Genomic DNA, 43,741 nt, shown 5'->3' on the forward strand with positions numbered 1-43,741 from the left:
ACGACGCGTCGTACTTCCTGTCGAAGATCGAGCTCCAGCTCGGCGACGCGAAGACGATGGCGAGCTGGCGCAAGCGGCTGTTCATCGCCACGTCGTTCATCACCGCGGACGCGGCCGAGCAGTTCGCGCTGCCCCGCGACCGCACGGTCGTGATGGGCTCGCACATCGAGGTGTAGAACCGAGCGACAGCCCGCGGGGCGGCCATTGCGGTCGGCCCGCGGGCTCTTGACTGACTGACTCGTTCAGTCAATACTCACCGCATGCGCGGACGGGTACAGCCGCGGCCGTTGGGCGAGATCGCCGCGGCCGCGGCGCGGGTGTTCACCGGCAAGGGGTACAAGGCGGCCGGGATCTCCGACGTGGCCGCCGTGCTCGGCCTGAGCCACGGTGCCCTCTACACCTATGTGGACAGCAAGGAAGCCTTGCTGTACCTGGCCTTTCTGCACCTCGCCGAACCGGAGACGCTGGCCGGGCTGACCATTCCGGTCGGCAGTCCGGGGCCGGCGGGCATCGCCGGGATCGACGCGCGGTCGGTCGCGTCCGCCGGCTTTCCGGCGCTGGACGCCGCCCTCGGCCGGCGCGGCAAGCCGGTGGCCGAGGAGCTCGGCGGGATCATCGACGAGCTGTACGCCTACATCGAAGGCCACCAGGGACTGCTCGCGCTGGTCGAGAGCTGCGCGCGGGACATCCCGGAACTCGCCGAGCTGCACTTCGTGCGCGGCCGGCGCGTGGTCCTCGACCAGCTCGGCGACTACCTGCGCCGCCGCATCCGCTCCGGGCACCTGCGTCCGGTCCCGGACGTCCCGACCTCGGCGCGGTTCCTCGTCGAGTCCGTCGCCTGGTTCGCCTGGCACCGCCACGGTGACCAGGACTCGTTGATGCTCAAGGACGACGACTGCCGGCGCACGGTGCGCCACCTGTTGCTGGCCGCGTTCCTGCCGGCCGAGCCATCTCCTGGGGGAAATGACGATGACACAGACGGCTGAGGACGCCCGGGAAACCGGACCCCGCGTGGCGTGGCGGCCGGTCCTGCTGATCGCCGGCGTGGTCGCGGTGATCCACCTGGCCGTGGCCGCCCGCTACGGCTGGCACCGCGACGAGTTCTACTACGTGCTCACCGGCCGCCACCCGGCCTGGGGGTACGTCGACCAGCCGCCGGTGACGCCGGTGCTGGCGCGACTGGCCGCCGCGCTGCCCGGCGGGGTGTTGCCGCTGCGCGTCCTGGCCATCGCGGCCGCGGCCGGGTGTGTGCTGCTGGCCGCGAAACTCGCCGCTGAGCTCGGCGGACGTCGGCGGGCCCAGCTCGTCTCGGCCGCCGCGGTGGCGGCCTGCCCGGCTTTCGTGGCCGCGTCGGCGTTGTTCGGCACCACCGTCGTCGACCAGGTGTGCTGGCTGGCCGTGCTGGTCGCGACGGCGCGGGCGCTGCGGCTGGGCACGATCCCGGCGTGGCTGCTCGCCGGCCTGCTCGCCGGGGTGGGGCTGGAGAACAAGGACACCATCGCCGCGCTGCTCGTCGGCATCGGGCTCGGCCTGGTCGTCACCCGGCGCGCGGTGCTGCGCACGCCGGGGCCGTGGCTGGCCGCCGTAGTGGCGCTGCTGATCGCGTTGCCGAACATCCTGTGGAACGCCTCCTACGGCTGGCCGTGGCCGGCCGTGCGGATGGCCGGGGTGCTGTCCGGCCGGGAGGGCAACGCGCTCACCCAGGTCCCGTTGCTGCTGCTGGTGTTGACCGGTCCGCCGCTGCTCTGCCTGGGGGTGATCGGCGTACGCCGGTTGTGCACCGGCGCGGGCCGGCCGCACCGGTGGCTGCTGGTCGTGGCGATCACCGCGGTGGTGTTCATCGCCGTCACGTCGGGCAAGTCCTACTACGCGGCCCCGATGCTGCCCGGCCTGTTCGCCGCCGGCGCGGTGGCGGTGGAAACCGCGAACACGCGGGACGGCCGGCGGTCGTGGCCCCTCGCGATCGCCGCCACGGCCGTGTTCGCGATCGTGATCGGCCTGCCCGTGTTCCCGCCGAAGATCACGAACCGCATCGGCTTGAGCAGCACCGTGATGGAGACCTACGGCTGGCCCGAGTACATGCGCCAGATCGTCGCGGTCGCGGACCGGTACCCGGCCGACACGGTCATCTTCACCAGCAACTACGGCGAAGCCGGCGCGCTGAGCACCCTCGGCCCCGCCGAGGGCCTGCGCAACCCGGTCGCCAGCGGCCACAACGCCTACGGGTTCTGGGGGCCGCCTCCGGGCAGCGACGCCACCGTGGTGTGCGTCGGCGAGTTCACCCCCGCCTACCTGCACCGGTTCTGGGCGCAGGTGACGGAGATCGCGCCGCTCACCCTGCCCGACGGCCTGTCGAACGAAGAGGTCGAGAAGGGCGCGGCGAGCTACCTGTGCCGGCAGCCGCGCGGGACCTGGACGCAGCTGTGGCCGGAGCTGGCTCACCTGGGCTGAGCGGACTCGGCGTCGCGGCGCCAGCCGAGCCAGCCGCGGCACAGGAAGTACGACACCACGAGGATCACGACGAAGCCGAAGTCGACGTACCCGCTGACCATGCAGGAGACGCACATCGCCCGCATGGTCGCCACCGGCGCGACGTCCACCGAGATCGCCGCGCGGCTGTTCCTCAGCCCCCGCACCGTGGATGCCCACCTGCGCAACATCTTCCGCAAACTCGGCATCACGTCCCGCAGGCAGCTGCGGAACCAGCCGGGCCTCGACGTCTGACGCCCAGGCCCGGCCGGTCAGCCGAACGTGGCCAGCACGACGCTCAGCCCGCGGTCGTCGCCCAGCGGGCCTTGTTCCAGCATCCGGTTCATCACGTACGCCACGGTCATGCGGCGGTCGAAGTCGTTCATGACGAGCGACCCGCCCCAGCCGCCCCAGGAACAGCTGCGGCCCTGCACGGCGTAACCCATGCCGTACCGGATCCGGGCGCCCAGGACCTGGTCCTCGCCGGCGAACTGCTCCTCCAGGGCCCGCTCGCAGCCGGCCGCGGACAACAGCCCCCGGCCACCCGAGGTGAGCACCGACTGCACGGCGGCCACCGACCGCGCGTTGCCGAACCCGTTGGCGGACGGGATGTCCGCCCGCCGCCACGCCTCGGTGTTGGCCACTTCCGCGGGGACGTCCGGGTTGCCGGGCCCGCGGTCCGCGAACTCGGGCGCCCGCGTCGTGGCCGGGATGACCGGCGCGACCCGGTGGTCGTGCTCGGGCGCCAGCCCGATGTGGAAGTCGGCGCCCAGCGGCCCGGCCACCTCCTCGGCGAAGAACCGGCCGAGCCGGCGCCCGGTGACCCGGCGGATCACCTCGCCGGCCAGGTACCCCTGCGTGACGGCGTGATAGGCACCCACTGTGCCCGGCTCCGACGCGGGCGCCTGCGCCGCCAGCAGCGCGGTCATCGCGGGCCAGTCGTAAAGCCGCTCGACGGTCAGCGGCTCGTCCCAGGATGGCAGGCCCGCGGTGTGCCCGAGCACGTGCCGCACCAGCACCTCGTCCTTCCCGGCGGCGGCGAACTCGGGCCAGTACGCCGCCACGGGCGCGTCCAGGTCGAGCTCACCGTGGTCGGCGAGGATCAGCGCGCACAGCGCGGTCATCGTCTTGGTGGTCGACCAGACCGCGGTGATCGTGTCGCGCTCCCACGGCCGCGTCCGCGCCTCGTCGGCGTACCCACCCCAGAGGTCGACGACCGGCGCACCGTCCACGTACACCGCGACGGACGCCCCGACGTCGTCCTTGTCCAGCGACGCCGCCAAGGCGTCCCGCACCGCTTCGAACCGTTCGTCACACGTACCCTCGATGTGGGCCATGAGCGGTACCCAACCCCGTTTCCCCCCCGGCGCCAACGGATTAACGCAGGCCGTGATCAGCCGCGCCGCCGAATTACTTGAACGAACAACCAGATGCGAGTAGTAGTGGCAGCAGGACCTCCATGATCCGATCGTTTCTCCAGGGGAGTCATTGATGCGCATTGGTTTCAGCCTTCCGGTGTTCGGCAAGGCGGCGGCCACGCCGGGTGGGGTCGCGCGCTACGCGCGGGCCGCCGAAGAGGCCGGGGCGGCCGGTCTGTGGGTGGGGGACCGGCTGTTGTCGCCGGTCAAGCCCGTGGTGCCCTACCCGGGTTACGAGACCATGCCCGACGAGTTCCGGACCGCCCAGGACCCGTTCGCCGCGCTGGCCGTCGCCGCGGCGGTGACCGAGAACGTGATCCTCGGCTCCAGCACCATCAACGCCACGCAGTACCAGCCCGCCAACCTCGCGCGGCTGCTGACCAGCATCGACGTCGCCAGCAACGGCCGGCTGTTGCCCGGGCTGGGCATCGGCTGGTCGCCGGACGAGTACGACGCCGTCGGCATCCCGATGTCCGAGCGCGGCAAGCGGCTCGACGACCTGCTCGACCTGCTCGACACCTGGTGGAGCAAGGACATCGTGTCCCACGAGGGTGTCGGCTACAAGATCGCGGAGTCGTACGTCGACCTCAAGCCGGTGCGGAAGCCGCCGGTGCACCTGGCCGGGTTCGGCGAGAAGTCGCTGCGCCGGGTCGCCGAGCGGGCCGACGGCTGGCTGCCGGTCTGGTCGATCCCCGAGGCGTTCCCCGCGGACGTGCTCACCTCGACCCTGGCCAAGCTCCGCGCCGACGCCGAGCAGGCCGGCCGTGACCCGGGGGCGCTGAGCGCGGCGCTGCGGGTGAACGCGGCCCCGGACACGAAGCCGGAGGACATCGCCGAGTCCGTCGTCAAGATCGTCTCGATCCTCGAGCCGGACCACACCTTCATCGACATCAGCTACCTGACCGGCAGTGTGGACGAGCACATCGACCTCACCGGCCGGTTGCTGGAACTGACCGCCCAGGGCTGAAATCCCCGGTGGCGGCTCGCCCGCGGGTGAGCCGCCACCGGAGCGGTCCCGACGAGTTCCGGTTGTCTGCGTCACCGGCGTGGTGATAAGATAACTTGAAACGTTTCAAATCGGCGAAGATTTGACGTCGGCCGGCTGCGGCCGCGAGTGGAGCGTCCATGCCCGGTCACCCCGCACGAGTCGCGCTCGCTTTCCTGTGCGCCTTGCTCTCGACGCTCTTCCTGGACACCTCCGCGCTCGCGGGGGACCGCGGCGCGGGGATCGAGGCCTACGACCTGCGCGCCGACAACGTTGTCAACCCGCTGGCCACCACCGGCGCTCCGACGCTGAGCTGGAAACTGCGATCCGGCCGATCCGGCGCGCGGCAGACGGCCTACCGGATCCTCGTGGCCAGCTCGCCCGGCCTGCTCGCGGCGCACCGCACCGACGTCTGGGACAGCGGCAAGGTCGTGAGCGGCGGCTCGGTTTCGGTGCCCTACCGCGGTGCGGCCGCCGCGGCCGGGAAACGGAGCTACTGGACCGTCGAGGTCTGGGATTCCCGCGGCGACGTGACGAAACCGGCCGCGCCCGCCTGGTGGGAGACCGGACCGGCGGACTGGGGGAGCGCCGCCTGGATCAGCCCGGACGCGGGGAGCGCGTACGCGTGGCAGGACTTCACCCTCGACCTCGACTTCACGATCAAGGCGGGGGCCGCGAGCGTCCTCTTCCGCGCCGCCGGCCCCGACGACTTCCTGATGTGGCAGGTCAACGCGGCCACGACGCCGGGCAAAGTGCTGCTGCGGCCGCACGTGAAGAGCCACGGCGCCTTCACCCTCCTCGGCGAGACCGACCTCGCGCCCGTCATCACCCCGGCCACCGTGAGCGCGCCGCACCACCTGCGTCTCGAAGCCCGCGGCGACACCGTCGTCACGTCGATCGACGGCACGCAGGTCGACTCCCGCACGGTCGGCGCGGCGACCACCGGGACCCTCGGCTTCCGGACGTCGGTCAGCCAGGGCACGGCCGAGGACGCCCGTTACGACAACATCTCCGTGCACGCGCTCGACGGCACACCGCTGTTCTCCGACGACTTCTCGGCCGTCCCGGACCCGCGCTTTCCCGGCGTCACCATCGCCGGCGGCCGGCTCGAACCGCAGGGTGACCCGGTCCTGCTGGCCCAGACGCCGGACGCGCCGTTGCTGCGCCACGAGTTCGTCCTGGACAAGCCGGTCGCGACGGCGCGGGCGTACGTCTACGGCCTCGGCTTCTACGAACTCCACCTCAACGGCGAGAAGACCGGCGACCAGGTCCTCTCGCCCGCCAGTACCCCTTACGACCAGCGAAACCTCTACGACTCGTTCGACGTCACCGGGCAGGTCCACACCGGGCGCAACGCCGTGGGCCTGTGGCTAGGCAACGGGTACGGCTCGCGGTTCAGCCAGTACGGCTTCCGGTGGACGGGCCCGAAACAGGGCATCCTCGCGCTCGCCGTCACCTTCACCGACGGGACGACCCGGACCGTCACCACCGACGACACCTGGCGCTGGTCCGACGGCCCGGTGACGGCCAACGACCTCTACGCGGGGGAGAGCTACGACGCGCGTCTGCAGCAGAATGGCTGGGACCGGCCCGGTTTCGCCGACGCGTCCTGGCACCCGGTTCGCACGGTCGCGGCGCCCAGCGCCTCCCTGACCGCCGCCACGGCGCCGCCGATCCGCGTGGTCCAGACCCTGCGCGCGGTGTCGGTGAAACAGCCCCGCCCGGGTGTCCACGTCTACGACTTCGGGCAGAACTTCGCGGGCTGGGCGCAACTCCGCGTCGCCGGGCCGGCCGGGACGACCGTGCGGATGCGCACGGCGGAGGAGGTCGGCGCCGACGGGATGCTCGACACCAGCACCAACCGGAACGCCGCCTCGACCGACTCCTACACGCTCGGATCCGCCGCGGGGACCCAGGTCTACGAGCCGCGGTTCACCTACCACGGCTTCCGCTACCTCGAGCTGACCGGCTTCCCGGGCACGCCGGACCTCGGCAGCGTCGCCGGCCGCGTCGCGCACGCCGACGTCGTGGCCACCGGGCACGTCGAGACGTCCGACCCGCTGCTGAACACGATCTGGGCGAACAACCGGCGCGCCGTCCTGAACAACTCGATGAGCCTGCCGACCGACAACCCGGTCCGCGACGAGCGGACGCCGCCGGGCATGGACGTGCAGGCCTACCACGACGCGGCCGTCCTCGACTTCGGCATGGACGGCTTCTACGGCAAGTACCTGCAGGACCTGCCGCCCGGCACGGCGCTGCCCAGCGACGCGGGCAACGCGCAGCTGCCGGACATGGGCGGCGGATCGGTCGACCTCGCGTGGTCGCTCTACGAGCAGTACGGCGACCTCGGGCGCCTCGCCGCGGCCTACCCGAAGATGACGGCGTTCGTGGACACCAACGCGGCCGCCTACCCGGGCCGCATCTGGCCGGACGACCGCGGGTTCGGCGACTGGTGCCCGCCCGACCGCGGCCCGAACGCCAACGGGGGTCAGGGAAACCCGTCGGCGGGTGACTGCTTCAGCGAGCGGTCGATCGTCAACACGGCGCTGTCGTTCCGGCAGGCCGACGACGTCGCGAAAGCCGCGCGAGCACTGGGGAACACCGCCGACGCGGCCCACTTCGCCGGACTGGCGACGTCGATCGCCGATGCCTTCAACGCGCACTTCCTCAACGCCGCAGGTAACACCTACGGCGACGGCCGCCAGACCACCAGCATCCTGCCGCTCGCCTTCGGCATCGTGCCGCCGGACAAGCTCGCCGCCGTCGGCGCGCAGCTCGTCGACACGATCCTGACGAAGAACGGCGGCCATCTCGACACCGGCATCTTCGGCACCCGCTACCTGCCCGAAGCGCTCGCCAAGGTCGGCCGGATCGACGTCGCGCTGACCGTGCTGGACCAGAAGACCTACCCCGGGTTCGGCTACGAGATCGGCCGCGGCGCGACGACGCCGTGGGAGCAGTGGACCTACCAGTCCGGCATGGAAACCCACGACCACGCCATGTTCGCGGGCATCAACGCCGCGCTGTACACGCAGTTCGCCGGGATCACCCCGGCCGCGCCCGGCTACGCCGCGATCGCTTTCGCGCCCCAGGTTCCCGCCGGCCTCGGGCACGTGGTGGCGTCGATCGACACGGTCCGCGGCCCGGTCTCCTCGGCGTGGACGCGGTCCGGGTGCCGGCTCGACCTGACCGTCACCGTGCCCGCCAACTCGACCGGCACGGTGACGGTCCCCGGTACGGGCGTGACGGCGCCGCCAGGGGCGTCGCCGTTGCCGGGGGCGAACCGGTTCTCCGTGGGCTCCGGTACCTGGACGTTCACCGCCCGCCACTGCGACTGACCGGGAGTCCCTCGTGAAGCGAATCCTCTTGGCCGCCTTGGTGGTCGCCGGTCTCGTCACCCCGGTCAGTGCGGCCGGCGCGGCCGTGAGTTACCCGAGTCTTGCCGCCGCCTTCGACAACGTCGGCGTCAGCACCGCCGCCCAGCCGGCCGCCGCTGACCTCGACGGGAGCGGCCACAGCCTCGTCGCCGAAGACCTGGCCGCCGCGGGCTGGACGCCCGGCCGCACGGTCACCGTCGACGGCGCACCGCTGGCACTGCCCGCCTACAGCCCGGGCTCGCCCGACAACGTCGTCGCCGCCGGTCAGCGGATCGAGGGTGCCTTTTCCGGTGCGGCGCTGTCGTTCCTGGTGACGAGCACGGGCACGGCGTCCGCCGGGACCGGGACGATCGAGTACGCGGACGGGCACGTCCAGGACTTCCGGCTGGGCGCGCCCGACTGGTACTTCGGGCCGGGTGACCGGATGACCGTGTCGTTCCCGCGGTGGAACACCCCGAGCGGGCCGAATGCGAGCCGCCCGCGTAGAGGATCGCGAACGCCGTCGCGACCGGGGCGGCGGCCGTACCCAGCGCCGAGACGACCGCACTCGCGAACCGCAGCCGGTAGTTGCGGCTTCGCCACACGTTGATTCTCCCCAAGACGTTTCAACCCGGATAGTGTCAATTGTGCTCATGAGGGTTGCGGCTACTCTGGTGGCGTGTCAAGTGAGATAACGCCGCCGTCCGGGGCGCAGCTGGCCGACGCGCTCATGCGCACCACGCACGCGCTGCGGCGGTACGCCGGGCAGCCCTACCAGCAACGCGGCTGGTCCACGTCCCGGGTGCTGCTGATGCTCGCCGTCGACGAAGCGGGCACGCCGCGGATGGGCGAGCTGAAGGACCGGCTCGGCGTCACCGGCCGGTCGATCACGTCCCTGGTGGACGGCCTGGAGGACGAAGGCCTGCTGCGCCGGTGCGACGACCCCGGCGACCGCCGCTCCACCCGGCTCGAGATCACCGCCAAGGGCCGCGAACACCTCGGCGAGATCAAGGCCCTGCACGACGCGCACGCCGAACACACCTTCGCCGTCCTCGGCGCCGCCGAGCGCAGCGCCCTGCTCGACACGCTGGGCCGGCTCCGCGACCACGTCGCGGGGCGGCTGCCGGAACCCGGCGAAGACGCGTCTTGAGCACCGCGTCGCACAACCGTTGCACGTTCGTCTGAGCGGCCGCGAAGCCTGGCGAGTTGCTGGTCTGGACCCGCATTCTGCATCGATTGTGAATCGGTTGTACCGTCGGAGGCAGCAGCGGTTCACTCGAGCAGCCGCCGCACCCACATCCGCGATCCCGTCCGGGACCCGGCGTGGGACTGGACTGGTGCACGCCGCGGTTTGGCCTCACGGTGAAGAGGGAGGCCACCCGTCATGCCTGCTGGTCCGCTACCCCGTCAGCGCGGCGCGTTCGTGTCGGCGCGGTTCGACGTTTCGGTCTCGGCCGAGGCCGCGGTGCTGGCCGCGGCCGGTGAGCTCGACATCTCCGTCGCCGCTTCGCTCGCCGAGTCGCTCGGCCGCGAGCTGGCCCTGCGGCCGCGGGTCCTCGTGGTCGACGCCGCGGCCGTCACCTTCTGCGCGGCGCGGGCGCTGACCGTGCTGGTGAAGACCGCCGCCGACGCGCACGCCGCCGGCGTCCCGTTCGTGCTCGTCACCCAGCAGCGTTCGGTGCTGCGCCCGCTGACCGCGCTGGGGCTGGAGCGGGTGCTGCCGGTGTACCGCGACCTCGCCGAGGCGTTGTCGTGGCTGGCGCTGCTGCCGCGGCTGACCGAACCGGCGCCGGACTGCTAGCCCTCAGGGTTCCGTGCAGGGGACCCGGCCCCACACGGTCTTGCCATCCTCGTCGTCGCTGACGCCCCAGGCCCGGCAGATCCGGTCGACCAGCAGCAGCCCGCGGCCGCCGTCGTGTGCCGGGTCCCGCATGTGCGGCACACCGCCGCCGTGGTCGGCGACGGCCACCATGACCTCGCACGGGTCGTCGACCTGGTGGAGCCGGAGCTGGATGGGCCCGCCGGCGTGGTGGTAGGCGTTGTCGAGCAGTTCCCCGACGACCAGCACCGTGTCGACGCGGTGGGCTTCGTCGAGGGTCGAGAGCCGCGCTTCGGTCCACCGCCGGGCCGCGGAGAGGTCGGCGAGGTCGTGGCCGGTCAGGTCCAGGACCTGCCACCCAGGCCGATCGGTTTCGCGCCAGGTCACCGGCATGAACAACTCCTCCCGACGACGTCCGCCACACCGGGGAGCAGCAGTGGCCGGCGTCGTTGTCCGGTAGGTACCCCGAGCCGCCGGGCTTACCCGTGACTCGCGCGCCTTTCGCGGACGCCCCGACCGGCTGAACCGGGTTTGTGCCCTCCCGTCGCGGGAAACCGGGTAGTCCGCACTCGCAGAGGAGTCCCATGAAGGCAGTGACCTGGCACGGCAAACGTGACGTCCGCGTCGAAGAGGTGCCGGATCCGAAGCTCGAAGAACCCACCGACGCGATCGTGCGGATCACCTCCAGCGGCATCTGCGGCTCCGACCTGCACCTGTACGAGGTGCTCGGGGCGTTCATGACCGAGGGCGACATCCTGGGGCACGAGCCGATGGGCGTGGTCGAGGAGGTCGGGGCCGAGGTGACCGGCCTGAAGCCGGGTGACCGCGTGGTCGTCCCGTTCAACATCTCCTGCGGCCACTGCTGGATGTGCGACCGCGGGCTGCAGTCGCAGTGCGAGACCACCCAGGTCACCGGCCAGGGCAAGGGCGCCGCGCTGCTGGGCTACACCAAGCTCTACGGGCAGGTGCCCGGCGGGCAGGCCGAGTACCTGCGGGTCCCGCAGGCGCAGTACGGGCCGATCAAGGTCCCGGACGGCCCGCCGGACGAGCGGTTCGTCTACCTGTCCGACGTCGTCCCGACCGCCTGGCAGGCCGTCGAGTACGCGAACGTCCCCCGCGACGGCACGGTCGTGGTGTTCGGGCTCGGCCCGATCGGGCAGATGGCCTGCCGGATCGCCCGCCACCGCGGCGCCGGCCAGGTCATCGGCGTCGACCTGGTGCCGGAACGGCTCGCCCGCGCCCGCGAACACGGCGCCACCGCGATCGACACCCGCGACCACAAGGTCATCGGCGACGCGATCCGGCAGCTGACCGGCGGCCGCGGCGCCGACTCGGTGATCGACGCCGTCGGCATGGAGGCGCACGGCGCCCCGGTGGGCAAGCTCGCGCACAACCTGGTCGCGATGCTGCCGCAGCCGATCGGCGCGAAGATCACCGAGAAGGCCGGCGTCGACCGGCTGAGCGTCGTCTACGCCGCGATCGACAGCGTGCGCCGCGGCGGCACGATCTCGCTGTCCGGGGTGTACGGCGGCGTGGTCGACCCGCTGCCGCTGATGGACATGTTCGACAAGCAGCTGCAGCTCCGGATGGGCCAGGCCAACGTGCGCCACTGGATCGACGACATCATGCCGGTGCTGACCGGGGACGGCGACCCGCTCGGCGTCGAGGGGTTCGCCACGCACAAGCTGCCGCTCTCGGACGCGCCCCGGGCGTACGAGATGTTCCAGAAGAAGCTCGACGGCGCGCAGAAGATCCTGCTGCGGCCGGGGTCTTGAGCGGGACGCCGGTTGGGCCGTCCCCCGGCGGGTACCCGCCGGGGGACGAAGGAGGCTGCCCGTGTCGACCGACGCGATCGTGATGCTCAAGGACGATCACAAGACAGTCGAAAGGCTGTTCAAGCAGTTCGAGAAGGCGGGCGAGCGGGCCTTCCAGGAGAAGCGGAAGCTCGTCGACGCGATGATCGAGGAGCTGACCACCCACACGTACATCGAAGAGGAGATCTTCTACCCCGTCGCCCGGGAAGCCGTTCCGGAAACGCGCGACCACGTGCTGGAAAGCGTGGAAGAGCACCACGTGATGATGTGGCTGATGGCCGAGCTGCGGACGCTCGACCCGAAGGACGAAACCTTCGACGCGAAGGTCACCGTGCTCACCGAGACCGTGCGCCACCACGTCGAGGAAGAAGAGGAAGAGTGGTTCCCGGAGGTGCGCAAGGCGCTGGGGCGCAAGCGGTTGCAGGAGATCGGGCAGACGATGCTCGACATCCGGTCGAAGGCCCCCAAGGACCCGCTGAAGATCCGCAGCGCGCACGCTTGACGCGCGTCGCGTGAGCCGGCCCGGGCGCGCTTGCGCCCGGGCCGGTCCCGTCACCGCAACCAGCCGAGCACAGCTTCGTAGACGACGTTCTCGTGCAGCAGCGCGAAGTGGTTCAGCCCGCCGAGCCAGACGATGTCGGCGTCCTCGGTCAGGTCGTCGCTCCCGACCGGGGTCACGAGGAGATCGCCGAAGAGCCGGCCCCACGTGCTGTCCTGGGTGCGCGAGAGCGTCGCGGACACGAACAACCGGCGGATGTCCGTCCCCGAGCCGGGTTCCGGTCGCCAGGTGGCTCCGGCTTCCCCTTGCGCGTGGTGGACGTGGCCGTAGGCGAGGTCCTGGATGCCGTCGCTGCGCAGCGCGAGCACCCGGGCCAGGGGCGCCGCCGCGGCCGAGCGGCCGAGCAGGCTCACGAGCCGGGCGACGTGGCGTTCGAGCGGCGCGCCGCGGTGCGGGGTGCCCAGGCAGACCAGGCGCGTCACGCGGGGGAGCCACGGCGAAGCCTGTTCTTGTGCATGGTACAGCGCGCTTCGCGCGACCAAGCCGCCCATGGAGTGTCCGATGAGGACGATATCGGTGACGGGCACCGGCCACGCGGCGACGAGCCGGGACAGCAGCGCGACGAGCTCACGGCCGTTCTCCCAGACGTGGCGGCCCGAGTTGTACCGCAGGTACACCGGGGTGCCGCCGACGTCGGCGGCCAAGCGCGTCCCGAAGTCGGCGCCGGGGGCCGCGCCGCGGAACCAGCCGCGCTCGGTTTCCACCAGGCCGTGCAGGAAGACCACCACGCTGCCGGTCGCGGCCGGGAAGGCCGCGGCGAGCGCCCGGTGCTCGACCTCGACGGGTCTTCGTGCCGCTCGGACGGTCATGGTGTCCCGGCCGGGGGCGGGCAGGCTCGCGCCGAACACCCCGTGGGCGACACCGGTGACGTAGTGCCCCGCCGAGGACTCGAGCACCGAGCCGGCCCAGTACCGCCACGCGCGTCGCACGGGGACCCGGCCCAGCAGTTCGTGCAGCGCCGAAGCGGTCGTCTTCGTCATGGTGCTTCTCCCGTGCTTCGCCGCCGCAGGACCGGCCGACCTCAGGTGGGGACTACCCGCGTCGACGACCGGTACGCGGCCGGACCCGAAGCGCCGGGGTGACGTCCGACGCACTGCCGGAGCGGCGAGGCGCGAAGGTCGCGCTCGGGCGCGGTGCCGCCCCGGACCATTCTCACTGTCCTGATTGGACGCCGAAATCGCCCGTCAGGACCGCGGCCCGTACGTTTTCTGGGTTTCGACGTTTCCCGTCGCGTCGTGGACGAAATGCGTGACCCGCTTCCGGCGCGCCATGGTGCGCCCGAACGACACCGCGTCGCTGCGGCGCGCCGAGGTGTTCGAGGCGCGGACGCCGCCCTCGATCCGGTTCTTCCACAGTCCGTCTTCGTAGTACGTGTGCACGTCTCCGCGGGTCACGCCGACGCCTTTCACCGTGGGTGGGCCGTCCTACCCGAGGTGGGTGCCCTTCCCGGTGCGGCACAAACGCCGTGCCGCCGATCGGCTCACGTGCCGGGGTCGCCCGAGTCGAGCACGGTCACGACCCGATCGATCCCGGCGAGGCCGATCACCCGCCGGACCCGGCGCGGTGCGAGGACCACGAACGTCGTTCCCCGGTCGGCGCAGCGCCCCTGCACGGTCACCAGCGTCGAGATGCCGGCGGAGCTGAAGAAGGTCACGGAGTCGAGGTCGAGCGTGAGCCGGCGCGGGCCGCCGGCGAGCTCCGCGGTCAGCGCGTCCTCCAGGACGGGGCTGGTCGAGGCGTCGACCTCGCCGCGCGCCCGCACGCTCACGTCGCCGTCACCGGCGCTCTGCCGGGTCACCGTGAGCAGGTCGTTCGCGGGTCCGGTGCCGTCCGGGCGCGGGGTCTCCATGGCAGCTCCTCCACTCGCGTGACCGGTTCCATCCCACCAGGTCCGGCGGTGGATACCAAGGGGCCGGCCTAGCTCGGGCCGGCTTCGTCCTTCGGGCAGGCGAGGCCGGGCTCCGCGCAGCCGAGGCGGCCCCACACGACCTTGCCGTCGTCGTGGTAGCTCGCGCCCCAGGCGAGGCACAGCTGGTCGACGAGCAGCAGCCCGCGGCCGCCGTGGTCGTCGGGGACGCGCAGCCGCGGCGAGCCGCCGCTGGTGTCGGCGACGGCCACGGTGATCTCGCAGGGGTCGGCGAGGCGGTGGAGCCGGACCTGGGTGGGGCCGTCGGCGTGCTGGTAGGCGTTGTCGAGCAGTTCGCCGATCACCATGAGCACGTCGAGGCGGTGCGGTTCGCCCAGCGTGGCGAGCCGGGCTTCGGCCCAGTGCCGCGCGGACGCCGAGTCGGCCCGGTCGCGGCCGGTCACATCGAGAATCTGCCAGCCGGCCTGGTCGTCTCGAGCCCAGGTCACCGGCAAAACGACTCCTCCCGCGGGCCCGTTCCCAGAGGTGCGGAACCTGCCTGGGCTGTCGTGTTCTCCAGGCAGGCTACCCGCGCTCGGGATCGGCACCCGCCGCGGCCGTCGGAGCGCTGTGCTCAGCGCAGCGGCAGCTCGACGAAGTTGCGCAGCACGAGGGCGTTCTGCGCCTGGATCAGGCGGCCGCCTTCGTCGATCCGGCCCAGCTGCACCGCGGCGAAGCCGAGGGCGACGGCGAGATCCGCGATCCGGTCGCCCGCTTCCGGCGAGTCCGTCGCGAGGAAGACCACCCGCTTGCCCGGGCCCGGGGCGGGTTCGGCCGCGAGGGTCTCGGACGGCAACTGGTTGAAGGCCTTGACGACCGCGGCGCCGGGCAGTTGCTCGGCGACGTAGTGGGTCGACAGGCGGCCCTGCAGGATCTCGTCGGCGTTCGGCGTGTAGTACGCGTTCGTGGTGTCGACGACGGTCTTGCCGGTCCAGTCCGGCCGGGACTTGCCGAACCGCTCGACCGCCGTGAACGGGATCGCCAGGAAGAGGACGTCGCTCTCCAGTGCCTCTTCCAGTGTCACGGCGTGCACGCCGGAGCCGAACGACGGCAGCGATTCCGGCCCGCGGGTGTTGGCGATGCTCACCTCGACGCCGGCCCGGGCGAACAGCCGGGCCAGGGCCGAGCCGATGTTGCCGCTGCCGATGATCGCCGGACGTGCGCTCATGGTGTCCTCCCGATGTGGTTAACGTGTGAACCAAACGTAGGCCGCAACTGGTTCACATGTCAACCAAGCGGTAGGGTTCCGGTTATGGCGGACGCGCGGTGGCTGGACGAACGGGAAGACCGGGCCTGGCGTGGCCTGATGGCGATGCAGGACGGCCTCTCGGAGTTCATCGAGCGGCAGCTGCGTACCCGCTGCGGGCTGTCCCGGGCCGACTACCAGGTACTGGCCCACCTTTCGGAGGCGCCGGAAGGCCGGTTGCGGTCGTTCGAGCTCGGGGAGCTGCTGCGCTGGGAGAAGAGCCGCCTGTCCCAGCACCTGGGCCGGATGCAACACCGCGGCCTGGTGACGCGCGAGCGGTGCGCCACCGACCAGCGCGGGGCGGTCGTCGTCAGCACCCCGCGAGGCCAGGAACTGATCGAGGCCGCGGCCCCGCAGCACGTCGCCGACGTCCGGGACGCGTTCATCGACCAGCTCACGACGTCGGAGCTGGAGACGCTCGCCACCATCGGCGACAAGGTCCGCGACCGCCTCGCGGCCTTGGACCGCAGGTGACGGCTAGCCCAGCCGAGCTGCCGTGTCGTGGAACTCGCGGCGCACCGCGGCGATGGTGTCGCCCGAGCGCGTCGGGCGGACGCGGTTGGTGAGCAGCACGTAGTACCGCCCACGCGACGGTTCCACCCACAGGCTCGTGCCGGTGAACCCGTTGTGGCCGTAGGCATCGGGCTCCAGTGCGCCGCCGATCGGCGAACCCGGGACGTCGAGTCCCTGCCACCCCAAACCGCGGCGTAAGCCTTCCGTCCGGACGGTGATCATCTCAGCGTGCGTGGCCGGTTTCAGCAGCGGCGCGGCGGCGCCCAGTACCGGGCTCAAGGGCACCAAGGACGTCCGCGGCGACGTCGCGATCATGCGTGAGCTGCGCCGGGCGCTGCCGGACGTCGAGCTGCGCGTCGACCCGAACGCGGCGTGGTCCGTGCCCGACTCGATCCGCGCGGGGCTGGCTCTGGAGGAGTTCGCCCCGGCGGTCCGGCTCGGCGCGGTCGACGTGATCCACGGCGACGTCTACAAGTGGGGCGGGATCGCGGCGACGACGGCCCTGGCCGCCCACTGCGAGACGTTCGGCCTCGGGATGAACCTCCACAGCGGCGGCGAACTGGGCATCGCGACGGCCTGCACGCGGACGACATCGTCGCACCGCTGGAACTGACCGACGGCCGCCTGCGCGTCCCGGCCGGACCCGGCCTCGGCGCGACGGTGGACGAGGACAAGCTGGCCTTCTACGCCGAGCGCAACGAAGAGGAAGGCGACCTCACCGGCTAAGAACTGTATAACGCCCTACACGGCTCACCGGTGGGTGATGCCGGCCAGGATGAGATCGACCCCGGCGAGGAACTGCTCCCGGTCGTCGTGCTCGCGCACCTGCGCCGCGACGGCCCGGGTGAACGGGTACTCGTCGGGGTCGAGCTCTTGCCACGCCGTCGACACGGCGTCGAGGAACTGGGCGCGATCGACGCCGGGTTCGAGCGCCCGCCCGCTCGCGGAGTTCGCGGCGTTCTGGCCGGCGGCGCCGAGGATGTAGTGCACCAGCGCCGAGGTCGCCGTGAACCAGCTGCCTTCGGGCACGCCCAGCGCGCGGACCTGCCGGCCGAGGCTTTCGAAGATCCGCGGGGTCACCGAGCCCCAGGGGCTGCGGGCGAACTGCGCCGTGAGCTGCGTGGCGAGCCACGGGTGGTCGTCGATCGCCTCGAACAGGCCGAGCGCGACGGCGCGCACCTCGTCCTGCGGGGTGCCCTGGGACTTCCCCGGCGCCATGGCCCGCGCGACGACGGCGTCGGTCGCGGCGGCCAGCAGCTCGCCCTTGTTCGCCACGTGCCAGTAGATCGCGCCAGCGCCGGTGGCGAGGCGCTCGGTCAGCACCCGGAACGTCAGCCCGCCTTCGCCGGCCGCGTCGAGCACTTCGACGGCGGTCTCGACGATGCGCTCGCGGGAGAGCGCCTCTGTGCGCCGCGGGGCCCGGCGCGTGCGTGTAGCCATGCCTCCAGTTTGACACATCTGGAATAGTGTTCCAATATGGAATGACGTTCCAGTGAGGCCCGACGGCCTTGAACCCGGAGGAGTCACCATGAACACCCAGGTCACGATCATCGGCGCCGGTCTCGGCGGCCTCACCCTCGCCCGCGTCCTGCACGTTCACGGCATCCCGGCCACGGTCTACGAGGCCGAGGCGTCGCCGGCCGCGCGCACGCAGGGCGGCATGCTCGACATCCACGACTACAACGGCCGGCTCGCCCTCGAGGCCGCCGGCCTCACCGAGGAATTCCGCAACCTGATCCTGGAGGGCCGCGAAGCGACGCGGATCCTCGAGCGGGACGGAACCGTGCTGCTCGACGAACCCGACGACGGCACCGGCGGCCGCCCCGAAGTGCAACGCGGTGAGTTGCGCCAAGTCCTGCTCGACTCCCTCCCCGAAGGCACCGTCCGGTGGGGCCACAAGGTCAGCGGCGTCCGCGCCCTCGGTGACGGCCGCCACGAAGTGACCTTCGCCAACGACACGACCGTCGTCACGAGCCTGCTGGTCGGCGCGGACGGCGCGTGGTCCCGGGTCCGGTCGCTGCTCTCGGACGCCACGCCCGAGTACGTCGGCACGTCGTTCGTCGAGACGTACCTGTTCGACAGCGACACCCGGCACCCGGACAGCGCGAAGGCGGTCGGCGGCGGGGCGCTGTTCTCGCTCGAACCGGGCAAGGGGATCCAGGCGCACCGCGAGAGCGGCGGGAACCTCCACACCTACGTCGTGCTGTCGAAGCCGCAGGAGTGGTTCGCCGACATCGACTTCACCGACGCCGCGGCGGCCACCGCCCGGATCGCGGCGGAGTTCGACGGCTGGGCCCCGGAGCTCACCGCGCTGATCACCGACGGCGAGACCCCGCCGGTGCTGCGCCCGATCAACACCCTGCCGACCGGGCACCGGTGGGACCGGGTGCCGGGGGTGACCCTGCTCGGCGACGCCGCCCACCTCTGCGTCCCGAACGGCGAAGGCGCCAACCTGGCCATGTTCGACGCCGCCGAGCTCGGCAAGGCGATCGCCGCGCACCCCGGCGACGTCGAAGCCGCGCACCCCGGCGACGTCGAAGCCGCGCTCACCGGCTACGAGCAGGCGCTGTTCCCGCGCAGCGCCGAAGCCGCCATCGAAGCCGCCCGCGACTTCGACCTCTGCTTCGGCGAGAAGACCCCGCACAGTCTCGTCAAGCTGCTGACCGGGCAGGCTTAGCCCGCTGGCTTCACCCCCGGTTCCAGTGCTCGGCGAGCAGTTCGTAGGACCGCACGCGGTCGGCGTGCGCGTGGGTGATGGTGGTGATGACGAGCTCGTCGGCGCCGGTCGCCTCCTGGAGCTGCCGCAGCCGGGCCGCCACCGTGGCGGGGGAGCCGACGAACTGGGTGTCGACGCGGTCGGCGACCAGAGCCCGGTCCTCGTCGCTCCAGACGTGGGCGGCGGCTTCTTCCGGCGTGGGAAAGAGAATCGCGCCCTCCGCGCGGCGGATGGAGCGGACCCAGAGGGCGTAGCCACTGGCCAGTTCCCGCGCGGTGGCGTCGTCTTCGGCGACGACGACGTCGGCCGACACCGCGACGTACGGCTTCGGCAGGGTCGCCGAAGGCACGAACGCTTGCCGGTATGCGGTAACGGCGTCGAGCACGCTGGACGGGCTGACGTGGTAGTTCGCGGCGAACCGCAGGGCGTTGCGGCCGGCCACGGACGCGCTCTGCCCGCCGCTGCTGCCGAGGATCCAGATCTCGACCTGCGCGCCCTCGCCGGGCACGGCGTGCGCGTCGAGCCCTTCGGGGGAACGGTAGGTGCCGCCGAGGAAGGCGAGGATGTCGTCGACCTGTTCGCCGTAGTCGGGTGATTCGGCGCCGGGTTGTTGCAGCAGCCCGAAGGTCAGGCCGATTCGCGACGAGCGGGCGAGCGTGCTGAAGTCGGGCTTCTCGGGAATGAGCAGGCCGTTGCTCGCCTGCGTGGCCGGCGGTGGTGCGGCTGCGGCGGCGGCGTATTCGCGGACGAGTTGCTTGCCGCTGCGGCCGAGCCCGAGGTCCAGCCGCCCCGGGTGCAGCGCCGCGACGAGACCGAACTCCTCGACGACGGCCAGTGGCGTCCGGTGCGCGAGCTGCACGCCCGCGGACCCGAGCCGGATCCGCTTGGTGGCCCCGGCGACGAGGGCGATCAGCACCGGCGGTGACGCGCCCGCGACGCCGGGGTTGAGGTGGTGTTCGGCGAACCAGTAGCGGTGGTAGCCGAAGCGTTCGGCGTGCTGTGCGAGGTCGACGGTGTTGCGCACGGCCTCGGCGGCGCCGGACCCGGTGCTGATCGGGACGAGGTCCAGCACCGACAACGGGACTTCAGGCATGACGGTCCTTTCCGGCGGGCCACGGCGGGTCGGGGATCTCCCGCCGCAGCGCGGGCGCGATGTCCGACTGGAACAGTTCGAGGGTGGCGCGGTGCTGTTTTGCGGTGAGCCCGTCGCGGTCGGCGTGCAGGTGCATCACCTGGTGCCCGAGTTCCTTGTGGTAGCGCAGGACTTTCTCGGTGATCTGGGCCGGGCTGCCGATCAGCGCCGAGCTGCGCTCGACGAAGTCCTCGAGCGTCGAGAAGACGGGTTCGAGGCCGAGCCGGGTCTGCAGGGCCAGCCGGCTCTCGAAGATCGGCCGGTAGACCTCGAGCGCTTCCTGAGACGTCTCGGCGGCGTAGTACCCGGCGGTCCCGGCGCCGACGATGGCGGCCGCGGGATCGTGGCCGTGGTGGGCCCACCGCTCGCGGTAGTGGCGGACCAGCTCGGCGTAGGGCTCGACGGGGTTGGTGACGTTCGCGGAGAAGAGCGGGTCACCCCACTTCGCGGCGAGATCGACGGACTCGTGGCTGGTCGCGCTGCCGTGCCAGACGCGGATCGGCCGCTGCAGCGGCCGCGGCCAGACCTCGGCGTCGGTCAGCGACGGCCGGAACCGCCCGGACCAGGTGACCTTGTCCTGGCGCCAGAGTTTCCGGAACAGCTCGTAGCCCTCGGCGTTGCGGTCCCACTGGTCGTCCGGGGTGACGTGGAACAGCTCGCGCTGGGCGGCGCCGTTGCCCTTGCCGATGATCAGTTCGAGCCGGCCGCCCGAGAGGTTGTCGAGGGTCGAGTAGTCCTCGAACGCGCGGACCGGGTCGAGCAGGCTGAGCGTGGTGACGGCGGTGAACAGCCGGATCCGGGACGTCCGGGCGGCGATGTGGCTCAGCACGACCGGCGGCGAGGAGGAGATGAACGGCCGCTCGTGCCGCTCGCCGACGCCGTAGCCGTCGAAGCCGAGTTCTTCGGCCAGCTCGGCGTTCGCGACGACGTCCAGCAGCCGTTGGTCGGTCGGGGTGAGGACGCCGGTGACCGGGTCCGGTACATGGGTGATCAGGGTGATGAGCAGGAACTTCACGTGCCCGCAGTCCTTTCTCCGACTGGTTCAAGCTGTCCTTTGTGGACTGATCCGGCGACGCGCCCGTCGACGAGGACCCACGCGGTTTCGTGCGCGCCGAGCCGGTCCGCGGCGGCCCGGCGGCTTTCGCCGATGCCGACCGCGGGCAGGGGGCCGGTGACGTAACCGGCGATCGGGTCGGCCGGGCGGGCCATGCCGGCCGCGGTCAGCAGGCGGAGCTCCGGGACGTCGAGCGCGCCGGTCACCTCGGCCACCGACGGTGGACCCGTGGCGCCGGGCCGGTCCGGGCCGACCGGCCACAGCGGTCCGGTACCGGGATGCCGTTCGGCCACGGCGAGCGCGCTGCCGACCGACGCCGTCGCCGCCAAGCCGGGTGCGGCGGCCGGGAACGGGCCGGCGGCCTCGGCCACGGTCTGCTCGCCCGCGTGCTCGGTGAGGAAGCCGAGGTGCCGGAGCCAGTCGTCGTCGTAGTACTTGGACAGGTAGGAACGGCCGGAGTCGGGGACCACGACGACGATCAGGTCGGCCGGACCCAGCCCGGCGCCCAGGCGCAGCGCGGCGGCGGCGGCCGTGCCCGCGGAAGCCCCGAGCAGCAGCCCTTCCTCACGCGCCAGCCGTCGCGTGGTCAGCAGTGACTCGCGGTCGCCGACCGGTTCGACGTGGTCGACGACGTCGCGGTGGTACGAGCGGGGCCAGGTGTCCTCGACGGTGTCCGGGTGCCGGTAGTGCCCGATGCTTTCGACCACGTAGGGGCTGCCGTCGCCGCCCGAGTAGACGGAGGTCTCGGGATCGGCGCCGATCACCCGCACCCGGCCGCCGCTGACCCGCTTGAGGTGGGCGCCGGCGCCGCTGATGGTGCCGCCGGTGCCGATCCCGGCGACGAAGTGGGTGATCCGGCCCCGGGTCTGCCGCCAGATCTCCGGCCCGGTCGTCGTTTCGTGGGCGGCCGGGTTGGCCGGGTTGTCGTACTGGTCGGCGAGCCAGCCGCCGTTCTCCTCGGCGAGCCGGCGCGCGACCTGCGAGACGTGGGCCGGGTCTTCCCGCGGTACGGCACCTGGGGTGACCACGACGTCCGCCCCGTAGGCACGCAGGATCGCGGTCTTCTCCCGGCTGCTCTTGTCCGGCAGCACGACGGTGAGCCGGTAGCCGCGCTGGGCCGCCACGATCGCCAGCCCGATCCCGGTGTTGCCGGAGGTGCCTTCGACGATCAGCCCGCCGGGTGGCAGCGCGCCCGAGCGTTCCGCGTCGAGCACCATCGAGAGCGCGGCGCGGTCCTTGACGCTGCCGCCCGGGTTGAGGAACTCGGCCTTGACGTAGATCCGCGGACCGGCCGGCGGCGCGATCCGCGCGAGCCGGATCAGCGGGGTGCCGCCGATCGCGTCGAGCACGGAGTCGAACGCTTCGACGTCGTCGGATGCCATGCCCCACCACCTCGCTTCCGGTTACTGCACAGGTATCCCGTCGCGGGTGGTCCCCGCACGGATGTTCAGGATGTGGACCTCGCCGGTTGACAGGATCGCCGGGTTCATCCTAACCTGTAAAAGTGACCAGCAAGGTTAGTTGACCGGATCGGGTTACGGCGGCCACAGTCTGCGTCGCCGTGTTCCCAGCATGTGGTTTCTGTCGTACCCGCTGGTTAGGGTCGTGGATGTCTGGATCATGGGAACGAGGAGTGTGGGCACGTGCGCTGGAGCCGGAACCTTCGAGCGGCCGCGGTGGTGGCGGTGGCCGTCTTCGGCCTGACCGCGTGCGGGGGCGGGGACAGCGGTGACAAGCCCGCTGCGCCGGGCAAGGGCGGGGCGCCGATCGTCGTGGCGTCCTTCAACTTCACCGACAGCCAGATCCTGGCCGAGATCTACGCGCAGGCGCTGGAGGCCAAGGGCTACCCGGTGACCCGGAAGCTGAACCTGGGCTCGCGCGAGCTGATTTACCCGTCCCTGAAGTCCGGTGAGCTGCAGTTCATCCCGGAGTACCAGGGTTCCGCGATCACCACCGGCTTCGGTGCGGAGCCGGTCAAGGACGCCAAGGGCGAGCACGACCAGCTGGCGAAGCTGTTCGAGTCCAGCGGCGTCTCGCTGCTGGACTACGCCCCGGCCGAGGACAAGAACACCTACATCGTCAAGGCCGATCTCGCGAAGTCGAAGGGCATCGCGACCATCAGCGACCTGAAGAAGCTCGACAAGGTCATCCTGGCCGGCGGTCCGGAATGTGAGAAGCGGCTGACGTGCTTCAAGGGCTTGACCGACATCTACCACCTGACGAACGCGTCCTTCCAGACCGTGCAGGAAGTCGGGCCGCGGGTGCAGCAGCTCAACTCCGGTGCGGTCACGGTGATCCCGGTGGACTCGGTGAGCCCGTCCGCCGGTGACCCGCAGTACGTCGCGCTCAAGGACGACCTGAGCATGGTGCCGACGGAGAACGTGGTGCCGGCGGTGAACAAGAAGGTGCTCGACGCGCGGGGCGCGGACTTCGCGACCGTCGTCGACGCCGTGAGCGCGAAGCTCAGCACCGACGGCATGCGCGAGCTGAACAAGCGCGTGGACTCCGGCGGTGAGCCGGCGGCCGACGTCGCGAAGGACTGGCTGTCGCAGCAGGGTCTCGCCTGACGGCGGCACAACACGAGGAGTCGTTCCGTGAGCGCGGATCAGTTGCACTTCAACGCTTTCATCTGGCCCAACGGGTACCACGAGTCCGCCTGGCGCGTCGTCGAGGACGACGTGCGCGGCGTGCTCGGGCTGCCGTACTACGCGGACATCGCGCGCATCGCCGAACGCGGCCTGATGGACACGATCTTCCTGGCCGACAACATCGCCATCGCCGAGTACCGGGCCACGCACCTGCCGCAGACGCAGTTCGACCCGATCTCGGTGCTCTCGGCCCTGGCCGCGGTCACCAGCCACATCGGACTGATCGGAACCGGCTCCACGACCTACAACAAGCCGTGGGAGCTGGCCCGCCGGTTCGCGACGCTGGATCACCTCAGCGGCGGCCGCGCGGGCTGGAACATCGTCACCACCATCACCCCGCTGGCCGCGGCGAACTTCGGCGAGCGCGCCCACCCCGACCACGCCGACCGGTACACGCGGGCCCACGAGTTCGTCGACGTCGTGACCCGCGCGTGGGACAGCTGGGAGGACGACGCGGTCGTCGGTGACCGCGAACGTGGAGTGTGGGCGGATCGCGCCAAGCTGCACGCGCCCCGCTTCCACGGCGACTTCTACGACGTCGAGGGGATCCTGCCGTTCCCGCGCTCGCCGCAGGGGCGCCCGGTCCTGGTCCAAGCGGGACAGTCCCCGGCCGGCATCGCGCTGGCCGCGCGGTACGCCGAGCTGGTGTTCTCCGGGCCGCCGTCGCTGGAGGCCGCGGCCGCGTTCCGGACCGAGCTCCACGCCCAGGTGGCCGCCGCGGGCCGGGACCCGGCCCAGGTGCTCGTCCTCCCGGCACTGATGGTGACGCTGGGCGGTACCGAGGCCGAGGCCCGGGAGAAGGCCCGCCGGCTGGAAGAGCTGGCGAGCCCGGAGTTCCGCTGGCAGAACATCCTGTACACGGCCGGCCTGGACCCGGACGGCTTCGACCCGGATGCTCCGCTGCCGGCGGAGCTGTGGACCGGAACGGCGAACGTCTCGAGCCGCGCGAACGAGCTGTTCGCCCTCCAGCGCGCGCAACCGGAGCTGCCCTTGCGCGAGCTGGCCCTGCAGCTCAAGAGCGGCGCGGGCCAATCCCACTTCGTCGGCACGCCCGAGCAGCTGGCCACGCACGTGATGGCCTGGCAGGACGCCGGCGCGGTCGACGGGTTCACCATCATGGGCTCGACCCTGCCGTACGAGCTGACGGCGTTCGTCGACCACGTGGTGCCGATCCTGCAACGCAAGGGCCGCTACCGCACGGAGTACACCGGCCCGACCCTGCGCGACCACCTGGGCCTACACCGCCCGCCCGCAGGAGGTGCCACGCACCGCTAGCCGCACACGGACGGCGGGTCACCGGATCTGCGGCCGGCGTCGGCACCTCCCGACCCACGGCCGGCACCGGCGCGGATCTCCGCCTTGCCGGTCGCTGACGTCGGCAAGGCCGGGCGCGCGGTCGACGCGCGCCGTTACCCACACGCGGATGGCGGGCTATCGGATTCCGCCTTGCCGGCCGTCTGCGTCGGCAAGGCGGTCGCGGCCGGGGAGAACCGGCCCGCCACCGCCTCGATCCGCACCGCCTCAACCGGCACCGCCTCGATTCGCACCGGCTGTGACGGCCGAGCGTCGCCGCGCCGGTCGCGACCCGGCGCCGGGCGGCGGCCGTCACGGTCGGGTAAAGGCCGTTGTGCCTGGTCCGCGCGTGTGATCTCGTGATCCGGAACTGTCCTCAAGGGACGCTGAAGGTGGCGTGTCCGGGTGGTGGCGTTCGGTGAGGAGAGGGCGTGCCTTTCATCCTTTCCCGCCTGTTCGCGCGCTGGCTCCTGCGTGCCGGGTGGATGCTCCCGGTGGTGGTCGTCGTGTTCGTCTTCGCGACCAGCTGGCCGCTGATGGTGCTGGCCGAGCCGGCCGGCAGCGACCTGGTTCAGCCGGGCAACTACTGGTGGTACTTCGTCGTGACCGCGGCGACGGTCGGCTACGGCGACTTCTCGCCGGAGACGGCGGCCGGGCACTTCGTCGGGGTGTACGTGATCGTCGGTGGGATCGCCACGCTCACCACGGTCTTCACCCGGCTCGCGGCGCTGCTCGAGCAAGCGAAGGGACGGCGGATGCAAGGCTTGGAACCGGTGGAGCTGAGCGGCCACGTCGTGCTCGTCGGCTACCTCGCCGGCCGCACCGAGCGGCTCGTGGCGCAGCTGCTGGCCGACGGGATCACCGGACTGGTGCTGTGCGCGGGCGACGAGGTGCCGGTGCACCCGATGCCGGCGCAGCCCGTCGAGTTCGTCCGCGGCGACCTCACCGCACCGGCGGTGCTGTCGCGGGCGGGAGTCGAGCGGGCCGCCACGGTGCTCGTGGACGTGCGGGACGACAACGAGGCGCTGGCGGTGGCGGTCCTCGTCGAGCACGCCTCGACGTCGGCGCACGTGGTGGTCACGATGCGCGACATGGAACGGGCCGAGCTGATGGGCTACGTCGACCCGCGGATCACCTGCGTCCAGTGGCACACCCCGCGGATGGTCGTCGAGGAGGTGGTCTCGCCGGGCATCGCCGAGGTCTACACCGAACTGATGACCGCCGGCGGCGCCGGCACGTACTCGGTCACCGTCCCGGAACGCCTCGGCGCCCTGCAGGTCGAACGCTGCCGGGCCGCACTGGGCCGGACCTTCGGGGCCACGGTACTGGCCGTCCGCGGCGCGAACGGCCTGACCGTCAACCCCGCCTGGGACGGCGACCTGCCACCCGGAGCGGTGCTGTACTACGTCAGCTCCCGCGCACTCGGCCAGGACGAGATCGAACGAGCCCTGCGCGCCGCACACCACTGAGTCACTCGCGACGGGCCTGCCGCCGATCAGTCGATGTCGCCCGGGCACGTCGTGGCCGAGGCCGTCGCCGCTAGGTGAGGGTGGCCGGCAGGTACTCGTAGCCGCGCAGGATTCGGGTCTCTCGGCGGCGGCTTCCCGGACGCAGAGCCAAGCCGGGGAAGCGGTCGAAGATCGTCCGCAGGCCGATCTCGCCCTCCATCCGGGCCAGTGCGGCGCCCAGGCAGTGGTGCCGGCCCGCGCCGAAGGCGACGTGGTCGCGGGCTCGGGCCCGGGTCACGTCGAACGTCTCCGGCTCGGCGAAGACCTGCGGGTCGTGGTTCGCGCCGGCCAATACCGTCGTCACCAGCGCTCCTCGCGGCAGGGGGACGCCGGCGACCTCCGTGGCGCGGACCGCCAGCCGGCCGGTGAGCAGGACCGGCGGGTCGTGGCGCAGGACCTCCTCGACCGCGTTGCCCCACAGCTCCGGCCGCTCGCGCAGGGTCGTGAGCTGGCCCGGGTGGGCGGTCAGCAGGGCGATGCCGCTGCCCAGCAGGTTGACCGTCGTCTCGAAGCCGGCCGCGAGGACCAGGCCCGCCGTCGACTTCAGCTCGGCCTCGGTGAGTCCGACGCCGTCGTCGCGGGCCGCGACCAGGCGGCTGAACAGGTCGTCGCCGGGGTGGCGGCGCAGGTGGTCCAGGTGCTCGCCCAGCCAGGTGTCGAACTCCGCCAGCGCCGTCTCGACGTCGCGGAACGTGCGCCAGCCCAGGCCGAGGTCGAGGCTCGGCGCCGCCGCCGCGCCCAGGGACAGCACCTTGCCCACCTCGGTGGCCGGGACGCCGAGGATCTCGCTGATCACCGTCACCGGGAGCAGGCCGCAGTAGGACTCGACCAGGTCGACCGGGCCGGTGGGGTCGATGGCGTCGAGGACCTCGTCCGCGATCGCCTGGACCCGGCCGCGCAGCTGCTCGACGGCGCGCGCGGTGAACACGCCGGTGACGAGCTTGCGGTAGCGGGTGTGCTCGGGCGGGTTGACGGCCAGCAGCGACGGCGGCCGCACCGGGTGCAGGTGCTCGCCGGCCGACCACTCCAGCAGCCGCCCCAGCGCGGAGCCGTCGGAGCCGAGCACGCCGGTGCGGAAGTCGTCGCTGGAGAGCACCTCCCGGACGGCGGCGTGCTGCGTGGTGATCCAGCCGAAGCGCGTCCGGGCGACCGGTCCGGCGGCCCGGATCTCGTCGAACAGCCCGCTCAGGTCGCGGCCCGCGGCGGCGTCGTCGACCAGCCGGCCCTGCAGGTCGCCGCGCCGGGCGCCGCGCAGCAGCACGGCCCGCGGCAGTGCGTGCCCGAGCCCCCACCGGACCACGGGCTTCGCCCGCAGCAAGGTACCTTCGACGACCGCTTTGCCGAACCGGGCCACGTTCCCCCCACTGCGCCGCACGACTGTGTCTACTCCAGAGTAGCCCGCACCGGCCCCGGAGCCGGGCGGGCTCCGGGGCCGGCCGCCGGGTCAGCCCGCCGTCGTCGCGTTCAGCGTCAGGTCACGTCGACCTTGATGTCGCGGTACACCCCGGTCAGCTTCGAGGTGATCTTCGACGCGAGGTCCTGGACGACCACCGCCGCGGTCAGGGCCGCGATGATGGTGATGATGGCCTTCGGGTCGACGAAGAGCGCGCTGGTCTTCGGCGTCGACCAGACACCGCCGCTGTAGAGCCGGGTCGCCGTGCACTGCCGGGCGCTGCTGCACCGCGAGCTGGGTGTCCTCCCGTGACGCGGCTGGTCGCCTCCCAGCCGGCGTTGTGATCAGCTGTAGGCCTCGAAGCGGGCGATCTGCCCGGCGGGCCAGCCGGTGTTGCCGGTGCAGGTCAAGCGCAGGAAGCGGCGGCTGGTGCGGGGGATCGTGATGGTGACGTTGTTGCCCCGCGCGGGATCGAACACGTAGCCCGTCGCGGGGGAGAGGGTGTCGAACGTGGTTCCGTCGGATGAGCCCGACAGCGCCAGCGTCTGGGTGCGGGTGCTCCACGCGCTCGACGGTGGGACGGCCACCACGATCCGCGTCACCGCGGTCGACGCGCCGAGGTCGACCTGGAGCCACTGGGGGAACGCGTTGTTCGTGCTTTCCCAGTAGCTGTCGGCGTTTCCGTCGACGGCGTTGCTCGCGCCGTAGTTCTGCGTGTGGCTGCTTTCGCTCGTGGCCCGGCCGCGCGCCAGGTCGGTCGAGCCGCCCGTGCTCAGCGTCGGCGACGTCGGCCTGGTCGCCGTCAAGGCGAGCTGGCCCTTGAGCATGCGGCCGCCGTCGTTGGTGAGGCGCAGGTAGTAGTCCGACGAGCACGCTGTCCCGTCTTCGTCCAAAGCGAGCAGGCCGGAGCCGGCGGGGGTCATCGACGCGTTCTCCGCGGTCTTCGCGATCTGGTTGCCTTCACCGTATTCGTCGAACATCGAGATGTAGATGCCCTGCACGCCGGCGCGCACCATGTTGTAGAACTGGCGCCACATGAAGTCGCCGTGGGCCCGCTGCCGGCCGGAGACGTCGCCTGGCAGCACGCACGGCTGGTAGTCGATGCCGTGGGCGTTGCAGTCCGCCTGGTCGGGCACGGTGAGGTTCTGGTACATCCAGTCCGAGCCCGCCGCGTCGCCGACCGCGCCGACCATCCACGGCGAGATCATGGTGAAGGAGCGGTAGACGTCGCCGAAGCCGGGCCGCGAGCCGCCGTCGCTGGTGCGCCATTCCCTTGGCACGCCGCCGATGACGTAACAACCCAGGCCCTTGAACCAGTTCACCACGTCGAGGCAGGTGTTCGCGTCCCACGGGTGGTTGCCGTCGTTGTACCCGAAACCCCAGATGCAGACGACCGGCTTGCCGTTCTGGCGGGCGTAGGCGGACGACGCCGTGTGCGCCGACATCTTCGCCGTCCAGTCGGCCTTCATCTCCGGCTGCATGTTCGCCCAGCCGGTGGCGTCGTACATGATGTAGAACTTCCGCCCGTGCGCTTCGGCGGCGCTGCGGACCTTGGCGGCCATCGCGTCGCGCGTCGGGCCTTCGCTGCTGTTGGGGTTGAAGCGCTGCAACGCGGCGGTGTCGCAGCCGTTCTGCTGCATCCACAGGAAGTGCGTGTCCACGGTCTGCTGGTCGTAGGACGAGAAGAGCGTCGCGGGCTGGCCGTTGCCAAAGTTGGCATAAGCGGTCTGGTAGGTGCGGGTGTACTCGCGCATGTCCGGCCAGGCCTTGATCACGTTGTTGCCCGTCGACGGCGTCTGCCCCCAGTTCTGGCTCCAGTGCCACCAGCCGTTGATCGGCGCGCCGTCACCGGCGCAGGCGAACCAGCCCTGGTACCCGACGGTGATCTTGCCGACGACGTCTCCCGGCGCGCTGGCGGCGGACGCGCCGGGCGCGCTGGCGAGGGAAAGCGCTCCCCAGGCCGATGCCGCCGCGGCCGAGCCGATGAACGTCCTGCGGGAGATCGCCATTGCAGATCCTCTCGGCACCGTTGCACGAGTACGTGTTCCGGGAGGCGACTGTAGGCTTCCGGCCAAGAACTGGCAATACTCGGACCGATTTCAGAAATTTACGTACTGAAGTCTGCAAGAATTGTCGGAGAAGGCGGCCGGTCAGCAGGCGACGATGCCCTTCCGCAGCGCGTGCCCGCCGTCATTGGTGTCGTCGGACCAGTAGACGGGCTTGGTGCCGCCGGTGCACTCGCTCGCGCCGGCCAGGGCAAAGCCTTCGTTGTTGTAGTCGGGCATGCCGGTGGGCCGGTTGTAGACCGCGGTCGTCGCGAACACGCCGGCGGCGTTCACCTTCATCGTGCGGTGCTGGCCGTGGCAGGTGTCGTCGCAGACGACCCACAGGCGCGCGGCCTGCGGCTCCCACTGCACCTCCATGACGCCGCTCATCCCGCTGGCGAAGGACGCCACCCGGGTGAACGCGCCCGAGTCCTGCAGGACGTACCCGTGAACCATGCCGGTGCCCTCGACGCCGACGAAGAACACGCCGCCGCTGTGCGCGCCGTAGTGGCCGGGGTCGTAGGCCGCGCCGGTCGAGGCGTCGGCGAACCCGGCGCCGGTGAGGGAAGCGTCGGGAACCCAGGTGACGCCCTCGAAGCCGAGGTTGGCGCCCACGGGCGGCAGGTCCGCGGTCAGGTTCCACTCCTTCGTCGCGGTCAGCGTGGAGCCGGTGCCGCTCACGTCGTAGCGCAGCACGGACGTCCGGCTGCTGCCGGAACCGTTGCGCTCACTGGCGACGAACGCCGCGCCACCGGTGACCGTCACGCCCTCGCTGTCCGGATTGCCGGAGCCGCCCGGGAACCGCAGTGTCTTGCCCGACGACCAGCCGTTTGCGGTGTCCGGCTTCCAGCCGCCGGAGCCGTTGGGCAGCAGGCGCCACAGCTTCCCGGAGTTCTGCGCGGCCCACAGCACACCGCCGTCCTGGAACAGGCCGCTCAGGTCCTCGCCGAAGACGTTCGACGCGTCGGCTGTCGTCACCGAGCTGCCGCCGGGCCACGCCACCGGCGCGGTGCCGGAGCCGCAGCTGTTCGCGGCGCCGAGCGTCAGCGGGGCCGCGGTGAGCGGGCCCGTCCCGTCCGGGCAGCGCGACCACGACGGGTCGGAGTGCTCGCTCCAGCTGACGCTGTCGACCAGCGTGGTGCCGTTTGCCTGGTAAAGCCGCGCTTTGTCCGACGAACCGAGCCCGAAGGAGCTGTGGACGTCGAACGCGCGGAAGGCGCCGGGCGCCAAGGACGTCCCGGCGGCGATCTTGTACTTCGAGCTGTCCTGGTCGTCCTTGATGATCCAGCCCGAGACGTCGACAGCGGCCGTGCCCGAGTTGTACAGCTCAACGGAGTCGTTCACGCTGCCGGTGGTCACGACCTCGTTGAGGTGGACGTCCTGGGCCGCGGCGGCGTGCGCCGGGCCGCTCGCGCAGGCCGCGGCCAGCAGCGAACCGGCGACGAGGCAGCAGACGCGCCTGCGGGCACGGGATTCGGTCACGGTGTCCGTCCTCGGGGTCGGGGATCCAGAGCCGGTTCAGCGTTCCGGGGCGGGCCGAACGAACGCCCTCCGGAAGGTGGGTTTCCCCTGAACGATGGCCGAACGTCCGTGGGCGCGCCACTCGCGTACCGGTGATCGGGACGCGAGTGGCGTCCGATGGTCAGCCGTAGAAGTGGATGTAGCGGAAGTCGTTCTTGTTCACCGTGTGCCGCAGGTAGTGGCCGGTGCCGTCCCAGTTGTAGTCCTCGACGGTCACCTGGTTGCCGTTGACGCTGTCCACGATGGCGACGTGGCCGTACTGCCCGGCGTCGGTCTGCGCGGTCGCGCCCGCGGTGGGCGTGTTGTCGACGCGGAAGCCATGGTTGCGGGCGTTGTCGTCCCAGTACTTGGCGTCGCCGTAGTTGTTCGCGCTCTTGCCGTGCCGCGCGATGTTGTACGCGTTCCACGAGACGCACTCGCGGTTGTACATGTTCCAGTCGTCGACCACCGAGTCCTGGGGGATGTTGCGCCACTTCGCGGGGTAAGTGTCGCCGATCGTTGCGGGCGCGGCCGGCGCGGCGGTGGTCCCGAAGAGCGAGGCCATCGACTGGGTGGTGTGGTGGACCGTGGTGGTCGCCGGGGCCGCGACCGCGGCCGGGGCGCCGGCGAGCGCGACGCTCGCGGCGGCGGCGACCGCGAACAGGGTGTGCTTGACGGACATGGGAATTCCCTTCACCGGGGGAGTTGGGGAGACCGCATAGAAAGGAGCTGGCCAGAACGGTAAAGGCGGCAACGGGAAGCGGACAGGCTAAGTGAACAACTGACCTGTCACCGTCTTGGCGCGTCGCACAACCGCAGGTCAACGGCCCTGTGGTGGCGGCTGTAAACAGATTTGGCTACCACTCCCAGTTGACGCCGAGGATGCCCGGGTGCACGTCACGAGTGGCGAAAGTGACCGAGTGGCCCGAATCCACGGGCAACGGACGGCCTTGCGTGCGCGGCCCGCCCAGCTGCCGTTGTTCGAATTCCCGCGCGAGGCGGGGGATGCGGGAAGCGAATTGCACTTGGCAGACGTAGAGCTGCGCGGGCCGGGTGAACCGGTGGTGGTAGTGGTCGGTCTCGTGCCCCCGGCCGAAGCTCAGGGTGTAGGTCACCGCGGCGACGTCACCGGCGGCCAGGGTCCGGTCGATCAGGAGCTCGCCCGCGGTCAGGCCGGTGGCCCGGTCGGTCAGCACCCGGCCCAGCGTGCAGGACTGCAGGTCCTCGTAGGCAGGATCGTCCTGCTCGGGCCCGTCGGCCTGGAAGAACGTCATGATCCGGTCGACGCCGTCCATCGCGGCTTCGGCGACCATGCGCACCCGCAGGTGCCGCTCACGGCTGTGGTCGTCGACGAACAGCGTGTCGTGGAGGGACCAGAACCGCACGTGGCCGTCCGGCGGCGGCTTCAGCTCCGCGGAGAGGGGGTGCAGCGCGGGCCACAACCGGTGCCGGGCCAGCCGCTCGGGCGGCCCGCCCAGCCAGCGGCCGCGGGGCGCTTTCGGGCCCAGCAACGACTTGAGCGTGCCGGGACGCACGTTGAGGACGTCTTCCAGGTGCGTGACGGCGTCCAAAGAGGTCTCGCGCTCCGGGCGGGAGCGACCCGTGCGCCAGTACGAGAGCGACGCCCGGGACAGCGTCACGCCGCGCGCGGCCAGGTGGCGCTGCAGCCGCTCCAGCGACAGGCCGGACTCGGCGATCGCGGCGTCCAGCGCGAGTGAGAACGCCGTGTGCGAGGACTCGAACTCCACGGACACGGGCCGGTGCCTCAGTTCCAGTCCCACTGCAGGCCGAGCAGCCCCGGGCCGGCGTCCGGGACGGCCAAGTGCGCCGTCCCGGACCCGCCGATCCACAACGGTTTCCCCGGCTGCCGGGCGCTGTTGAGGGTCGGCTGCCGGTACGGGACGCAGTGCGGCGGCACCTCGCCGGTGAACTCGACCTGCAGCAGGTACTGCCGCACCGGCCGGGTGAACCGCCGGTGGAACGACGTCAGCACCGAACCGCCCGGGTAGCGCCAGGTGTACTCGACGACCGTGCGGTCGCCCGCCGAAAGCCGTTGCTCCAGCAGGAGTTCGCACACCGTCGCGGTGCTCGCCTCCTGCGGCCGGGTCCGGCCCTGCCGGCAGTACCGCAGCTCACCCAGGACCGGCCGCGACGACTCCTCGGCCCATTCGTAGACGACGCACCGGTCCGTCCGGTCGGTCGTCGCCTCGAGCACCAGCCGCGTCCGGACCTCGCGCAGGCGGCGGCGCTGGTCCACGAGCACGTGCTCGTGGACGTCCAGGTACCGCACCTGGCCTTCCGGCGGCGCGTCGATGGCGGCGAGCGCCGGCCCGCAGGACGGCCACAGCCGCCGGCGGTCGACCGCGCCCGGTTCGGTTTCGGCGCCGCGGCCTCGCGGTCGCGGCGGGCCGAGCAGCACCACCAGCGACTCCCCGGGGAGTCCGATCAGGTCTTCCAGCGCCCGCACCGCGCGCAGCGACTCCTCGCGTTCCGGCCGGCTGCGGCCCCGCCGCCAGTAGCTCAGCGCGGCGCGGCTGACCCGCACACCCCGGTCGGCCAGCCGCCGTTGCACCTGCTCCAGGCTCAGCCCGCGAACGGCCAGCGCGTGGTCGAGCACCTGCGCGAACGTGCCGTGCCGCAGCAGCCGGCGCAGCTCGCGGTCCACCGGCACGGCTCGCGTTCCCACCGCATTTCCGGCCATCGGACCTCCACAGCTCGCCACTCCGAGGGGTTCGCGGACCGTAGGCGGGTGATCGCGATCGGTGGTAGGGCCGAAGGGTGGAATCCGGGGCATAAGCGGCAATCCGCCCGGGGCGCGGCCGCACTGAACGCGTCCGGACCTCTGTGGACAACTGGCTACGGATCGCGCCTCCGACCTGCGGCGGAACCCGGCGCGAACCGGTTCACTGTGAACGGAACTGAACGTTCACGCAGGGATTTCCCGGGTGACGGCCCGTGATTAGCGTTCGGCCGGTCTCCGGCGTCGACTGCATCCGGTGTGCCGCAGAAAACGTCGCCACTCCACTCCCGGAGGAAACAGATGTCCCCATTCCCCAGCGCCAGGAGAGCGGCCGCCGCGGCGACCACCTTCCTCACCGCTGCGGCGCTGCTGGCCGTCGGACCGCCGGCAGCGCACGCCCAGAACACCCGAGTCCCCCTGCCGGACAGCATCGCGGCGCCGGCGGGCGCGCACCGGGACGCCGCCGTCGCGGGAGACCGCGGCGTCGGGATCGCGGTGGCGCTGCGCCCGCACGACGAGGCCGGCCTGAACCGGTTCGTCGCCGCCGTCGGCGACCCGCGCTCACCCGGCTACCGCCACTACCTCACCAGTGAGCAGTACAACGCGCGCTTCGCCCCGACCGCGTCCGACGTCGCGCAGGTGACGGACTTCCTGCGCGCCCAAGGCTTCCGGGTGACGTCGGTGGCGGGCAACCGCCAGGTCGTCGACGCCACCGGCACGGCCGACGCGGTGAAAGCCGCCTTCGGCACGTCGCTCGGCGACTACACCGGCGCGGACGGCGCGCACTTCTACGCCAACGACGCCGCGCCGTCGATCCCGGCCGCGCTCGGCGGGGTCGTGCGCAGCGTGCTCGGCCTGTCCGACCGCCCGGCAGCCGGCACGACGGCCGGACCTACCAGCTGACCGGCCCCCGGGCGCTCAGCTTCGGCGAGGCGGTCGACGTGATCGGCCAGGCCACCGGACGCGTGCTCCGCCACATCGACGTCGCCCCCGAAGTCCACATCGGACAGTTGGTCGCGAACGGCGTCCCGGCCGGTGTCGCCCAGCTGCTCACCGGCATCCTGGTGGCCATCCGCGACGGCGCGGCGCCCGTGCCGACCGGCGACGTCGAACGCGCCCTCGGCCGGCCGGCGAGGTCGTTCGAGGACTACGTCACCGAAACGGCCGCCGCGGGGGTGTGGACCTGACGGCCTACCCCTGGTCCATCCCGGAGAAGAACTCGACGATCTCCCGGGGCGCCGTCGGTGTGAAGCACCACTCGAGTCCTTGCGCGGAACCGTGGGCGGCTTCTTCGGCGCGCGGGAACATCGCCGTCTCGTACTGCGTCAGGGCGGTTTCGACGTCGTCCGGGTGCTCGATGATCGCGCGGGCGAGGTCGGCGCCGTCGATCAGGGCGAGGTTCGCGCCCTCGCCCGCGTACGGGGACATCACGTGCGCGGCGTCGCCGACGAGTGTCACGCCCGGGACGCGAGCCCAGCGGTGCCCGGCCGGGAGGCCGAAGATCCGGCGCGGCGTGATCGTGTCCTCGCAGTGGCGGATGAGGTCGGTCAGTTCCGGGGCCCAGTCGGCGAACTCCTTCAGCAGGGCGTCGCGGGCCGCGGCCGGATCGGTCCAGTCGACGCCGCCGGCGGACAGCCAGTCCTCGGGGACGCGGAAGGAGGCGCCGAGTTCGATGTCGTTTCCGCCGTGGCCCAGGAGACCCTTGTTGTCGGACAGCGCGAAGACCATGCCGGGCCCGATGAGCGCGGCCAGCTCCGGGTGCCGCGCCGGCGCGTCCGGGATGCGGATCTCGACGTGGGAGACCCCGCAGTACTCCGGGATCGCGGGAGACAGCAGCGGCCGCACCTTCGACCAGGTGCCGTCCGCGCCGACCAGGAGGCCGGTGGTGGTCGTGGTGCCGTCGGCGAAGGTCAGCTCGTGCCGGCCGTCGCCGAGGGCGCGGGCCGCGGTGACCTTGTGGTCCCAGACGATGCTGCCGGGGTCGAGCGAGCCGACGAGCAGATCGCGCAGCACGGTCCGGTCGATCTCCGGACGTCCGCCTTCGCCGCCGTCGGGCCCGGCGTCGATGAAGACGTGCGCTTTCTTGTCGAGGACCCGCATGTGTTCGCCCTGCGGGTGCGTGTGGCGGCGGAACTCGTCGTACAGCCCGGCTTCGCGCAGGGCGAACTGCCCGGTCTCTTCGTGGATGTCGAGCGAGCCGCCCTGGCGGCGCGCGCCGGCGGTGGCGTCGAGTTCGTGGACGGTGGCGGGAATCCCGTGGTTCTGGAGGATGCGGGCCAGCACGAGGCCGGACAGGCCGGCGCCGACGATCGTGACGGAAGAGCTGGTCATGGGAGGTCCTGTTCCGGTGCGGGAGGGGGGTTCGCGGCGAGGATGCCGTCGAGCAGGACGTCGAAGGCCCAGTCGCCGCGGGAGCCGCCGTCGCCGGAGACGAGCGCGGCGCTGAGCGGGGCGATGTGCGGGTACCGGGCCGCGTCCACGGTGGTGATCTTCGTGGCGAGCGCCGACAGCGCGGCGGCTTTCTCGGTCTTGGCGGCCGGGGCACTGAACTCGACGGCGACCGCGGTGGGGAACAGCAGGAGCAGGTCGACACCCCAGGCCGCGGCCCGGTCGTGTGCGCCGCCTTCCTGGAGCAGCGCGAGAACGGTGTCGACCAGCGCCAGGTAGTTCGGGCCGCTGGGTTGTGTGGACAGCGCCATCCGGGCGATCCCCGGATAGCGCATCAGCAGCTGCCCGTAGCCGGACAACAGCCCCTTCACCCGATCACGCCAGGTGCCGGGCCCGGCGACCGACGGCCGAAGCTCGCCGAGGAGCACGTCGAGGATCTGCGCGTGCAGGTCTTCGGTGTTCCGGACGTAGACGTAGAGCGAGGCGTGCCCCGAGTCGAGCGCGGCGGCGACGCGCCGCATCGTCACCTTCTCCAGGCCTTCGTCGCGCAGGATGCCGAGCGCGGTGTCGATGATCCCCTGCCTGGTCAGGGCGGGTTTCGCCGGCCGCTCACGGCGGCTGCGGGGTTCCGGGGTGTCGTCGGCGGGGGGCATGACGCCACCGTAGCACGACCATGGTCGTAGCGACCATGGTCGTCAGGTGCGGGCAGGCCGGATCGCGGACGGCCGGCAGGGGGTTTGGCGGTAGTGGTAGCGGACCTCGCCGGTGTGAGCGTCGACGAAGATCTCCTCGTAGCCGATCTTTCACCGACGTCGTGGTGCACATCAGGTACCGCCTGAGCTACGCAGGACTAACACCGTGCCGGGACGGTCGACGTGCACGTTCCGCGTGACCAACGTTTCCCGTGGGCCCCGAAGGATCGCCTCGGCGACGCGTGGGGCCAGTTCGTCGGCCAGTCGCCGCGCGCCGTCCGGATCATCGACGGGGAATCGCACTCTTCCAGCGTAGGACGGCCGATCGGGCGGTGGACGGCGCCGGGAGTTCCGCGTTCGTGCTCATTCCCTTGCACAGCCGTGAATTGCGCCGGTTTCCGGTGTTACGGTCCGCCGCGGCAGTCGAATCCACACCCCGGAGGCGCAAGTGGTGGCGAAGCGTTGGTTCCTGGCCCTGGTGGCGGCCGTGCTCGGTCTCGCCGCTCTGGCCGCGCCCGCGTCGGCGGCGGTGCAGGTGGCGCAAGCGGCCCAGGTGGCGCCCGCCGGGTGCACGACCTCCATCCAGTGGGTGCAGCAGGGCAACAACTACTTCTACGGCCTCGGCAACCTGCAGTGCACCTCCGGACGCTACCGGGCGAAAGCGGTCTGCATCAACAACCAGACCGGTGCCGGGTACGTGAACTACGGCACCCAGGTCGTCACCGCGCCGGCGACCGCGACCGTGCTGTGCAACACCGGGAACTCGGCGCAGGCCGTCTACGCCGTGACCGATCCGCTCGACGCCGGGGTGCCCGGGTGCGTCTCCTGGGTCGAGTGGGTCAACCAGGGTGGCAACAACCTGTTCTACGGCCGCGGCCAGGCGCAGTGCGACACCGGGCGCTACCGGGTCAAGGCGCTGTGCAAGAACGAGCAGACCGGCGATTACTACATCCTCTACGGCACCCAGGTGGTGACCGCGCCGGCCGCCGTTTCCGTCACCTGTAACACCGGGAACACCGCGCAGATCGTGCAGGCCGTCGCCGATCCGGCCGCCGCCGGCCTGGCCGGGTGCATGACCTGGAGCGCGTGGATCGTCCAGGGCAGCACGCTCTACTACGGCCGGGGCAGCGCCCAGTGCGACAGCGGCCGCTACCAGGCCCGGCTCGCCTGCCACAACCTCCAGACCGGCCAGGACTACGTCGTGTACGCCCCGGTCGTCACGGCGCCGACGACCTCGACCGGCACGTGCCTGTCCGGCAACTCCGCCACCGCCGTGACGACGGTGGCGGCCTGAGCGGCCGGTTTCAGCGCGCCGCGGGTCAGGTCCCCAGCTTCTTCAGCAGCTCGGACAGGTCCACGACCTGGTCGCCGGGCGGGGCCTCGATGGTCACCGGCTTACCCCAGTCGCGGTACTCGGTCGTGCCCTTGACCGTGGGGCCCGGCTGCTCGAAGCCGGGGGACAGATCGACCGTGAACCGCACGGGCCGCAGTGCCGCGTCGAGCCACAGTTCGGCGGGGAGCTTGCCGGTGACCGGCGCGGCGGGCTTCCCGTCCAGCGGCACCCTGATGAACTCCGGGAACAGGTCCGGCGCCTTCGTGGGGTCGAGCTCGAGCCGGTAGTGGTTGGCCAGGCCGGTCCGGTCGGCCGACACGATCCGGCCGGTCCGTTCGATCTCCGCCAGGGTCCGGCCGAGGTCGGGCAGCTGCACGATCGTCGGCACCACCACGCCCGCCGCCTGGGCCATCGGGTCGGGGCTGTCCGGGTCGGTGCCGACCCACGGTTTGCCGGGGATCGCCGCGCCCGGCGTGCGGGTGTAGGTCTTCTTGCCGAGCACCCGGACTTCGCTGCCGTCGAGCAGCATCGTGAGGCTGCTCGTGGAGCCGTCGAAGCGGAGCGAACCGGTGACGCTCTTGGTGTCGGGGCTCACGACGGCGTCCGTGGTGAAGGCCGCGGACGGCGCCTGCGCGATCCCGGCCCGGGCCGCCGCCACCAGCTGGGCGACGTCGGTGACCGGCGCCGTGAGCGCGGGTGCCGGTGGCGGCGCGCTGCCGGGCCCCGGATCGCAGGCGGTGAGCGCGAAAACGGCCATGGCGATGATCGGACCGGTCTTCCGCACGGTTCCCCCTCGGTGTCGTGTTCCGGGGAAGATAGCGGGACAAGGTCACATTCCGGGCATGCCGGCCGGGTCACGACGGCGAGAGGGGATTCCGGGGGAGACACGGCGCGCGTGGGCGCGGGGCCTCGCGTTCGCGGCCGGACTCGGCCTTCTGACTCGGTCCTGCTGCAGCCGGGTCGGCTGGAACGCTCTCTGACCCGGCTGCAGCAGGCGTGACCTCCGGCGTCAGATCAGCGGGAACTTCTGGGCCGCCGAGGAGTTGCAGTCCCAGATCTGCAGCCGCGTGCCGTTGCCCGTGGCGCCGCTCGGGGAGTCCAGGCAGCGGCCGGACTGCGGGTTGCGCAGCGAGCCGTCCGCCTGTTGCGTCCAGCCCTGGCCGCCGACGCCGTTGCAGTCCCACAGCTCGACCTGGGCGCCGTTGGCCGTGCCGTTGCCGACGATGTCCAGGCAGCGGCCCAGCGTCCGCAGCGCGCCGCTCGACAGGTGGAACCAGTGCTGGTCCACGGCGAAGGACTGGCAGTCCCACAGCTGCACGCCGGTGCCGTTGACGCCGTGGTCGTCGCCGGCCACGTCGACGCACTTGCCGCCGGGGCCGGTGATCGGGCCGCCGCCGGTGACGGAGAACTTCTGCGCCGCCGAGCTGTTGCAGTCCCAGAGCTGCAGCCGGGTGCCGTTGGCCGTGGCGCCGTTCGGCGCGTCGACGCAGCGGCCGGACTGCGGGTTGCGCAGCGAGCCGTCGGCCTGCTGCACCCACTTCTGGCCGCCGACGCCGTTGCAGTCCCACAGTTCCAGCAACGCGCCGTTCGCCGTCCCGTTGCCGACCACGTCGAGGCATCTGCCCAAAGTGGACAGTGACGAGTCCGCGTTGTGCGCCCAGTGCTGGTCGGACGCGTTCGCCTGGCAGTCCCACAGCTGCGCCGCGGTGCCGTTGGTGCCGGTGTCGTCGCCGGCGACGTCGAGGCACTTGCCGCCGGGGCCGGAAACCGGGGCCGCGTAAGGCGGTGTCCCGGTGGAACCCGAGTAGCCGACGGAGACCACATTGGACTGGACGGCGTCGTCCGCGGCGTCGGTCGGGTAGCCCGCGGTCATCACGCCCTCGAAGAACGAGCCGATGGACGCGTTGCTGTTGTCCCCGCCGGTGCCCAGCACGATCGAGCCCTCCTGGTGCATCGGCGTGTACCCGCCCGACGGCAGTGTGCCGTTGTACCAGGTGGTGAGGCCGCCGCTCTGCGAGTTGCCGCCCTTGAGCGCGAACGTCGTCTGGCCGTTGTTCTTCAGCAGCGCCGTGACGAACGGCGTGGCGTTGCCGCGGTTGGCGGTGTTGGAGCGGTTGCCCTGGAACAGCCCGTTCTCCAGGTCGCCCGCCACCCACGGGCCGATGCCGGTGCACGGCGGGAAGTAGCACGTGGTGCCGAGGTTCACCGCGTCCATGTGGCCGTTGCCGGTGTCGGCGATCTGCGCCTCGACGTTGCCGTAGTCGAAGCAGCAGCCGCCGTTGACGTGCGTGCCGCTGGCGACCATGTACATGCCTTCGGGCTGGCCGTTGACCGCGACGCCGGCGCCGACGTAGTGCCGGTACCCGGTGCCGGGGGAGACGTAGACGCCGTAGACCTTGTGCCCGCCCGCGGTGACCGGCAGCGCGGACGCGATCGCGGCGACGTCCTGCCCGCCCGCGGTGCCCGGGCCTTCGACGGTGAGGTCGTTGTGACGCGGGGACTGGTCGTAGATCACCGTGATGGTGCACGTCGTGCCGGCGCAGAAGGTGTCCTGCGCGGCGGCGTTGGCGTACCCGCCGGTGGCGAGCAGGCCGATGTTCGTTTCGGCGCGGTCGGAGGCGCGCTGCACGCGGTAGAGGTTGCCGGCGTAGGCCGAATACAGGGCGCGCGTGGTGCTGTGCGCGGCGACGCACTGGGTGCCCGCGGCGCCGTAGATGTCGCAGGGCAGGGAACCGGCGGCCTGCGAGGTGGTGGCCAGGCCGAGCATCGTCCCGAGGACGAGCAGCGTCGTGGTGAGCGTGGCGAGAAGTCTTCGGCCGGAAACGCGGTGCACGGGGACCTCACTCTCAAGCCGCAGGTCAGCGACCCGGGCGGATTTTTACAACGTTGTATTTCCAGGAGAGAAGGGGGTTGCGGGAAGACGGTGGGGATGTGGCGAGGGTAGGTCGGCGTTCTCGACCGTGTCAACAGGTCACGAGGTGCCGCCGGTCCGGTCCACGGGGAGCCTCCGGCGGGAGCACCCGGACGGCCTATCCGACGGGGATCCGTTTCGTGCCAGGGGATGCGGCTCGCTCAGCGCGATTCGTCCGATTGGTGGCCCCGGCGGGCGGCGCACTTCGGAAAGGTCCGGTCGCTATCTGTTCTTACAGGCCGTCTTCGGCCGATCGGGCCTGGTGCCGACGGTCGCGCTGACGCCCACGGCGCGGGAATCGCGGTCCGGCGTCGCCCTGATGGCGGCGCTGTTCGGGTTCGTCCTGACGCGCGGACCCCGGACGGGGCGGGAGACGCCGCTGGGCATGACTGACTCCAGGTGAGCAGAGGCCCCTGAGCGGGTGGCGGCGACACGCAGGAGAGTGAGGTGAATCGGTTCCGAATATCGCCCGCGGGCCCCGATCTGTCAAGGCTTGACAGGTCGGGGGCGGTGGTATGAACCTTTTCACCGAGCGTCCCCGGCCGGACACGGATGCACCTTCCCGGCGGTCAGGGGGCGAGCCGGACGACGCCGTCCCCTGACCGGCGGCGGGTCCGCCCCACTTTCCCGGCCAGGGAGGAACCATGCCCACGATTGCCCGTCCGCGGCGCCGCCGCGGACCCGGAACCCGGTTGACGACGCTGGCGGCGGCGCTCGCCGTCGCCGCGCTCGGCTTCACCGCACCCGCGGCGCACGCGGCGGATCCGCTGATCTCCCAAGGGAAAGCCGTCACGGCGTCCTCGGTGGAGAACGCCGGCACACCCGCCACCGCCGCGGTGGACGGCAACACCGGCACCCGCTGGTCGTCGCAGTTCAGCGATCCACAGTGGATCCAGGTCGACCTCGGCGGGGCGGCGACCGTCAGCCAGGTCGTGCTGCGCTGGGAGGCCGCGTACGCCACGGCGTTCCAGATCCAGGTGTCCGCCAACGGGTCCAGCTGGTCCACTGTGTACCAGACGACCACCGGCACCGGCGGTGTGCAGACGCTGAACGTGACCGGCTCCGGCCGGTACGTGCGGTTGTACACCACCGCGCGCGCCACGCCCTACGGCGTCTCGCTGTTCGAGTTCCAGGTCTTCGGCACCGGCGGTGGCACGACCACCCCGCCGCCCGGGTCCGGCGTCCCGCCCGACTCCTTCTGGGGTGACACGAGCAGCATCCCGGCCGCGCAGAACGTGCTCACCGTGAAGGTGCTCAACCGGACCAACGGCAAGTACCCGGACAGCCAGGTGTTCTGGAACTTCGGCGGCCAGACCCACTCGATCGCCGAGCAGCCCTACATCGACATGCCGGCCAACTCGGCCGGGCGGATGTACTTCTACCTCGGCACCCCGAACGGCCAGTACGCCGACTTCATCGAGTTCACCGTCGGCCCGGACGTCTTCAACGGCAACACCACCCGGGTGGACGCGTTCGCGCTGAAGCTGGCCATGCGGCTGCACGCCCACGACGGCTACGACGTGCAGGTCGGCGACGACTACGGCACCTTCCAGGAGGACCGCGCGGCCACGTTCGCCCGGTTCCAGGCCGAGGTGCCGACCGAGTTCAAGGGCCTGGCCACGGTGAACGCGCCGTACCGGATCCCGGCGCCGGGCAGCGCGCCCGACTTCCGCGCGGGCGGGCAGTACGCGAACTACTTCACCGCCTACGCCCAGTCGGTCGGGGTCAACGAGCCGACGTCGAACATCACCGGGTGCGCCGGTTCACTGGCCGGGAACCCGAACATGTGCGCCGCGCTGAACCGGCACACCGCGCAGCTGCCGGCGTCGCAGCAGCAGGACCCGGCGAACTACTACAAGGCCGCCCCGGCGAACTACTACGCGAAGTACTGGCACGACCACGGCATCAACCACCTCGCGTACGGCTTCCCGTACGACGACGTGGCCGGCCAGTCCTCGTTCGTCTCGCACGGCGACCCGCAGTGGCTGGAGGTCGCTGTCGGCTGGTGACCTTCCGGGAGCCGGAGCGTCCCGGCCCCCAAACGCCCCAAGCGCCCCAATGTGGCGTTGGGTGCGTCCAACGCACCCAATGTGGCGTTCGGTGCGTCCAACGCACCCAACGCCACATTGGGGCGCATTACCCGGCCCCCGCCGACCGGCTGACGACGCGCGACACTAGTGTGTCGCGTCGTAAATTCGTGAGTTAAGTGGGTAGTATGGGGATATGTCGAGAACCGGGCGTCCGAAGGCTGAGCTGGTGTTGGCTGATGTCGAGCGTGAGCAGTTGATTCGCTGGTCGCG

44 protein-coding genes and 1 pseudogene (1 of these 45 only partly in view) are annotated in these 43,741 nt (G+C 71.6%); 22 read left to right on the top strand and 23 right to left on the bottom strand.

Annotation, left to right across the window (positions count from 1 at the left end; genetic code table 11):
- The 3 genes from ACLJQZ_RS31615 to ACLJQZ_RS31625 all read left to right on the top strand — a co-directional run.
- Positions 1-176, top strand: the 3' portion of a protein-coding gene (locus tag ACLJQZ_RS31615) for a KUP/HAK/KT family potassium transporter (protein WP_410623497.1). Its footprint begins 4 nt before the window's first position; the window shows 176 of its 180 coding nt (coding positions 5-180); the start codon falls outside the window, past its left edge; it ends in the stop codon at positions 174-176.
- Positions 177-260: 84 nt separating this feature from the next.
- A complete protein-coding gene (locus tag ACLJQZ_RS31620; protein ID WP_410623498.1) occupies positions 261-986 on the top strand; it encodes a TetR/AcrR family transcriptional regulator in 726 nt (241 codons plus the stop codon).
- Entirely contained in the window at positions 970-2,451 is a 1,482-nt protein-coding gene (locus ACLJQZ_RS31625) for a glycosyltransferase family 39 protein (RefSeq protein WP_410623499.1), read from the top strand. Before ACLJQZ_RS31620 ends, ACLJQZ_RS31625 begins: the two co-directional genes overlap by 17 nt.
- On the opposite strand, the gene ACLJQZ_RS31630 is transcribed toward ACLJQZ_RS31625, so the two are convergent.
- A complete protein-coding gene (locus ACLJQZ_RS31630) occupies positions 2,439-2,567 on the bottom strand; it encodes a hypothetical protein (protein WP_410623500.1) in 129 nt (42 codons plus the stop codon). The genes ACLJQZ_RS31625 and ACLJQZ_RS31630 overlap by 13 nt on opposite strands.
- On the opposite strand from ACLJQZ_RS31630, the pseudogene ACLJQZ_RS31635 reads away from it, so the two are divergent.
- Positions 2,545-2,724: pseudogene (locus tag ACLJQZ_RS31635) on the top strand (helix-turn-helix domain-containing protein); the annotation flags it as partial. The gene ACLJQZ_RS31630 and the pseudogene ACLJQZ_RS31635 sit on opposite strands and share 23 nt — an antisense overlap.
- Before the next feature lie 17 nt (positions 2,725-2,741).
- On the opposite strand, the gene ACLJQZ_RS31640 reads toward ACLJQZ_RS31635, so the two are convergent.
- Positions 2,742-3,806, bottom strand: a complete 1,065-nt coding sequence (locus ACLJQZ_RS31640) for a serine hydrolase domain-containing protein (RefSeq protein ID WP_410623501.1) — start codon at positions 3,804-3,806, stop codon at positions 2,742-2,744.
- 154 nt (positions 3,807-3,960) lie between these two features.
- Between ACLJQZ_RS31640 and ACLJQZ_RS31645 the strand changes: the two genes are divergently transcribed.
- The 5 genes from ACLJQZ_RS31645 to ACLJQZ_RS31665 all read left to right on the top strand — a co-directional run bounded on the left by ACLJQZ_RS31645 (position 3,961) and on the right by ACLJQZ_RS31665 (position 10,032).
- Complete coding sequence (locus ACLJQZ_RS31645) at positions 3,961-4,854, top strand: TIGR03619 family F420-dependent LLM class oxidoreductase (protein ID WP_410623502.1); 894 nt, start codon at positions 3,961-3,963, stop codon at positions 4,852-4,854.
- Positions 4,855-5,012: 158 nt separating this feature from the next.
- On the top strand, positions 5,013-8,213 hold the full coding sequence (locus tag ACLJQZ_RS31650) for a family 78 glycoside hydrolase catalytic domain (protein ID WP_410623503.1): 3,201 nt from the start codon (positions 5,013-5,015) through the stop codon (positions 8,211-8,213).
- 13 nt (positions 8,214-8,226) lie between these two features.
- A complete protein-coding gene (locus tag ACLJQZ_RS31655) occupies positions 8,227-8,841 on the top strand; it encodes a hypothetical protein (protein WP_410623504.1) in 615 nt (204 codons plus the stop codon).
- Between the two features lie 69 nt (positions 8,842-8,910).
- Positions 8,911-9,381 (top strand): MarR family winged helix-turn-helix transcriptional regulator, encoded by a 471-nt coding sequence (locus ACLJQZ_RS31660; RefSeq protein ID WP_326948912.1) that lies wholly within the window; start codon positions 8,911-8,913, stop codon positions 9,379-9,381.
- A 234-nt stretch (positions 9,382-9,615) separates the two neighbouring features.
- Positions 9,616-10,032, top strand: coding sequence for an STAS domain-containing protein (locus ACLJQZ_RS31665; protein WP_410623505.1), 417 nt, complete (start codon positions 9,616-9,618; stop codon positions 10,030-10,032).
- 3 nt (positions 10,033-10,035) lie between these two features.
- On the opposite strand, the gene ACLJQZ_RS31670 is transcribed toward ACLJQZ_RS31665, so the two are convergent.
- Entirely contained in the window at positions 10,036-10,443 is a 408-nt protein-coding gene (locus tag ACLJQZ_RS31670; protein WP_410623506.1) for an ATP-binding protein, read from the bottom strand.
- A gap of 191 nt (positions 10,444-10,634) precedes the next feature.
- Here ACLJQZ_RS31670 and ACLJQZ_RS31675 point away from each other — a divergent pair, with 191 nt between their 5' ends.
- Together ACLJQZ_RS31675 and ACLJQZ_RS31680 are read left to right on the top strand one after the other, a co-directional pair.
- Positions 10,635-11,825: a zinc-dependent alcohol dehydrogenase gene (locus ACLJQZ_RS31675; RefSeq protein ID WP_410623507.1), complete on the top strand. Its 1,191-nt coding sequence runs from the start codon at positions 10,635-10,637 to the stop codon at positions 11,823-11,825.
- 61 nt (positions 11,826-11,886) lie between these two features.
- Entirely contained in the window at positions 11,887-12,366 is a 480-nt protein-coding gene (locus ACLJQZ_RS31680) for a hemerythrin domain-containing protein (protein WP_410623508.1), read from the top strand.
- A gap of 50 nt (positions 12,367-12,416) precedes the next feature.
- Here the strand turns inward: ACLJQZ_RS31680 and ACLJQZ_RS31685 are convergent, their stop codons facing one another.
- The 5 genes from ACLJQZ_RS31685 to ACLJQZ_RS31705 form a co-directional block, all read right to left on the bottom strand.
- Positions 12,417-13,403 carry an esterase/lipase family protein gene (locus ACLJQZ_RS31685; RefSeq protein ID WP_410623509.1) on the bottom strand — a complete coding sequence of 329 codons (987 nt, stop codon included), beginning with the start codon at positions 13,401-13,403 and terminating at the stop codon, positions 12,417-12,419.
- Between the two features lie 204 nt (positions 13,404-13,607).
- Positions 13,608-13,817, bottom strand: a complete 210-nt coding sequence (locus tag ACLJQZ_RS31690; RefSeq protein ID WP_410623510.1) for a DUF2188 domain-containing protein — start codon at positions 13,815-13,817, stop codon at positions 13,608-13,610.
- A gap of 86 nt (positions 13,818-13,903) precedes the next feature.
- Positions 13,904-14,272 carry an STAS domain-containing protein gene (locus ACLJQZ_RS31695; protein WP_410623511.1) on the bottom strand — a complete coding sequence of 123 codons (369 nt, stop codon included), beginning with the start codon at positions 14,270-14,272 and terminating at the stop codon, positions 13,904-13,906.
- 68 nt (positions 14,273-14,340) lie between these two features.
- Positions 14,341-14,778: an ATP-binding protein gene (locus ACLJQZ_RS31700; RefSeq protein WP_410623512.1), complete on the bottom strand. Its 438-nt coding sequence runs from the start codon at positions 14,776-14,778 to the stop codon at positions 14,341-14,343.
- 125 nt (positions 14,779-14,903) lie between these two features.
- Complete coding sequence (locus ACLJQZ_RS31705; RefSeq protein WP_410623513.1) at positions 14,904-15,497, bottom strand: NADPH-dependent F420 reductase; 594 nt, start codon at positions 15,495-15,497, stop codon at positions 14,904-14,906.
- Positions 15,498-15,581: 84 nt separating this feature from the next.
- Here ACLJQZ_RS31705 and ACLJQZ_RS31710 point away from each other — a divergent pair, with 84 nt between their 5' ends.
- The gene (locus ACLJQZ_RS31710; protein ID WP_410623514.1) at positions 15,582-16,049 is read left to right on the top strand and encodes a MarR family winged helix-turn-helix transcriptional regulator; all 468 of its coding nucleotides are present in this window, start codon (positions 15,582-15,584) and stop codon (positions 16,047-16,049) included.
- A gap of 3 nt (positions 16,050-16,052) precedes the next feature.
- On the opposite strand, the gene ACLJQZ_RS31715 is transcribed toward ACLJQZ_RS31710, so the two are convergent.
- Positions 16,053-16,403 carry a serine hydrolase gene (locus ACLJQZ_RS31715; RefSeq protein WP_410623515.1) on the bottom strand — a complete coding sequence of 117 codons (351 nt, stop codon included), beginning with the start codon at positions 16,401-16,403 and terminating at the stop codon, positions 16,053-16,055.
- On the opposite strand from ACLJQZ_RS31715, the gene ACLJQZ_RS31720 reads away from it, so the two are divergent.
- Positions 16,303-16,701 carry an enolase C-terminal domain-like protein gene (locus tag ACLJQZ_RS31720; RefSeq protein WP_410623516.1) on the top strand — a complete coding sequence of 133 codons (399 nt, stop codon included), beginning with the start codon at positions 16,303-16,305 and terminating at the stop codon, positions 16,699-16,701. The two genes, ACLJQZ_RS31715 and ACLJQZ_RS31720, sit on opposite strands and share 101 nt — an antisense overlap.
- Positions 16,702-16,838: 137 nt before the next feature.
- Here ACLJQZ_RS31720 and ACLJQZ_RS31725 read toward each other — a convergent pair whose 3' ends face one another.
- Positions 16,839-17,528 carry a TetR/AcrR family transcriptional regulator gene (locus ACLJQZ_RS31725; RefSeq protein ID WP_410623517.1) on the bottom strand — a complete coding sequence of 230 codons (690 nt, stop codon included), beginning with the start codon at positions 17,526-17,528 and terminating at the stop codon, positions 16,839-16,841.
- 88 nt (positions 17,529-17,616) lie between these two features.
- Between ACLJQZ_RS31725 and ACLJQZ_RS31730 the strand changes: the two genes are divergently transcribed.
- On the top strand, positions 17,617-18,765 hold the full coding sequence (locus tag ACLJQZ_RS31730; RefSeq protein ID WP_410623518.1) for an FAD-dependent oxidoreductase: 1,149 nt from the start codon (positions 17,617-17,619) through the stop codon (positions 18,763-18,765).
- Positions 18,766-18,775: 10 nt separating this feature from the next.
- Here ACLJQZ_RS31730 and ACLJQZ_RS31735 read toward each other — a convergent pair whose 3' ends face one another.
- From ACLJQZ_RS31735 to ACLJQZ_RS31745, 3 genes are read right to left on the bottom strand one after another with little or no spacing between them, the layout of a single operon-like run.
- Positions 18,776-19,897 carry an LLM class flavin-dependent oxidoreductase gene (locus ACLJQZ_RS31735; protein WP_410623519.1) on the bottom strand — a complete coding sequence of 374 codons (1,122 nt, stop codon included), beginning with the start codon at positions 19,895-19,897 and terminating at the stop codon, positions 18,776-18,778.
- Entirely contained in the window at positions 19,890-20,951 is a 1,062-nt protein-coding gene (locus ACLJQZ_RS31740) for an LLM class flavin-dependent oxidoreductase (protein ID WP_410623520.1), read from the bottom strand. Before ACLJQZ_RS31740 ends, ACLJQZ_RS31735 begins: the two co-directional genes overlap by 8 nt.
- On the bottom strand, positions 20,948-22,372 hold the full coding sequence (locus ACLJQZ_RS31745; RefSeq protein ID WP_410623521.1) for a PLP-dependent cysteine synthase family protein: 1,425 nt from the start codon (positions 22,370-22,372) through the stop codon (positions 20,948-20,950). Before ACLJQZ_RS31745 ends, ACLJQZ_RS31740 begins: the two co-directional genes overlap by 4 nt.
- A gap of 261 nt (positions 22,373-22,633) precedes the next feature.
- Here ACLJQZ_RS31745 and ACLJQZ_RS31750 point away from each other — a divergent pair, with 261 nt between their 5' ends.
- The 3 genes from ACLJQZ_RS31750 (at position 22,634) to ACLJQZ_RS31760 (ending at position 26,400) form a co-directional block, all read left to right on the top strand.
- The gene (locus tag ACLJQZ_RS31750; RefSeq protein WP_410623522.1) at positions 22,634-23,557 is read left to right on the top strand and encodes an ABC transporter substrate-binding protein; all 924 of its coding nucleotides are present in this window, start codon (positions 22,634-22,636) and stop codon (positions 23,555-23,557) included.
- Between the two features lie 27 nt (positions 23,558-23,584).
- Positions 23,585-24,913, top strand: a complete 1,329-nt coding sequence (locus tag ACLJQZ_RS31755) for an LLM class flavin-dependent oxidoreductase (protein WP_410623523.1) — start codon at positions 23,585-23,587, stop codon at positions 24,911-24,913.
- Positions 24,914-25,362: 449 nt separating this feature from the next.
- Positions 25,363-26,400: an ion channel gene (locus tag ACLJQZ_RS31760; protein ID WP_410623524.1), complete on the top strand. Its 1,038-nt coding sequence runs from the start codon at positions 25,363-25,365 to the stop codon at positions 26,398-26,400.
- A gap of 70 nt (positions 26,401-26,470) precedes the next feature.
- Here ACLJQZ_RS31760 and ACLJQZ_RS31765 read toward each other — a convergent pair whose 3' ends face one another.
- Positions 26,471-27,793 carry a cytochrome P450 gene (locus ACLJQZ_RS31765; protein ID WP_410623540.1) on the bottom strand — a complete coding sequence of 441 codons (1,323 nt, stop codon included), beginning with the start codon at positions 27,791-27,793 and terminating at the stop codon, positions 26,471-26,473.
- Between the two features lie 135 nt (positions 27,794-27,928).
- On the opposite strand from ACLJQZ_RS31765, the gene ACLJQZ_RS31770 reads away from it, so the two are divergent.
- Positions 27,929-28,084, top strand: coding sequence for a hypothetical protein (locus ACLJQZ_RS31770; RefSeq protein WP_410623525.1), 156 nt, complete (start codon positions 27,929-27,931; stop codon positions 28,082-28,084).
- Positions 28,085-28,176: 92 nt separating this feature from the next.
- Here ACLJQZ_RS31770 and ACLJQZ_RS31775 read toward each other — a convergent pair whose 3' ends face one another.
- The 5 genes from ACLJQZ_RS31775 to ACLJQZ_RS31795 all read right to left on the bottom strand — a co-directional run bounded on the left by ACLJQZ_RS31775 (position 28,177) and on the right by ACLJQZ_RS31795 (position 34,078).
- Entirely contained in the window at positions 28,177-29,841 is a 1,665-nt protein-coding gene (locus ACLJQZ_RS31775; protein WP_410623526.1) for a discoidin domain-containing protein, read from the bottom strand.
- 141 nt (positions 29,842-29,982) lie between these two features.
- Complete coding sequence (locus tag ACLJQZ_RS31780; protein WP_410623527.1) at positions 29,983-31,359, bottom strand: lamin tail domain-containing protein; 1,377 nt, start codon at positions 31,357-31,359, stop codon at positions 29,983-29,985.
- Positions 31,360-31,519: 160 nt separating this feature from the next.
- Positions 31,520-32,059 (bottom strand): CHAP domain-containing protein, encoded by a 540-nt coding sequence (locus ACLJQZ_RS31785; protein ID WP_247051137.1) that lies wholly within the window; start codon positions 32,057-32,059, stop codon positions 31,520-31,522.
- A gap of 175 nt (positions 32,060-32,234) precedes the next feature.
- Positions 32,235-33,131, bottom strand: a complete 897-nt coding sequence (locus tag ACLJQZ_RS31790) for an XRE family transcriptional regulator (protein WP_410623528.1) — start codon at positions 33,129-33,131, stop codon at positions 32,235-32,237.
- Positions 33,132-33,142: 11 nt separating this feature from the next.
- Positions 33,143-34,078 carry an XRE family transcriptional regulator gene (locus ACLJQZ_RS31795; protein WP_410623529.1) on the bottom strand — a complete coding sequence of 312 codons (936 nt, stop codon included), beginning with the start codon at positions 34,076-34,078 and terminating at the stop codon, positions 33,143-33,145.
- 339 nt (positions 34,079-34,417) lie between these two features.
- Here ACLJQZ_RS31795 and ACLJQZ_RS31800 point away from each other — a divergent pair, with 339 nt between their 5' ends.
- On the top strand, positions 34,418-35,020 hold the full coding sequence (locus ACLJQZ_RS31800; protein WP_410623530.1) for a protease pro-enzyme activation domain-containing protein: 603 nt from the start codon (positions 34,418-34,420) through the stop codon (positions 35,018-35,020).
- Positions 35,021-35,058: 38 nt separating this feature from the next.
- Complete coding sequence (locus tag ACLJQZ_RS31805; protein ID WP_410623531.1) at positions 35,059-35,304, top strand: hypothetical protein; 246 nt, start codon at positions 35,059-35,061, stop codon at positions 35,302-35,304.
- 4 nt (positions 35,305-35,308) lie between these two features.
- On the opposite strand, the gene ACLJQZ_RS31810 is transcribed toward ACLJQZ_RS31805, so the two are convergent.
- Both ACLJQZ_RS31810 and ACLJQZ_RS31815 read right to left on the bottom strand, forming a co-directional pair.
- The gene (locus ACLJQZ_RS31810) at positions 35,309-36,448 is read right to left on the bottom strand and encodes an FAD-dependent oxidoreductase (protein WP_410623532.1); all 1,140 of its coding nucleotides are present in this window, start codon (positions 36,446-36,448) and stop codon (positions 35,309-35,311) included.
- Positions 36,445-37,158, bottom strand: a complete 714-nt coding sequence (locus ACLJQZ_RS31815; RefSeq protein ID WP_410623533.1) for a TetR/AcrR family transcriptional regulator — start codon at positions 37,156-37,158, stop codon at positions 36,445-36,447. The genes ACLJQZ_RS31810 and ACLJQZ_RS31815 overlap by 4 nt, the downstream gene beginning before the upstream one ends.
- Positions 37,159-37,645: 487 nt before the next feature.
- On the opposite strand from ACLJQZ_RS31815, the gene ACLJQZ_RS31820 reads away from it, so the two are divergent.
- Positions 37,646-38,491, top strand: coding sequence for a hypothetical protein (locus ACLJQZ_RS31820; RefSeq protein WP_410623534.1), 846 nt, complete (start codon positions 37,646-37,648; stop codon positions 38,489-38,491).
- 25 nt (positions 38,492-38,516) lie between these two features.
- On the opposite strand, the gene ACLJQZ_RS31825 is transcribed toward ACLJQZ_RS31820, so the two are convergent.
- Both ACLJQZ_RS31825 and ACLJQZ_RS31830 read right to left on the bottom strand, forming a co-directional pair.
- Positions 38,517-39,314, bottom strand: coding sequence for a hypothetical protein (locus ACLJQZ_RS31825; RefSeq protein WP_410623535.1), 798 nt, complete (start codon positions 39,312-39,314; stop codon positions 38,517-38,519).
- Positions 39,315-39,539: 225 nt separating this feature from the next.
- Positions 39,540-41,363 carry an arabinofuranosidase catalytic domain-containing protein gene (locus ACLJQZ_RS31830; RefSeq protein ID WP_410623536.1) on the bottom strand — a complete coding sequence of 608 codons (1,824 nt, stop codon included), beginning with the start codon at positions 41,361-41,363 and terminating at the stop codon, positions 39,540-39,542.
- Between the two features lie 722 nt (positions 41,364-42,085).
- Here ACLJQZ_RS31830 and ACLJQZ_RS31835 point away from each other — a divergent pair.
- Positions 42,086-43,450 (top strand): beta-1,3-glucanase family protein, encoded by a 1,365-nt coding sequence (locus ACLJQZ_RS31835; RefSeq protein WP_410623537.1) that lies wholly within the window; start codon positions 42,086-42,088, stop codon positions 43,448-43,450.
- The last annotated feature ends 291 nt before the right edge of the window (positions 43,451-43,741 follow it).

This window comes from Amycolatopsis sp. cmx-8-4 (assembly GCF_046548675.1).
Lineage (GTDB): Bacteria > Actinomycetota > Actinomycetes > Mycobacteriales > Pseudonocardiaceae > Amycolatopsis.

What these genes read in the sequence shown, in the direction of transcription:
- ACLJQZ_RS31665 (WP_410623505.1), top strand. Translation starts at nt 9,616, where the DNA reads ATGCCTGCTGGTCCGCTACCCCGTCAGCGCGGCGCGTTCGTGTCGGCG.
- ACLJQZ_RS31685 (WP_410623509.1), bottom strand. Translation starts at nt 13,403, where the DNA reads ATGACGAAGACGACCGCTTCGGCGCTGCACGAACTGCTGGGCCGGGTC.
- ACLJQZ_RS31625 (WP_410623499.1), top strand. Translation starts at nt 970, where the DNA reads ATGACACAGACGGCTGAGGACGCCCGGGAAACCGGACCCCGCGTGGCG.
- ACLJQZ_RS31640 (WP_410623501.1), bottom strand. Translation starts at nt 3,806, where the DNA reads ATGGCCCACATCGAGGGTACGTGTGACGAACGGTTCGAAGCGGTGCGG.
- ACLJQZ_RS31795 (WP_410623529.1), bottom strand. Translation starts at nt 34,078, where the DNA reads ATGGCCGGAAATGCGGTGGGAACGCGAGCCGTGCCGGTGGACCGCGAG.
- ACLJQZ_RS31715 (WP_410623515.1), bottom strand. Translation starts at nt 16,403, where the DNA reads ATGATCGCGACGTCGCCGCGGACGTCCTTGGTGCCCTTGAGCCCGGTA.
- ACLJQZ_RS31770 (WP_410623525.1), top strand. Translation starts at nt 27,929, where the DNA reads ATGTCGCGGTACACCCCGGTCAGCTTCGAGGTGATCTTCGACGCGAGG.
- ACLJQZ_RS31735 (WP_410623519.1), bottom strand. Translation starts at nt 19,897, where the DNA reads ATGCCTGAAGTCCCGTTGTCGGTGCTGGACCTCGTCCCGATCAGCACC.
- ACLJQZ_RS31695 (WP_410623511.1), bottom strand. Translation starts at nt 14,272, where the DNA reads ATGGAGACCCCGCGCCCGGACGGCACCGGACCCGCGAACGACCTGCTC.
- ACLJQZ_RS31630 (WP_410623500.1), bottom strand. Translation starts at nt 2,567, where the DNA reads ATGTGCGTCTCCTGCATGGTCAGCGGGTACGTCGACTTCGGCTTCGTC.
- ACLJQZ_RS31675 (WP_410623507.1), top strand. Translation starts at nt 10,635, where the DNA reads ATGAAGGCAGTGACCTGGCACGGCAAACGTGACGTCCGCGTCGAAGAG.
- ACLJQZ_RS31710 (WP_410623514.1), top strand. Translation starts at nt 15,582, where the DNA reads ATGGCGGACGCGCGGTGGCTGGACGAACGGGAAGACCGGGCCTGGCGT.
- ACLJQZ_RS31650 (WP_410623503.1), top strand. Translation starts at nt 5,013, where the DNA reads ATGCCCGGTCACCCCGCACGAGTCGCGCTCGCTTTCCTGTGCGCCTTG.
- ACLJQZ_RS31705 (WP_410623513.1), bottom strand. Translation starts at nt 15,497, where the DNA reads ATGAGCGCACGTCCGGCGATCATCGGCAGCGGCAACATCGGCTCGGCC.
- ACLJQZ_RS31620 (WP_410623498.1), top strand. Translation starts at nt 261, where the DNA reads ATGCGCGGACGGGTACAGCCGCGGCCGTTGGGCGAGATCGCCGCGGCC.
- ACLJQZ_RS31815 (WP_410623533.1), bottom strand. Translation starts at nt 37,158, where the DNA reads ATGCCCCCCGCCGACGACACCCCGGAACCCCGCAGCCGCCGTGAGCGG.
- ACLJQZ_RS31835 (WP_410623537.1), top strand. Translation starts at nt 42,086, where the DNA reads ATGCCCACGATTGCCCGTCCGCGGCGCCGCCGCGGACCCGGAACCCGG.
- ACLJQZ_RS31775 (WP_410623526.1), bottom strand. Translation starts at nt 29,841, where the DNA reads ATGGCGATCTCCCGCAGGACGTTCATCGGCTCGGCCGCGGCGGCATCG.
- ACLJQZ_RS31730 (WP_410623518.1), top strand. Translation starts at nt 17,617, where the DNA reads ATGAACACCCAGGTCACGATCATCGGCGCCGGTCTCGGCGGCCTCACC.
- ACLJQZ_RS31800 (WP_410623530.1), top strand. Translation starts at nt 34,418, where the DNA reads ATGTCCCCATTCCCCAGCGCCAGGAGAGCGGCCGCCGCGGCGACCACC.
- ACLJQZ_RS31785 (WP_247051137.1), bottom strand. Translation starts at nt 32,059, where the DNA reads ATGTCCGTCAAGCACACCCTGTTCGCGGTCGCCGCCGCCGCGAGCGTC.
- ACLJQZ_RS31810 (WP_410623532.1), bottom strand. Translation starts at nt 36,448, where the DNA reads ATGACCAGCTCTTCCGTCACGATCGTCGGCGCCGGCCTGTCCGGCCTC.
- ACLJQZ_RS31645 (WP_410623502.1), top strand. Translation starts at nt 3,961, where the DNA reads ATGCGCATTGGTTTCAGCCTTCCGGTGTTCGGCAAGGCGGCGGCCACG.
- ACLJQZ_RS31725 (WP_410623517.1), bottom strand. Translation starts at nt 17,528, where the DNA reads ATGGCTACACGCACGCGCCGGGCCCCGCGGCGCACAGAGGCGCTCTCC.
- ACLJQZ_RS31670 (WP_410623506.1), bottom strand. Translation starts at nt 10,443, where the DNA reads ATGCCGGTGACCTGGCGCGAAACCGATCGGCCTGGGTGGCAGGTCCTG.
- ACLJQZ_RS31745 (WP_410623521.1), bottom strand. Translation starts at nt 22,372, where the DNA reads ATGGCATCCGACGACGTCGAAGCGTTCGACTCCGTGCTCGACGCGATC.